Origin of the sequence: Corallococcus sp. AB045, assembly GCF_003668895.1 — a bacterium.
In the GTDB taxonomy this organism is placed as follows: domain Bacteria; phylum Myxococcota; class Myxococcia; order Myxococcales; family Myxococcaceae; genus Corallococcus; species Corallococcus coralloides.
On record NZ_RAWN01000029.1, the window covers coordinates 1 to 57671 of the forward strand.

Genomic DNA, 57671 nt, shown 5'->3' on the forward strand with positions numbered 1-57671 from the left:
GGGTTGGGCAGCTCGCCACGGAAGCGGTAGGTGGCCCCCGCGCGCGTCTGGTGGCCCCAGCCGCGCGAGCGCAGGTGGAAGAGCAGGTCGTGCGGCTCCCACTGCTTGAGCGCTGTCTGCGTCTCCTCCGACGCCGGCACGTCCAGGCCGTTGGGGACCAGGATGCCCGTCTCCGCCAGCAGGCGCACCAGCTCGCGCAGCGTGAAGGACTCGATGCCGGTGTTGAACTGGTTGAGCCGCGCCAGGAGCGTGGGGCGGGCCATGTCGAAGAGCAGCGACACCACGCGCCGGTCATGCAGCGCCGCGGTGGCGTGCACCGTGGGGCAGTCCAGCACCGCGCGGCCCTCCGCCATGCGCGTGTGCGCGAAGCGAGACAGCTGCAGCGGCTGGGCCGCGTCGAACGTCGCGCGGTGGCGCAGGAACGACGCGGACGCGGGCGTGAGCGTCAGGAGCAGGTTGCCGCGCTCCTCCACCGTCCACGACAGCAGGCCGCCGTCTCCGGCCAGGTCCAGCCAGTACCAGGCGAGCGTCGTGTCCGAGCCCGCGGCGGCCGGCACCTCCGTCTCATGGATGCCTCCGTCCGCGAGCGACTCGAAGACGGCGCGCACACCGGGGGCCAGCGGGCCCAACCGCAGTGAGCGGCCAGGGCCCTCCACGCGCGCGTCCTCCGCGTCGGGGCAACGCAGCGCCACACCTTCGGCGAGCGACAATCTCATTCGTGCGGCCTCACGGTTCCACACCGTAGAACCGAGTCGGGTTTTCCCAGAGAACCTTTCGTAGACGACTTTCGGTCATCACGTCACGCAAGGACAGCATCGCACCCAGCACATCCTCGCCGTGGTCCAGATGGGGGAAATCGCTTCCGAATACCAATCGGTCCTCCGGGAGGTGTCGCACCACGTCAGACAGGTACGGTTCGTCCGGTTCCATGGAAACGAAGCAGTGCTGGCGTAGGTACGAGGAAGGGAGCTGTCGGATGGTGGCGGAGACCTCTGCACCCACAGCGCGATATTCCTCATCCAGACGCCACGCCCAGTACGGAAGCCACCCGCAGCCGGCCTCCATGGCGCCGATGCGCAGGGCCGGGTGCCGCTCCAGCACGCCCCCCTGGAGGAGCGCGAGCAGCCCCATCATCAGCTCCATGGGGTGGGCGCACACGTGGTTGGCGAAGCGGGTGTCGAAGCGGTCCGCGCCCGCGGACGGCACGTACACGTGGCCGCTGCCGTGAAGCACCACCGCGAGTGAGAGCTTCTCGCACTCGGACCAGAAGGGCTCATAGGCGGCGTCCGACAGCAGGCGGCCTCCGATGGGGTTGGGGCGCACCATCACGGCGCGCCAGCCGAAGCCCGCGACGCGGCGGACCTCCGCGACCATGGCCTCTGGCTGGTGCCGGCTGATGAGCCCCACGCCGCGCAGGCGCTCCGGCTGGTGCGCGCAGAAGCCGTGCAGCCAGGTGTTGTAGACGGACGCGAACGCGGTGGCCACGTGGGGCTCCAGGGGCGAGAAGCCCTCCAGGAGCAACGCGTAGGTGGGGAACAGGGCCGCCATGTCCACGCCGTCGCGATCCATCTGGGCCAGGTACACGTCCGGCCGCTGCAGCAGTTCATTGCGCCCCAGCTGCGCGTAGGAGCGCGCGGAGAACGCCAGCCAGGCCTTCTCCGGCATGTGGTTCCACAGCGGCTTGCCGTCCACTTCCGGCAGGGGCAGCACGGGCAGCAGGCCCTGGGGGCCCAGCCGCTCCAGGCGCTCCTCCAGCGTTTCGTCCGGGAGGCGTCCCGGGCGGGGCGCGTGCCGGCGCAGGCCGGGCTCCAGCTGCTCCGCCCACAGGCTCAGCGGCTCCAGGACGTGCCGGTCCGCGTCGAAGATGTGAAGGCCGTCGCGCATGCGTCAGGGTCCCCAGCTCGCGAGCTCGTCGCGCACGTCCTTGAGCAGTGCTTCCAGCAGGCCGGTGCGGCGCGCCTGGGTGCGCAGGGCCCGCTCCTCCGAGACCTCCAGCGTGCCCGGCTGGCCACCGCGCGCCGCCACCGCGCGGTCGCACAGCTCGCGAAGGAACTCGTGGTGCTGCGGCTGGAGCGCCTGGAAGCCTTCGCCCCAGCGGGCGACGAAGTCCACCAGCACGTCGCGTGAGGCCTCCGGCACGTCGCGGCGGTCCGGCAGGTCGCGGCTCAGGCGCACGAAGAGGTCCGGGAACACGTCGCGCATCGCGGTGGCGAAGCCCGGCGGGACGTAGACGGGCTGCGTGTCCGGGACGAGGTCGCCCTGGCGCTCGGCGGCCAGCACCGCGTCGAAGTCCGTGAAGAGTCGCTCATGGCGGCGGCGCTCGTTCTGGTTGCGCGCGAGGAAGAACACCGCGCGCGGCAGCATCGCCGGGGCGGTGCTGCGCACCTGGGCGAGCGTGTCCCCCAGGGCCTGTCGCTCGGACGGCGTCAGGGCCCACGCGGCGGTGGCTTCGCGGAGGAAGCGGTCGGTGACGGCCTCCGGCCAGTGGGGCTCCTCCACCTGGGGTGGGCGCTGGATGCCGGCGATGAAGCCCCGGATGCGCTCGCAGGCGGCGTCCCAGGTGGACAGCCGCTCCACCAGGTCGCGGAAGCCTTCGAGCAACTGGGGCCGCGTCATGCCCAGGGGCATCACGTTGAGCACGATGGCGCCCCGGTCCTTCGCGTGCGCCCTGCGGGGCGTGGCGAGCCGGCCTTCCGCGCGCAGCCGCGTCCACAGCTTGGTGCCGCGCGGGGCCTGGAGCGGCGCCACCACCACCCAGGGCAGGTGGGTGCGCTGGATGTTCGCGTGCAGCGAGTCGAAGACCGCGGGCGTGTCGTGGTCGAACCCGACGATGAAGCTGCCCCGGGGCCCGATGCCGTGCGCCTGGATGTGCAAGAGGTCGCCCACGAGGTCCGCGCGCACGTTCTGGTGCTTCTGCGCTTCCTTGAGCGCGCCGGTGTCGAAGGACTCGATGCCCAGGACGATGGTGTAGAAGTTGGCGTCCGCCATGCCTTCCAGCAGCGCGGCGTCGCGGCTCAGGTTCATCGTCACCTGGGTGAAGAAGCGCAGCGGACGGGGCAGTGCGCGGTTGAGGGGCACCAGCCCCGCGAGCACCTCCTTCGCGTACGCCGCGTCACCGATGAACTCGTCGTCCGCGAAGAAGACGCCCTCCGCCCCGAGCGCCGCGTGGGCGCGCACCTCGTCCAGCACTTGCTCCACGGGCTTGTGCCGCTGCTTGCGGCCGTACAGGTAGATGACGTCGCAGAAAGAGCAGTCGAACGGACAGCCGCGCGTGGTCTGCACGGAGCCCCACGCGTAGCGCGGGAGGTCCGCCTCGATGGCGTCCCAGCGGGGCAGGGGGCTTTCGTTCAGCGAGGGCTTGTCGAGCTGACGGTACTCGGGCGCGTACTCGCCCCCGAGCCAGTCCGCGAGGAAGCGCGGCCAGGTGCGCTCCGCCTCGTTGACGAAGAGGGCGTCGAAGAAGCCCCGGTAGTCCTCCGGCGCGGCGGAGATGGCGGGGCCGCCCGCGACCACGGTGGCGCCCCGGTCGCGGAAGTGCCCGCCGAGGAAGCGCGCCTGGTAGGTGAGGGCGGAGTACATCACCGACACGCCGACGATGTCGTAGTCCGGAAGCTCCGTGTCCGCGCGCAGCTGGCCGTGCAGCTCCTCGTCCCAGATGTCCACGGTGAAGGCGTCCGGCGTGAGCGCCGCGAGCGTCGCGCAGGCCAGCGGCGTCATCGTCGCGCGCTTCACCAGGCCTCGCTCGGGATCGAAGTCCTCCGTCTCCCGGTCCACGTGGCGCCGGTCGGGGCCGCACTGGACCAGGAGGATGCGAGGCTTGGGGTCAGGAGGCGGCGCCATCGCTCAGAAGTAGAAGGGCACGGGGTTGAGCTGCGCTTCGGTCTTCGGGGCCTTCAGCCACCCCATTCTCACGGGGACGTCATACAGCCGTCCGGGGCCCAGCCGCGGCCAGAAGTGGCGCAGCCCCGGGACGATGACCTTCACCGCGGATACGCCCACGTCGGGCCGTGATTGCTCCACCACCAGCGTCTCCAGCCCCACGCTCGAGGCCCGGGCCACGCACTCGCGCACGTCATCCCGCAGGTCGTTGTGCCCCACGTGTGGGAAGTCTGCGCGGACGCGCGCGGGGACCAGGTCGTTGGGGAAGAGCCAGCTGACGTCGCCGTGCGCGCTGGCGTCCCAGGGGGACGGAGCCACGTCCTTCGGGTCGTAACACTGGGCCACCTCCGTGAGCGCGCGCTGCACGGCGAGCTTCGCGTCGAAGTGGCAGCCGCACCCGGCCCAGGCCCGCCCGCGCTCCGGAGACCACACGAGCGCGGCGAACACCGGGATGCCCAGGTCGTGCGTGAGGTCCAACACCGACAACGTGAGGCCGAGCGACTGGTAGTGCGCGCTCACGGACGCGAACCACGGCTCGTCGAAGGAGCGCAGGTCCACGCGCGGACGGCGCAGGCGGTTGTACCACCAGAGCGCCACCGCATCGCGCTCCACCAGCTCCAGGAAGCCCTGGAGGATGGCCTCCTCCACGCAGTTGCCCGCGGCGTTCCCGTTGGAGTTGAAGAAGCAGAACGGCCCGTCTCCGAGCGGGGACGTGGGCGCGAAGAGGTACGCGAACGACGTGGGCACGTACTTGTGGACCCCGTGCGTGAGTGAGTACGCGGGGCTCCAGTCCATGGGTTGATCCGCGTACGGACGGGGCACCGCGGTGCGCATGTCGCGGCTCGCGCTTTCGGGCCGGGCCTGGAACTGCGCGGCGCTGAAGTGCTGGAGCATGTCCGGGTGCACGGCCTGCGCGCCCAGCTGGGACGCCGTGGCGTGGACTCGGGGCTCGTCGCCCTGGAACACCGCGCTGTAGCGCTCCAGCGCTTCACACAGCGCGCCCGCGCGGGCCTGGGCCTCCGTGCGGCCCTTGCCGCTGGCCACGCGGTGGAAGTCGTCGGAGGCCGGCGCGTCCGTCCACGGGCACACGCGGAAGACGGCGGAGTGGATGTGGCCCAGCGGGGCGTCGCCCGGCACCGCGCGCAGGTCGCTCACCACACCCGTCACCGGGCTGATGAGGTGGCGGTGGCGCTCCCAGGTCTGCTCGGGCGTGAGGATGCGGTGGCCCCCGTCGTCGGTGAAGCGCTTGGAGCGCGAGGCCAGCTCCAGGGGCTTTTTCGCGCGCGCCTCCATCCAGTGGGGGTCGCCGCAATCCGGGCACTGCGGACGCCGCGCCACCGCGTGCGACTCCAGCTTCCAGGTGGCGAAGTCCAGCGTCCACAGCCGCGTCTGTCCCGGGCCCCCGGGCCCATCCACCACCCAGCGGGCCACGAGCGTCGCCGCGAAGGACAGCCCCGCCTTCGCGGTGGTGGGCAGCCCCGTACGCGGTGGGCGGATGGCGCGCGGCGGGGTGCCCTTGCGCGCGAGGTACTTCTCGATGGGGCGGTTGTCCAACAGCCGCGCAGTGAGGCACGTCCAGCAGGCGCGCTCGCCGGAGTCCACCACCGGGCCCGCATGGCACGCGGTGCCGGACACCTTCAGCGGGAGGAACGCGGCGCCCGCGCTCCGGGCCTCCTGGGCCAGCGCGAGCGCTTCGGTCGACAGGTAGTCGTCCACCAGCAGCACGCGGCGGTCGGCGTCGTCGCGCACTTCCAGGCCGGTGTCGCGCAGCGCCTCCGCCAGACCCTCGCCATCCTCGCCGTCCACCGCGTGCACGGAGACGGACACGTCCAACAGCCGCCCGGCCGCGGTGGCCGCGCCCACACCCAGCGACTCCCAGAAGCCGGCGACGCTGGCGTCGAAGACGTCGTGGGCCTCCTCCACGTGCCCGCGCTCCTCCAGGAGCGACAGCGCGTAGAGCACCTCCGGCGCGGAGGCCCGTCCCGCCAGCGCGGCGATGACGTTCTCCACGGTGCGCTCGCCATCCAGCAGGGGCACGATGCTCGCGTGCAGCTCCCCCTCCAGGAGGAACTGGGCGCGCTCCCCGACGAGGAACACGCGTCGCGCGTCGAGCACCTCGGCGCGCAGGTGGGGCTTGATGCGGAGGACTCGGTCCATGGGCAGGCGGTCGAGCCTACCCGGTAGCCCCCGCTCGTGGATACGACCCGGCCCCGGCTTCCGGGAGCCCGGACCCCGCGTGGTAGAACGCCGCGCATGGCCCGCATCCCCCTGACGCAGAGCGCGCGTGTGTCTCCGGTGTCCCTCCACCCTCCGCTCCGGAGCCGCTCCGCCACGGGAACGGTGGAGGTCACCCTGCTGCTACGTCACGGGGCGCCGCTGCCCACGGTGGAGGAGCTGTGCGCGAACCCGCCGCGCCGCCCGCTCACCCACGACGAGTTCGAGGCGAAGTACGGCACGAACCCGAAGCACCTGGCCGCCGTGCGGCGCTTCGCGAAGAGCCACGGACTCACCATCACCTCCGAGCGGCGCGACCGGAGCTACGTCGTGCTTCAGGGGTCCACGACCGCGATTCGCAAGGCCTTCGAGGTGGACCTGCGGCGCTACACCCACGGGAAGTCTTCCTACCTGACCCACACGAAGCCGGTGACCCTGCCGCGCGCGCTGCAAGGCGTGGCGGAGTGGGTCCTGGGCCTGGACACGCGGCCGCTCGTCACCCACAACGCGGCGGCCCTGCCCATCCCCGAAGAGATGGCGAAGCAGGCCGGGCTGCGCACGTACACGGCGCCCCAGGTGGCGAACCTCTACCGCTACCCCCGCAACCAGGGGGAAGGCCAGTGCGTGGGCATCATCGAGCTGGCGGGCGGCTACAAGCAGTCGGACCTGGATGCGTACCTGAAGTCCGTGGGGGTGGAGCGCACTGCGCCGGTGGTGAACGTGGGGCCGAACAAGGCGGGGCTCCTCAACACCGCCTCCAACGCGGAGGTCACCATGGACGTGGAGCTGGTGGCCTCGGTGTGTCCGGCCGCGAGCGTCGTCGTCTACAACGCGGGGTCGAAGGACTACTCGCTGCGCGACTACCACCGCGTGCTGGCGGAGGCCATCAGCGACCGGGAGAACCGGCCGTCGGTGCTGACCACCAGCTGGTCCTTCTACGAAGGGTCGCTCATCCAGCAGGGCGAGGAGCTGGCCTTCGAGCGGCTCTTCATCGAAGCGGCGCTGTTGGGCATCACCGTGTGCGCCGCGTCCGGTGACCTGGGGTCGCAGGTGCCGGTGAATGCCCACTCGCCCACGGGCGCCATCACCCTGGCCGCGACGAGCTACCCCGCCGCGAGCGCGCTGGTGCTGGGCTGCGGAGGCACCACGCTGGAGGCGGTAGGGGACGTCCTCCACCACGAGCGCGTGTGGAACCGCCTGGGCGAGGCGATGTCCATGGGCCCCAGCTCCACGGCCGCGGGCGCGAGCAGCGGCGGCGTCAGCACCATGAACGCGCTGCCGCGGTACCAGCAGGGCATGGGCGTGCCGGACCTGGTGAAGTCGTCATGGAAGAACGGCGTGTTCGAAGTGTCCCGGAGCACCGGCCGGGGCGTGCCGGACGTCGCGGCGAACGCGGACCTGCACACCGGCTATCAAATCGTCTTCAAGGGCCAGCAGGGCGTGGCCGCGGGCACGAGCGCCGCCGCGCCCATGTGGGCCGCGCTCATCGTCCGCCTCAACGAGGCGCTGGGGGAGCGCGTGGGCTTCCTCCACCCCCGGCTGTACGCGCTCGTCACCGAGGGACAGCCCGTCGTCCGTCGCATCACCCACGGCGGCAACGGCGCCTACTTCGCCAGCGACTCGACGCTGTGGAACGCGTGCACGGGCCTGGGTACGCCGGATGGCGAGGCGCTGCTGACGGGCCTGCGCAGGCTCCAGCGCCGCAAGCACTGATGGCCTCCTCGGGCATGTGGCTGCGCACCACCCTGAAAGCCATCGTGACCGTGGGAACGGTCTTCGGCCTGTTCCTGGGGTATCTGGCCTGGCGGCTCCACCTCGCGGAGCAGGCATTCCTGGCCCGGCCGACGGTGCCGGGGCGGATGCTCGCGATCTCGGTGGAGACCGGGCTCTCGAAGTCCAGCCGCTATTGGTACGTGAAGCCGCGTTACGCCTACGAGGTGGATGGCCGCTCGTATCTTGGCGAGACCCTGTCCAACGTGTCTCAGCGGGAGTTCCTGAGCGTGCACTCCCAGCCCAGCGCGGAGCTGACGGCGTATCTGGCGCGCTACCCGGTGGGCGCCACGGTGAAGGTGCACTACGCCCCAGGGGCCCCGGAGCGCAGCGTGCTGGAGGTGAGCACGGGCGACGCACGCGTTTTCATGTGGGTCGCGGGAGCGTTGGGCCTGTCCGCGGTGCTGAGCGCGTGCGGCCTGCTGTTCCTGTTCGTGCGGTCACGGCGCCTGGCGGACGGCCTGGACCTGTGAGTCCACCCGCGGGTGCCGCCCGGTGAGCGAGGCCAGGACGATGATCAGCTCCGCCGGCTCGATGGGCTTGGGCACGTGCATCTGGAAGCCCGCGAGCAGCGCCCGGGTGCGGTCCTCCATCCGCGCGAAGGCGGTGAGCGCGATGGCCGGCGTCTGGCTTCCCTGCGCCAGTGGCAGGGCGCGCAGCCTGCGGATGAAGGAATAGCCGTCCTCTCCCGGCATGCCGATGTCGGAGATGATGACGTGAGGGCGGTGGAGCTGGTGCTTCTCCAGTGCTTCGCGGGCGCTGGAGGCCGTGAAGACCTGGGCCCCGCGGCTCTCCAGCACCACGGTGAGCAGCTCGAGCGCGTCTGGCTCGTCGTCCACCACCAGCACCTGCAGGCCCTTCAGCACTCCTGAATCGAGCGAGGGCACTTCCTGGCGCGCCTGGACCTGGACGAGGGGCGTGCTTCCCCGCGACGAGGCCGCGGTCGCCAACGGCAGCGTCAACCGGAAGAGGGCGCCATGGCCTTCGCCCTGGCTCGTCGCCTCGATGGTGCCCCCGTGCAGCTCCGTGAGGTGCCGCACGATGGCCAGCCCCAGCCCCAGCCCGCCATGCTTCCGGGTGGAGCTTCCGTCCACCTGCCAGAAGCGCTCGAAGATCTGGCCCAGGTAGGCCCGGGGGATGCCCTGGCCGGTGTCCTGGACCTCGATGCCGACGTGGCCCTCCACCCACCGCAGTCGCACGGTGACCTGGCCGCCCCGGGGCGTGAACTTGATGGCGTTGGAGAGCAGGTTCCAGACCACCTGCTGCAGCCGGTCCGCGTCGCCGTGGATGGAGCCGGTGCCCGGCGGCAGCTCGGCGCAGAGCGTGACGCCCTTCGCCTCGGCGGCGTGCCGCACCGAGTCCAGCGCCGCCTCGATGAACATGCCGGGGACCACCGGACGGATCTCCAGCCGCATCTTGCCGGTGATGATCCGCGACACGTCGAGCAGGTCCTCGATGAGCTGCGTCTGCACCTGCGTGTTGCGCTCCACCGCCTCCAGGGCCCGGGCGGCCTTCTCCGGGCCCAGCTGCCCCGAGCGCAGCATCCGCGTCCAGCCCACCATCGCCATCAGCGGGGTGCGCAGCTCGTGGGAGACCGCGGCCAGGAACTCGTCCTTGGCGCGGTTGGCCTGCTCGGCGCCCAGGTGCTCGGCCTTGGCCATCTCGAACAGCCGGGCGTTGTCGATGGCGATCTCCGCCCGCCGCGCCAGCTCCTGCACCAGCTCCAGGTCCCGCGCGCCGTAGCGGCGGCCGGACGGCAGGGCGCACACCTTCAGCGCCCCGAAGACGCGCCGCTGTGCCCACAGCGGGACGATGATCCACGACCCCGGGCGGATCCGCGCGTCGTCGCCCGTAGGGCCCAGCGCCTCGCCCAGAGCCTCATGGAGGACGGCGTCGGTGAGCTCGGGCACCAGCTCCGGCACGCCCGTGCGCAGCACCCGCGCGACGCCGTGGCTGGCGGTGGCGGATGGAGGGAAGGCGCGGTGCTGCTCGCGCAGGAGCGGCACCCGCGAGGCATCCACGTGGGCAACCATCGCCTGGCGCACGGGCCCGTCGTCGTCCTGGAGGTAGACCGCGCACCAGTCGCCCAGCCGCGGGAGGAGCAGCGCGGAGAGCCGCTCGAGCGTGACGGACATCTCCAGCGAGGCGGTGAGCATGGTGCTCGCCTCCGCCAGGAAGCTCAGCGTCTCCGCCGCGCGCTTCTGATCATCGATGTCCGTGCAGGTGCCCAGCCACTGGAGGATGCGGCCGTGCGCGTTGCGCAGCGGCAGGGCCTGGATGAGGTGCCAGCGCCAGGCGCCGTCCGCGTGGCGCCGGATGCGGCCCTCGCACTCGAAGGGCGCCCCCGCCAGCCGGCTCTCGCTCCACCTGCCCAGGCAGCCCGCCATGTCGTCGGCGTGGATGACGTCCCGGGGGAGCAGGGTGGCCGCGCTCCCGCTCTCCACCGCCGCGGGCCGTGGCGTCAACCCGGTGTAGTCGTACCAGCGCTGGTTGAAGTAGTCCGGGCGTCCATCCGGGCCCGCCGTCCAGACGATCTGCGGCAGGGCCTCCGCGAGCGCCCGGTGCCGCTGCTCCGCCAGGTGCAGCCGCATGGCCTGGCGCAGGCTCTGCTCCAGCCGCTCCGCGGACAACCGGCTCTTGGCGATGTAGTCGGACGCGCCCGCCTTCATCAGCTCCACGGCCATCTGCTCGCTGCCCTGGCCCGTGAGGACGACGATGGGGGAGCGCGAACCCAGGCGGCCCAGCTCGCGCAGCACCCAGAACCCGTCTTCCCCCGGCAGGAAGAAGTCCAGGAGGATGACGTCGAAGGACCGCGCCTTCAGGTGCTCCAGGGCCTCGCTCCCGCTCGTGGCCTCCACCACGTCCACCGCGAGCCCGGTCGTGCCCAACAGCCGCTGGACCAGGAGCCGGTCGACCTCGTCGTCATCCACGAGCAGCAGCCGGAGGCGCTCGGTCAGGGGAGGGGCTTCCACGGGGGAGGTCGAGACAGGGGTGTCGCTCACGTGAGGCGTTCCTCGGACCCGGGCCAGGTGAAGTGGAACGTGGCGCCCGCGCCTTCGGCCGACTCGACCCAGGTCCGGCCGCCGCGACCCTCCACGAGCTTCTTGACGACGCACAGGCCCATGCCGGCGCCCTCGACCTTGTCGCGCGACACGAGCGCCTGGAACGGACTCCAGATCTTCTCGTGGTAGCGGGAGGCGATTCCCTGGCCGTCATCCGCGACGCGGAAGTGGTGGAGGGCGGGGGTGGCCTCCACCTCCACGCGGATCCGCACGTCCTCGCGGCCCGCGTGCTTCAGGGCGTTGGAGAGCAGGTGCCGGAAGACCTGCTGGAGCGCGGGGCGCTCCGTGACGAGCACCGGCATCCCGGGACCCACTTCCAGCCGCGCGGAAGGCCCGGGGGCCAGCCGCTCCAGCGTTTCGTGGATCAACCGGTCGACCGCCACGGACTCGGGCTTGTGGTGGACACGGCCTGCCCGGCTGTAGTCCAGCAGGCCATCCAGCATGGTCTCCATCCGCTGCACGCGTCCGCGCAAGAGCTCCATCTGCCTGCGCGACCCCGGGGACAGCTGCGGCCCCAGGTCCTCCTCCAGCCACTGGGACAGGTTGGAGATGCCCCGCAGCGGGGCCCGGAGGTCGTGACTGGCCACGTAGGTGAACTGCTCCAGGTCGGCGCTGTTCTGGCGCAAGGCCTTGCGCAGGCCATGGAGCTCCTCGATGAGCTCTTCCTTCGTCTTCTGGGAGTCATCCATGGGAGGGGGACGGCGCACAGGGCCTATCGCCATACCGTCCCCGCGCGAGGGCCCTCAACCCATGGGTGCGAAGTGAAGGATGGTCGACACTCTCCAGGCGCCCTCCCGAGCAGGCGTGCGGAGGGTCGCGTCAGGAAGCAGACAGTTGCCCGAAGGTGCCTGATATCCGCACGGAAGCGAACGCTAGATGCCGCGTGCTCGGGCTCCTCTTGGGTCTGGACGCCGCGCAGGCTCGAAAGGCTTGAGATGACCACCGCCACCGCCGGTGACAGGACGCTGCACATCCTGTTGATTGAAGATGACGAAGTGGACGTGATGAACGTCCGCCGCGCCTTCCAGAAGAACCACATCGCCAACCCCCTCTACGTGGCCACCAACGGGCTGGAGGGCCTGGAGATGCTGCGCAACGGCGCGGTGCCCGAGGGGCGCCGGCTGGTGCTGCTGGATTTGAACCTCCCGAAGATGAACGGCATCGAGTTCCTGCGCGTGCTGCGCGCGGACCCGGAGCTGCGGACGGTGTCCGTGGTGGTGCTCACCACGTCCGCGGACGAGCGGGACAAGATCGACGCGTACAACCTGAACGTCGCCGGCTACCTGCTCAAGCCCGTCACCTTCATCAACTTCGTGGAGGTCATGGCCACGCTCAACAAGTACTGGACCCTCGTGGAGATGCCCTGACATGACCGTGCAGTGGAAGCCAGCAACCGACGCTGCGGCCCGGGTCTTCCCCGACGGCGGAGAGCTGGGCGCGCTGTGCCGGGCGAAGGACTGGAGCACGCATCCGCTGGGCCCCGTGGACACCTGGCCCCAGAGCCTCAAGACCGCGGTGAGCATGGTGCTGGGCTCGCAGTTCCCGCTCATCGTCCTGTGGGGGCCGGAGCTCTACCAGTTCTACAACGACGGCTACCGCCTGCTCATGGGCACCAAGCACCCCGGAGGCCTGGGGCAGGGCAACAAGGAGTGCTGGCCGGAGGTGTGGCACATCAACGAGACCATCTACCCGCGCATCTTCAACGGGGAGACGGTCACGTACGAGGAGCGGATGTACCCGCTCGCGCCGCATGGCCGCCCGGAGGAGTTCTTCCTCACGCTCTGCTACAGCCCGGTCCGCGACGAGACGGGCGCCGTGGGCGGCGTCCTCGTCTCCATCTTCGACGTGACCCGCGAGGTCCGGGCGCGCAACGAGCGCGACCGCGCCCTGGCGGAGGCGCGCGCGGAGCGTGAGCGTCTGTACGAGGTCTTCATGCAGGCCCCGGCCATCATCGCCGTGCTGGAGGGGCCCGAGCACCGCTTCACCGTCTCCAACCCGCTGTACCAGCAGCTGACGGGCAACCGGGACCTGATTGGCAAGCCCCTGCGTGAGGCCCTGCCCGAGATCGCGGACCAGGGCTTCCTGCAGCTGCTGGACACCGTGAGGTCCACCGGCAAGCCCTACATCGCGCACGACGCGCTGGTCCGCCTGGACCGCAAGGGCACCGGGGCGGTGGAGGACGTCTACCTGGACTTCGTCTACCAGCCGCTCAAGGACGCGAGCGGAAGCGTGTTCGGCATCATGGCGCACGCGGTGGAGACCACGGAGCAGGTGCTGGCGCGCAGGAGCATCGAAGCGCTGGCGGCCGAGCGCGTCGCGATGCTGGGCCACATCGCTGACGCGGTGATCACCTTCGACACCGCGGGCCGCGTCAGCTTCCTCAACGAGATGGCCCGGACGCTCTACCCGGGCCTGCGCGTGGGCGAGCCCTTCGCCGCCCAGGGCTTCCGGCAGGAGCGGGGCGACGGCACGCCGCTCTCCGCCGACGAGCTGCCCCCGGCGCGGGCGGGGCGGGGGGAGCGCGTCCTCAACGAGGTGTGGACCCTCTCCACGCCCGACGGCCACAGGCTGCGCGTCCAGGGCAGCGCCGTCCCGGTGTACACCGACACCCGCGTCCATCTGGGCGTGGTGCTCACCCTGCGTGACATCACCCAGCAGCACCGCCTGGAGCAGCAGCTGGAGCTGGAGCGCAACCGGCTGACCCAGGTCTTCATGCAGGCGCCCGCTTCCATCATGGTGGCCCGCGGGCCCCAGCACGTCATCCAGGTGGTCAACCCGGGCTACGATCAGATGACGGGCAACCGCCCCCTGGTGGGGAAGACCATCCCGGACGCGTTCCCGGACCTGGCGGGCCAGGGCCTCTTCGAACTCTACGACCAGGTGTACGCCACGAAACAACCCGTGGTCGGCAACGAGGTGCCCGTGCGGGTCGCGCGCTTCGGCCGGATGGACGACGCGTACTTCAACTTCGTCTACCAGCCGCTCACCGACGAGGACGGGGGGACCTTCGGCGTGATGACCCACGCGGTGGAGGTCACCGACATGGTGCGCGCCCGCCAGCAGGCGGAGGAGCGGGCGCGGGAATTGGTGCGGCTCACCCAGGCGCTGGAGCAGTCCAACCGCGAGCTGGATCAGTTCGCCTACGTGGCCTCCCACGACCTCAAGGCCCCGCTGCGCGGCATCGCCAACCTGGCGGAGTGGCTCAAGGAGGAGCTGGGCACGAACCTCACCAGCGAGGCGCGCGAGTTCATCACGCTCCTGCACGGCCGCGTGCACCGCATGGAGGCGCTCATCGACGGCATCCTCACCTATGCCCGCGCGGGCAAGCTGAGCGATCCGACCGCCGTGGACACGGGCGCCCTGCTCAAGGAGGTGGTGGAGCTCCTGGCCCCGCCGCCCGAGGTGGAGGTGGCGGTGCAGCCGGGCGCGCCCACGGTGAGCGCCGAGCGCGTGAAGCTGCAGCAGGTGTTCCTGAACCTCATCGGGAACGCGCTCAAGTTCACGCGCCTGCACCGGCCGGATCCGCGCATCCAGGTGACGTGGCGGGACGCGGGGGAGCAGTACGAGTTCACCGTCGCGGACAACGGAGCGGGCATCGCGCCGGAGTTCCACGAGCGCATCTGGGGCATCTTCCAGACGCTGGAGAGCCGCGACAAGGTCGAGGGCACCGGCATCGGGCTGTCCGTGGTGCGGAAGATCGTCGAGACCCGCGGCGGCCGGGCCTGGGTGGACTCCGTGCCGGGTGAGGGAGCGGCGTTCCGCTTCACCTGGCCCAAGACGTGACGCGCTCCCCCGGGGCGCCCTGCCTCATCCGAGGAGGGGGCGCCACCGGGAGCGGGCGCGCGGCTACTCCAGGACGCGCTCCATGCTCAGGAAGGGCCGGGCGGCGGGGATGCCGCGGCCCTTGCAGACCTCGATGAACTTGTTGGATTCGATCATCTGGGGCGCGGTCTCGTCGTACTGGAGCACCATCACGTGGCGCAGCCAGGGCTCCTGGCCCATGGCGTAGATGAAGACCTCTTTCGGGTTCAGGTGATTGAGGATCTCTGTGGCGCGGGCGCTGTCGGAGCCGTTGAGCCGCCGCGACTGGTCCATCTTGCGCGGCAGGGGCTGGGAGAGCAGCGGGCCGTACATCCAGCTCATCGGGCCGCCCTCGCACTCCATGCCCAGGTAGAGCGCGTCCAGCGGACCCACCAGCTCCGACAGGTGCTGGTACATGCGCGGCTCCAGCGCGTTGGAGTCCGCGGCCATCAGCAGGGAGCGGCCGGCCAGCCGCACCAGGTGCGCCGTCTTCGCCTGCACCGCCAGGTCGCTGTGCTCGCCGATGAAGGGGATGCCCATCAGCGACCCGCCGGGGATCTTGATCTCCTGCAGGTCATCGATCTCGATGACGTTCTTGAAGCCCGTCTTCTCCAGCACCAGGCGCAGCGAGGGGTCCGCCAGCGAGTACGCGTTCGAGCGCGGCACGACGATGGTCCCGATGCGGTGACGCAGCTGGAGCAGCGTCTCCATCATCAGGTGGTCCGCGTGGCCGTGCGTGATCAGGACGTAGTCGATCTTCTCCGGCAGGTCCGCGTGGGTGTAGCGGCCCTGCGCGGTGGAGTGCTCGTAGCTGATGACGGGGTCGGTGAGGACGGACACCTCGCGCGTCTCCATCAGCACGCACGCGTGGCCGAAGTAGCGCACGCGCACGCCGGAACCGGTGTACGGCTCGGGCTTGCGCGGGGCGGTTTCCGTGAAGAGGTCCGCGAAGGCCTCCGCGGCGGAGGACGGCACGCCCAGCATCTCCGCCACCTGTCCGGGGCTGCCCGGGGTGTGGCGCATGCGGAAGAGGGCGTCGATGCCCTCGTGCCGGTAGGGCACCTGGAGCCACAGGGGCGAATCGCCCTCCAGGCGCGGGGTGCTGAAGACGTACTTGCGCGCGTCACCGGCCACGCGCATCAGCGAGATGCTCTGCGCGGATTCCTTGTAGAGGCTGCTGCGGTAGAGCAGCGGCTCCATGATGCGGGCGTTGGCGCGGTGGGCCAGGTCGTAGTGCAGCTCCACGAAGCCGCGGAGCATGTCCGGCACCTTGGCGTAGAGCGGCTCCAGGGACTCGCCCTTGGAGCTGGCCAGGAGCTGCTCCAGGTCCGACAAGGCCTTGGTGTAGGCCAGCATGTCCGCCTGCTCGCGGGTGGTGCGGTCGAGCAGCGCCTTCACCTCGTTCACCCGCGACACGGGGTGGTTGATGAAGGGGCCGCCCATCAGCGCCGGGTTCTGCAGCGCGGCCACGTGCACGTCCGGGTTCGCGACGAACGACTGCATCAGCTTCAGGTGCAGGCGGGAGACGAACAGCGGCGCCGTGGCGGGGGAGATGAGGTACCACCAGACGTACCACTGGTTGAACAGCGGCTCGATGGCGACATCGGGCTTCAGGTACATCGGGCGGTCGAGCATGGAGGTCTCGCGAGGGCGTCCGCCGGAACCGTGGGGCCCGGACGCACGCGGATGGGCCGCCAATTTTGACGATTCCCGGCCTGACTTCAAGGTGCGGACTTCCCGGTCAGGCCTGGAAGCAGGGGCCGCGGATCACGCTTGACGTGCCTGCCGCGTCCCATGGCGGGCAGGCGTCCCAGTCAAAGACAAACATCCTGGGTGTGGGTCATCTCGAATCGCTCGACCATTGGTGACCGCATCGCGGGCACTGCCAATCGTCCTCCCACGCGCTCCAGCCGAACACATAAGGTTGGAGGCGCTTGGGGCGGATCTGTTGCTTGCAATGTGGACACTGCTCGGGCGTCCGCAATCCGGTAGGGCTCGGAGCCACGGAGAACAGCCTGCGAAGGAACTGCATCAGCATGCGCAAGACCCGTCTCGGTAGGCTCAGCATGGGAGCCGGTCAAGTGCGATCACTGCTGCCGCACCGGACGCAGGAGGTATTCGGGGACGAAGCGCGGCGTGTTTCTGGGTTGGCCCCAGCGCTGGGGCCACCCGAGCAGTCCAGGCTGGTGCTGATCATGCGCATGGGCGCGCAGCGGGAGTGGGACGTGCTGCCTCGTTGATGAATGCAATGCGGCACCCGGGCGGGCGCGTGCCCCAGGGCGACCGATGCACGGCGCCTCCCGGAGCAAGTCCACGACAGGGAGGTGCTTTCTGCCCACCGAGCAGCGCCTCGACCGCGACCGCACGAGACGCTGCGACCCGCGCCGCAACTACCGCCAGGCGCTGGAACTCCACATCTCACGACTCGGAATGGACGACACAGACACCATCCTCGCCCATGGCCCCCACAGCGCCCGCCACGCCCGGCGGGCAGGTGACGGTATTGCCCGTCGACGGCTCGATGAGCGTGGCGCCTGTGACATCTCCCGGAGGCCCGCCGAGCCCGCCCCGTGCATCACAGCGGACCATGCCGTTGATGACCGTAGCCTTCACGAGGATGTTGGCACCCGGGCCGCCTCTGCCACCATCGGTTCCCTTGCGCGGTGTGGCGAGACAGGCCTCTCGCTTGGCCTGGAAGGCCTCGTCCGAAGGGAAGGTCGTGGGGCCCTGCGCGGCACATTCGGGGCACGCCGTCACGGGCCCGCCCTTGGCGCCACTTGCTCCTTGCCCATTGATGGAAATCTCCGCGCCCGCCTCGGCGCGTATCTCGCGGGCACGCACCTCAAGCGAGGTCCCGTTCTCGACGCGAATCTCTCCACCTGACCGGAAGAGAATCAAATCGTAATCCAGTTTCTCAGGGGTTGCGTAGACGCGAGAGCTGTCGATGACGAGGATGCGATTCCTGTCAGCAACCATCTCCATCTTTGCCGTCGCGAGTCCGACGGTTGTCTCCACGAGGAGGTTCACCTCTCCGATGGAGCGGCGCACGCACACGAGTTCCAGGGGCGAGTCAGGAGCCAGGGGGGCTTTGGCCTTGAGTTCTGGCTGGCAGCGGACTCCGCTGAACTCGACGCGGCTGATCGTGGCGGTGGCGCCCGGCCCGGGGGCCTTCCATTGGAGGGTCCAGGTGAATGGGTCGCCCAGTTGGATGTCCTGAGGCGGCTTGCTTAGCACGGCGGTCAGAGCCGGGCCGGTAGTAGGGCTTGGGGCCACCTCCTGCGTTGCCTGCGCGGGCGCCTGTGCCCATGCGCTCATGGAGATGCAAAGCAGGCAGATCCCCATGCCGCCCCGGAGTACTCGTACAAGCTGCATGTTCATGTCCTGGTTCCACCGAGCGATTTAGAAAATAGTTGCCACAAGTGATCTTGCCTGACACGTCCCGGTTGGCTTCGCCGGGCAGGAAAAGAGGGGAGGGCGGGGGGAGGGTTGCGAGTGCTCGGGAGCCGTCGCTTGCTCGGTCCCGGCCACGCGGGACCTGAAGTGGGTGCCCACGAAAAGGAGTGAGACGACCGTGACGACGGACACCAGGGCCCGGCGTGTGATGCGTGCTCGCCTCCTGCGGCGGACGTGCACCATCACCTTCTCCATGTAGGCTTCCTCTTCGGGGGAAAGCGAGAGGTCCCTCCCGCCGGTTGCATCGCCCTTCATGTGTCCTCCTCGGTGAACACTTCGCGCTCAGCCTCTTCGAGCAACAGCGTTTGCAGCTTGTGGCGAGCGCGCGCGGCCCTCTGCCTGAGGGTGGGCTCGGGCTTGCCATAACGCACCGCAAGTTCGGGGAAGCTGGCCGGCTTCCGCTCGTATCCGGGCAGGTCACTGCCGTAGTGGTCGAGCAACAGCTCGCGCTGCTCTGGCTCAAGGCGCTCGAGCGCGCGGTAGATGCTCCGGGCCTTTTGCTTGCTCATCAAGGCCTGCTGCGGGTCGAACCCGCTAGACGGCCTGAAATTGCCCCAGGCCAGGAGCTTCTCTTGCCGCAGCTCCTTGCGGAGGAGGTCGATGGCATCCCTGCGGGCGCGTTCCGCTATCCACGTCGTGAACTTGGCTTTCTTCTTGTCGTAATCACACCACTGGTCACCCTTGATTTTCGAGCGCTCGTACAGCTCGGCGAATGTCCGCGCGAGCAGATCCTCAAGCTGATCGTGGCCGTAGCCGGCGGGGAGCCGCCGCCTGAGGATGGCGAGGATGCGCTCACGGGTGGTGCTGCGCTGGAGTTTGCCGCGGCCCTGGTGCAGCTCGGCTTCGCTGAGCCCCCGGGTGGCTCGCACAAGGTAGAGGGCGTCCGTCCCGTTGATCACCGCCCACCGGGCGAACCACTGCTCGCCGATGGGAAACTCGGACCATCCGTCGCGCTTGCGATCCTGGCGAGGCTCAGCCAGCTCGGAGAAGATGTCCGCTACCAGCTCCTCGTGGATGCCAGGCAGGTGGTCGGGCAACTCGAACTGGACGACCGTCAGCAGCCGCTCGCGATAGAGCGGGATGAGGCGGGAGCGCGCCTCCGTCCGTGCTTCCACGTCGCTGCTGCGCGCCTCCCGCAGCAGCACGAGGTCGGACTCCTTGTCGGGAGGGTCCACTTCATGCGGGGCGCCGCCACCGCTCGTCGAGCGCAGCATGTCAGTCTCCGTGTCCTCCAATCGGCGCATCGGCATCTTCCTGTCCCCTTCTTCGCGCGAGAGGCCAGGCAGTGACAAAAAGTTTCAATGCCCTGTGATTACAGGGGCTTCCGAGAGCTGGACGGTGAGTTTCCGCTCATTCTCTGGCCATCGCCCTTCCGGCCTCAGGGGCTGTTGCGCGCCGTGAGGTGCTCGCGAAAGGTCACCGCGATGCGCCAGGCCACTGCCGGGTCATCGAGGACGAGGTCGAGCCGCTGGGTCCTGTCGGTGAAGTCCGAGTGCCAGTGGCACTGGACCTCCGAGCAGCTCCCATCCCGGCGCACCACGCGAAACGCGCGCCCGGGCCGGGCGTACAGCGTGAGCCCCGTCTGGTTTCCCGCCGCCACCAGGGCGAGTCGCGACGGGTCCACGTCCGCGAGCGGCAGGTAGACCCGCATCTGGAACCGCTCGGAGGGCTGCATCGCGCTGGGCGTGGTCAGCGTCAGCTCGAGCGTGCACGACGCCTGCGAGACGCGGGCCCTCAGGGAGCTGGAGCCGGTCCGCGTCCGCTCCGGGATGGCACGCGCGAGCCACGTCAGCGACTCGCACGGCGCCGGGGGGGGCGCGTGCACCTCGGAGATGCCGGGCCCTCCGAAGAGCACCAGCACCAGGGCGAGGGTCTGCATCATGGAGAGGAGCACGGGCATACCTCTGGGAAGGAAGATGCTCCTCATTCGCGCGACCCTTGAAAGCGTGACACGAGACATGTGGCGGAGCTTCGTTGATGCACCAACCCGGTTGGTCCCGTGAGGCCTCGAAAATAGGGGTGTCACCCTCCGGGCGGCCACGTGAACAGATGGGGGAAGGCAGTGAATACAAGGTCCCCCCTCGCAGGGCCACGCAACGGAGCGTCACCTGAACGCGAAGACTTTTCTGATGGTCGCAAGCCTCCTCGGAAGACGGAAGGTGGTCGTATTTCAAAGGGCCTATCCCGGGTCGAATCGTCCAGGAGAGCCTCGGAGAGCCGTACTCCGCACGGCTGATCCTGTTGGTGTCCAAGGCGCAGTACGACCTTGCCGATAAGATCCGTCAGGAATGGGCCAATCGTGGCGAGTACCAATTGGTCGAACAGGACTGTGCCACGTTCGTTGGCGCGGTCGGGACGGCCCTCGGCCTCTGCGTTCCCGAGCGGGACCGGGTGACCGCCTCGACCTGGTTCCCGGCGAGATTCATTGAGGCTGTCATTGCGGCGAACGACCAGTCCCAGTTCTTGAACGGACTCTGGGAGAGCACGGATCCGAAGCGCCGCTGGCTTCTGGAGATCACAGGGGCTGGCTGCGTGATGACCGAACGGGTCGGCGCCAACGCGGAGTTGCGTCGGAGCGTCACCGTCGAGAGAAGCGCTTCGGACGTGCGGGTTTCCCGCAGCAATGACCGGGAGACGCTCCTCGCGCTCGGTGCGCGGCCGCGGGTTGTTGATGCCATCGTGCAGGGGGCGCCGACGCCGTCCTACATGACCCTCCGCCGCACGGATGCATCCAGCCTCATCGGTATCTGGAACGGAATCTCATGGGACCTTGACATGAAGGGGAACCTGCAGCGAGTGCATGAACCCGGCTCCAGGTTCCGAACGGAGTACTCGTTCGCTCGACGCTGATTCCGGATCTGGGAGTAGCCCCGCTTCGTGGCTCTCCCGCACTTCGTGTGGACCGTCGAGGATGGGATGCATGGGGCCCTGTGAAGGGAGGCGGGTAGCCTTGCCACCTCTTGGGGCGCACACCGCCCCAGGCTTCCGTGTGCCCCTGGCTGCTCGGGGAGGCGCAACCGGGACAGCGCGTCAGGAGGGGCAAACCCGGTACCAAACGGGTACCCCATCCAGCGAACGCGCCTGAACACCGCCGGACAGAAAAATGCCCTGCTTCCGTGGGGTTGGGAAGCAGGGCGATGACCCCGACAGGAATCGAACCTGTGGCCTGCGGTTTAGGAAACCGCCGCTCTATCCAACTGAGCTACGGGGTCGGAAGCGGGGGGCGTTATAGCAGGGGGCTCGATGCACGCAACGGGTCTGACGCCCGGGCGTGCGGGCTCTGTCCACCGTGCGGCGGCCGAGGGGCCGGGGGCCTGGGCGAAACCCGCCCAGGCTCGTGGGGACTCATCAGCTCCCGGCGGTCGTGACCTGTTCGGCGTCCGGGTTCTCCTCGCTGCGGACCTGGGTGGAACGCTCCGCCTGCTCGTCGCGCGGCACCCGGCGTGTTGCCAGCGCTCGGCGCAGCATGGTTTCCGTCCATTCGAGTTCTTCTCGGGACAGCCCCGCCCCCATCCGCACGAAGCCCTTCTTGTGCTCGATGACGACGGTCAAGCTCCGGAAGAGCTTGTCCTCCGTCTCACGCAGGTCGATGTCCTCGATTTGCGACGCTGGGAGTCGCGTGACTTCTCGCGGCTTCCCGCCCCCGGTGCGTGAATGCTCAATCCCCCGTGAGGAGGCGGCGAGAGACCAACCCTGATTGACCTCCCGGATGACACTCCACAAAAGGAGTCCTCCCAGGAAAAGGAAGACGGCAAGGGCAGTCAGCGGCTCCGCGGAGGTGAGTTGTCGAGGGCCGAACGTGCGCACCCAGGCCAGCCCGAAGACGGTGGGCCCACCTACCGCGATGACAAGCGCGATGCCCGCCTTCACTACGAACAGGGGCCTCCAGCCGCAGCCTGGCAGCTGCAACACCAACCCCTGCGCACTCTGCCGGACCCGGATACGGCTGCCTGGGGGGAGTGACGGTAGCGCCTGCTCGCCCTCAAGTGGCGCTGCTTCGAGACGGGCGTCCGCGGGGCGCGCATGTCCGCCGTCCACACTCAAATCAACGCCCAGGAAACGAGAGAGGGCCTGGGCGAGCTCCAGCGCCTCTTCCCGGTCGTTACTCCCCGACACCGCCACGGTTCGTGTCGGGGACTTCAACTCCACTGAGTAGAATCCCCAGTCGCTGGAGCCTCCTCCACCCGCCTTTCCGCGGGGGGAGAGGGCCACGGACGTAAAAGACTCAAGCGGGTGCGTGTTCGCGGAGAAGAACACGCCGACACCGGACCGCAGTTTCAAGAGCTGTGTTTCCTTGTTGAGCAGCACCTTCCAGTCGGACGTCAGTTGGTGGGCGGCCCACCCGCAGGCGAGGAGCGCCATGGCCCATGCCTGCCATGCGCTCCAGAGGGAGGGCACGAAGAGAGCAACGACGGGGAAGGAGAGGGCCGCGACCAGCGCAACCCTGCACGCCCCTCTCACGAAGCGAGGTACGTCATGCTCAATGGTCAGGTGAGGGCCGAAGGCAGCCCACCGATGGGATCCGCATCGCATCTGGACGAGGCTAGGCGAGGGAGGCTCGCTGGGAGAAGGACAGGTTCCTTCGATGAGAGCCCACGGGAGGCTCCCAGCGGCGCTTCCACGGGGTGATGCTGGTGCACTCCCGGAACTGGGCCGGGCCGGTGTCCTTCAACGTCAGTAGCCGGTGCCGCCGCAGTGATTGTTCATGCCGTCCTCGGTGCCGTACGGGATGCCGTCCTCGCAGATCTGGTGGCTGGGCGCGTAGATGTCCTGCCAGATCATGCCTCCGGGGGAGGGGACCAGGGTGAAGGCGGAGCCGGCGAAGTTTGACGTCCAGAAGCCCATGACGTCGGGGCTGCCCTGCACGGTCTCGAGCAACTCGGAGATGTTCCTGCGCGTGTAACGCATGGCGGGGTTCCTTGAGAGGAGGGGAGGCGGCGAAGGTCGAAATCCTAGGAAGCGGCGGGGAAGGGAGCAATCCGGGAGCTGGAGCTGGCTTCGGATGGATGCGGCAGCGCCACCTCCGGTATTCTCCGAGCCCTCCGCAATGCCCGCCCATGCCCCCCTTGTTCGGCTCGTGCTGCTCACGCAGCGCCACGCCGAAGACCTTCAGCGACTGGTCAGCGATCCGGAGGTCGCGTTTCCCGCGGGCCTCCCGATGCCAGCGCCAGAGAACTTCGGCAGCCACTTCATCGAGGTCCGCTCGCGGGCCCACCGGGCCGGGACAGCCCATTCGTTCGCGGTCCACCCGGAGGACTCCGAACAACTGCTGGGCGTGTGCAGCCTGTTCCATGTCGAGGCGTCACGGCGCCACGCCGAGCTCGCCTTCTTCATCGACCGCGCCTGGTGGAGCCGGGGCTACGGACGGGCGGCGGCCGAGGAGGCCGTGCGCCGGGCCTTTGAGGGCCTGGAGCTGAGCAGGCTGTACGCTCGCTGCCAGCACGACAATGAGCGGGCGCTCCGACTCCTGAAGGGCCGCGGCTTCCGGCCCACCCTGGATTGCGACCTTCCTCTCGGGAACGGGCGAAGGGAAGCAGCGACGATGCTCTGCCTGGACCGCGACCACCGCGCGGCGGAGCCGACACTAGGAACGAGGTGAGACATGGAAGAGGCATGGGGCGAGGACGTCGTTTCGAAGCAGTCGTTCCGGGCGCAGCTTTTCAAAATCATCCGCCATGCCGCCGAGGACGAGGACCTCTGCACCAACACCCTGCTGGGAACCCTGGTGGACCTCTGGCTGACGGACATCATGGATGGCAACAGCCTGGACCAGATGGAGTGGTGGGCCGAGCTGGAGTCCTGGGGCACCCGGAGGGATGCGCGCCGCCAGATCGCGAGCGACTTCGTGCGCGACCTGCTCCGCATCTTCGAGCTCAAGCTCGAGGAGCACGACACCAATTCGTTCCTGTCCCGGATGCTGGCGCAGTTCGAAGAGGACTCGGACCTGCGGTTCCGGGCGATCGAGGGCTACTACCGGTTCATCCAGGACGTCCAGCACACCATCTGGGCCCAACTGCCGGTGACGTGCGTCATTGGAGGACACGCCAGCGGCGACATGTTTGGCATCGGGGCCAGCGCGCTCCTCAAGCAGAACATGAACGTCGTCGTCCACTTCAAGGACGACAAGCCGGAGCAGGACCACAGCGCGGGGATGTACAGCTTCTTCAGCGAGCTGCTGGGCAGGGAGCGGGTCCGGCTCGCGGAGACCGCCAGGGGATGCTTCGACCGGACGGCCTTCAGCAACAGCGTCTATGAGCTCATGAGGAGCCAGCGGCTCTTCTGCTGGCTCGCGCCCTACAACATGGGCACCTACTTCCTGAGCGACCGGTTCCAGAAGGAAGGAGGAACGAACAGCTCCGAATTGGACAACCGCGACACCATCCGCCGGGGGTTTGCCGTCGAGAAGCTCCGCAAGCAGGGCGCCATCCTCGACTTCCTGCACCGCCGGGTGGGCTCGCTCGACTCCCTGAAGAAGCGCAGGGTGCTGATCCTCTGGAGCCGCTTCACCGGGAAGAAGGGGGAGTACCACCCCGAGCACGACACGAGCTTCAAGGGAATGGCGCAGATGGCGTGGCTGGCCGCGGAGCTGGGCTTTTGCGTCATCATCGCGGGCGACAAACCCATCCTTCATGAAGGCGTCAAGGACACGTTCAGCCGCAAGTATCAATACGGTGATATCTGCCGCAGCCTGGAGTCCTACTACGGGGAGCCGCGCTGCTTCGACCTGACCGAGTTCTGGACGGAGCCTGCCTGGAAGGAGCTCTCCGGCGGGAAGCGCGTGGCGCAATACCAGCTCTACGAGCTGCTTCATCGCGTGTGCGACGTCCGGCACCTGGGGATGCGGAGCGGAAACATGGAGGCGCTGGCGTTGCTCGGCTACTTCGTGCGGTACATGGAGGAGGACCGCAGCTACGGCGGCGAGCGCATGGTGGCCTGGCACGAGACCGGCATCGGCTATGAGCGCATCCTCCTCATCGAGCCGCCGACGCGCGTGGGGAAGTACATCCATTACGACCGGAAGCTGAAGGTGGGCGTCAGCCAGGCCTCCATGCCTCCCTACATCACGGCCCGCAACAACGGCTTCCCCAATACGGCCTCACGCAACAAACCCAGGTTCTCCGAACAGCTCCAGCAATTCCAGGCCCGGCAAACCGAAACCTTCAACAGCATGCACGCCATGGATTCGAGAAGGGCCACCTTCCAGTTGGATACGCAGCAAGAGCTCACGAGGCTCACGCAGGAGCTGAAGGAGAAAATGACCAAGCCGTCCGATGTCTCGAAATACGAGAGCGGCTTCACTCCCGAGGACCTGCTTCAAATCTGCGAGTTCCTTTGCCTGACGAACCCGCGCGCCGAGAACCCGCTGGAGGAGCCGCCCACGCCCAACCCGGTGGAAGGCCGGCTGGGCAAGCTGAACCTCCGGCAGTACAAGATCCTGAGCGCCATCAGGACCCTGCTCGAGCGCAAGTAGCGTCCCCCTCCTCACGCCGTGGCATGGATTCCACCGGACAAGCCCAGTCATCCCAGCGGGTGGCTGGGCTTGTCCTTGCCTCGTTACGGAACCCGCTCACTCCGCCTTGGCCTTCGCGCCCTCCCAGCGCTGGCCGGAGCTGTAGTTGAACGGGATCCACCGGTAGCCCTTGCCCTCCGCGCTCAGCCGGCCCAGACCGGGAAAGGGCACGTGCGCGAAGCCGATCAGGTCGCCGCGCTTCGCCGCTTCCGTGAACGCACGCGCCCGCTGCGCCGAGGCCGCGCGCTCATCGACGTCGTAGGCGACCGTCACCGAAGGCTCGCGCAGCTGCACCGAGCCGAAGTGCATCAGGTCGCCCCACAGGACCAACCGCGCTCCACGGCTCTCCACGACGTAGACGCTGTGCCCGGGCGTATGTCCCGGGGTCGGCATGGCCCGGATGCCTGGAACGATGGCGTCCCCATCTCCGAACGTCTTCAGCATCCCCGCGTCCTGGTACGGCCCCACCATCGCCCGCGCCTCCTCGAAGTACTTCGGGTCCACCGCTCCCTTCGTCTGGCCATCGCGACCCAGCCAGAAGCCCGCTTCTCGCGCGTGCACCCGGAGGATGGCGTTGGGGAACGCCCGGCTCGTCTTGGACATGAGCCCACCCGAATGGTCGGAATGGATGTGCGTCAGCAACACCACGTCGATCTGCTCGGGGCGATAACCCGCCGCCTTGAGGCTTTGCTGGAGCTGGCCTCCCACGCCAGGGCCGAAGAAGCTCCCCACGCCCGTATCCACGAGCACCAACGCGGTGCCGGTGTTGATGAGGAAGGCGTTGATGGACAGCTCGACCGGATCCTCCAGGTGGTCGCGCGAGAGCAGCTCCTTCACCCGCCATGGCGTCGTGCCCGTCGCCACCTCGCTCACGGTCTGGGGAACGGTGCCGTCGGACAGCGCGGTGACCTCGAAGTCGCCGAGCATCATCCGATGGAACCCGGGGGCCTGGGTCCGGACCTGGGGCGCGGCGGCGTGGACGGCGGACGAAAGCAGGGGAGCACCGCTCAGCATCAGCAGGGTGAGGGCACGAGAGACAGCGAGGAAGGCACCGCGAGCAGGGGTCGTTTGCATGCACGAGGAGATACGCCCCGCCTCCGCTGGGATAAACGGGAGCACTTCGCACACTGCGTTTCACCGCTGAAACAATCGGAAGGTGGAAGATGGACACGTTCACGGCGATGGAAGCCTTCGTCCGCGTGGTGGAGACCGGCACCTTCACCAAGGCAGCGGACGCGCTGGGCCGCCCGAAGGCGGCGGTGACCCGGCTGATCCAACAGTTGGAGGCGCATCTGCGCGTGAAGCTGCTGCACCGCACCACGCGCCGCGTGACGGTCACCCCGGAGGGCATGACCTACTACCAGCAGGCCCTGCGGCTGTTGGGCGAGGTGCGGGAGCTCGAAGCCACGTTGTCCCAGTCACGGCGCGGTCCCCGGGGGCGCCTGCGGGTGGAGTCGAGTGGGACGATCGCCCGGCTGCTGCTCGTCCCCGCGCTGCCGTCGTTCTACGCGCGCTACCCCCAGCTGCACATCGAGCTGGGCGTGAGCGACCGCGTCGTGGACCTCCTCGCGGACAACGTCGACTGCGCCATTCGCGGAGGAACGGTGAAGGACGAGTCCCTGGTGGCACGACACCTGGGCGACCTCTGCTATTGGCTGTGCGCATCCCCCCGCTACCTGGAGCGCCACGGCGCGCCCCTCCACCCGTTGGAGCTGGCGGGTCCGGTGCACGCGGTGGTCAGCTACTTCTCGTCGCTGAGCGGCAAGGAGCTCCCCTTCGTCTTCGTTCGCGAGGGCGAGCGGTTGGAGGTCCAGGGTCGAAGCCTGCTCACGCTCAACGAAACCAATGCGTACCTGGCCGCGGGGCTCGCCGGCCTGGGTGTCATGTTCGCTCCGCGTTTCGTGTTGGAGCCATACCTCGCGTCCGGGGAGCTGGTGCGGGTGCTGGACGGCTGGCGGCCCGAACCCCGGCCCCTCTTCCTGGTCTACCCACCCACACGTCAGCTGGGCGCCGGGGCGCGGGTCTTCATCGACTGGTTGACGGAGCTGTTCGCGAGCCGGCCCAACCTGTGGCGCGATGAGGGAGGTGCCTAGGGCGCGCTCATGGGGGCTGAGTAGTGCACCGGCGGTGACTCGCCTGGGAAGGTGGGGATCCGGTCCAGGAACTGCTCGTCCACGTAGCACCAGGCCCAGTTCTCTTCAGGCTCGAACGATTTGATGACCGGATGGGCGCTGGCGTGGAAGTGCTGGGTCGCGTGGCGTGACGGCGAGTCGTCGCAGCAGCCCACGTGCCCACAGGTCAGGCACATCCGGAGATGGACCCAGTCCCCTCCGTCCTTCAGACACTCCATGCATCCGTGGCCGCTGGGGTGGACGGGAGCCGTCCGGTGCTGCTGGGTGTCTTCCAGGTGGGGACATGCCTTCTTCATGGCTCGCGCTCCGTGTTGGGGCCTCCGACCGATGGCCTCATCGTGTCGAACATGGGGATGCGAGGGGGCCTGTCGCAACGCGTGTGGCGGCGGAGGCCAGGCAGGCATGCAGCTGCGCCACCACGGCCGCACCCTCTCCAATCGCCGCCCCCACCCGCTTGACGGAGTCCGAGCGCGCATCGCCGATGGCGAACACTCCTGGCAGGCTCGTCTCGAACCCCAACGGCGCCCGCCCGGCGGCCTCCCAGGCTTCCGCCTGGAGCGGCTCCTCGCCGAGCACCAAGCCCGTGCGCACGAATCCCTTCGCGTCCAGTGTCACACCGCAGCCCGTGAGCCACTCCGTGGCCGGATCCGCCCCGATGAAGAGGAAGAGGTGACGCACGTCGTCCGCCTCCTCCCGCCCGCTGGGTCGGTGCCGCCAGCGCACGCGCCGCAGGCCGCGCTCGTCCGAGCCCGCCAGCTCCACCACCTCCGTCTCCATCACCAGCTCGATGCGAGGGGACGCGGCCAGGCGCTCGACGAGGTAGCTGGACATGCTCGCCGCGAGCTCCCGGCCACGCACGAGCACGCGGACCCGACGCGCATGGCCCGCGAGGAACACGGCCGCCTGGCCCGCGGAATTGCCACCGCCGACGAGCAGGACCTCCTCGTCGGCGCACATGCGCGCCTCGATGGGGCTGGCCCAGTAGAAGACCCCACGGCCCTCGAACTGGCCGAGGTTCGCGAGCGCGGGACGGCGGTAGCGCGCGCCGCTGGCCACCACCACGGTCCGCGTGCGCACCTTGCGCCCGTCGGTCAGCGCGAGCGTGAGCGGCGCGCCAGGGGCGGCGCAGCGCAGGGAGGCGACCTCTGCCGGGATGGCCATCTCCACGCCAAACTTCTGCGCCTGCACGTAGGCGCGCGCGGTAAGCGCCTGGCCGGTGATGCCCGTGGGGAACCCCAGATAGTTCTCGATGCGCGCGCTCGCGCCCGCCTGCCCCCCGAAGGCCCGCTGATCCAGGACGAGCACCCGCAGCCCCTCGGAGGCCGCGTACACGGCGGTGGCGAGCCCCGCGGGCCCCGCGCCCACCACGGCGACGTCATAGTGCGTCTCGAAGGCCCCCTCCGGCAGCAGTCCGAGCGCTCGGGCAAGGGTGCTCTCGGAGGGGTTCTTCAGGACCGAGCCATCCGGGCACACCACGAGCGGGAGCTCCTCCGCGTGTGGCGAGTAGCGCTCGATCAGTGAAGCCGCCTCCGCGCCCCGCGCCGGGTCCATCGCGAGGTACGGGTGGCCATTGCGCGACAGGAAGCCCTCCAGGCGAACCCTGCCCGCGCCCTCGGGAGGGCCCACCAGGACGGGCCCACCGGCGCCTGTCTCGAGCAGGCCCACGCGGCGCAGGATGAGGGCGCGCATGATGCGCTCGCCGAGGTCCGCCTCCGCCACGAGCAGCGCACGCAGCCGGTGCGGGGGGATGACCAGCGCCTCCACTTCCCCTACCGCGTGAGCGTCGACGAGCGAGGGGCGTCCGGAGAGCTGGGCCACTTCACCGAGGAACTGGCCCGGGCCCTCCTCCACGATGGGAATCGAGTGCCCCAGGCCATCGCGCCGGGAGAGGGCCACTCGGCCCTGGGCGAGCACGAGCATCCCAGGGCTCGGTTGTCCGGCCGCGAAGAGGCACTCCCCATCACGAAAGTGCCGGACCTCACCGAAGCGCTGCATGCGCTCGATGTCCCGGGCGTCCAGGACGGGAAACATCTGGGGACGGCGCGACTCGAGGCTCGGAGGCAAGGGAGGGGGAGGCATGACCGTGCTCAATGCATGGGCATGGGACGCGCGGGCGACAGAGCACGGGCAGAGTGCTCCACCGGCCGCCCGCCTTCTCTCCACCCCTCACCCCTGCCGGAAATTCAAGAATGCTTCACTGAGGCAGGGGGCGGAGGTCTCGGCGCACCCATTCCCGTGCCACGTGCCTGCGGACAGACTGCGCGCTTTCGACGCTCGTTCACCCTTCGAGGACGCAGGCCATGTGTGCATTCTGTGATCTGGGAATCTGCCATGACCCGGCGCATCGAAGTGGAGCGCTGATCGGTGAGTGGGTTCGCGACACGTGTCGTTTCTGCTCGCTCGGCATCTGCGCGGAGCACGGTCCCCAGGGGCCGAGCGTGGGTGAGACTCCTGTTCGGCTGTTCGATATCCGGAGGTCCCGCCCGTCCGCGAGCCTCACGCCCGCGCCCTTGTTGGAGGTCCCTCGAGGCCTCTTCGCCATGCCCCGTGCTTCGACCGCCGGGCAGATGCACCTGCATCCCAGTCAGGCCCAGGAGGCGCTGATCATCTCGGGGATCCTCGGCTCTCCGATGGGGACGACGCACGCCATCCCGAAGAACATCCATCGTTTCTGGACTGGCGGACCCATGAGTCCCGCGGTGGTCGACGAGCTGATCTCCGATGGGCTCCGGGCGAAGCGGGCGGGCTGGACGTGTCACCTCTGGTATTCCGACGAGGTCGAGCGGGTGCTGGACTCGCACCTCGAAGGGGCGATCGCGAAGACGAAGGGCGTCTTCATCTTCTCCAAGCGCCCTCAAGCGCCCGAGGACAAGCGGCCCCTGCGCGCCATCCAACGGCGCAGGCTGGAGCAGGCGGGCTTTCGGGTCCTCGCCATCGAGCGGCTCGACAGCGGTGGCTGGTTGACGAAGCTGGCCAGTCGGGCCGGCCACTCCGCGCTGGCTGGCATCTGGGATGACGTCAAATACTTCTCGGACCTGGCGCGACTGCTCTATCTCTATTTCGTCGGGGGCATCCACATGGATGTCGACATCTCGCTGGGCGACATGGACCTGACGCAGCAGTATTTCCACAACGACCCGGCGGGACAGGTCCCGCTCATGGGCAGCCTGCTGCGCGACCAGCGCGACGCGTTGATTCCGAAGCTCCGCTACCTCAAGCGGATCCGTCAGCAGAGCCTGCTCACGCAAGAGGAGTACGACGAGTACAGGGATGCGCTGCGGGCGGCGGTGACCAAGGGCGTGAACGCCGCGGGCATGTTGAACGCGTTGATCGGCTCGCGCGGTGGCACCACCCACCTCAAGGATGCCATCGCCGAGTACCGACGGCGCACCGACGGCACCGGGGACTTCATCACGGGAATGGGGCTCGCCCCCATCCTGCTCCTCGGAAGCGCAAGGGCGGGCAACCTGGACCAGGCCCTGAAGTGGACCGTCCCGCCGTACCTCGTGCGCCTGGATCCGGACACCGAGGAAAGCAACCTCTGATAGAAGCCGCGGATGGACTGGCCGCTTCTGATCGAATTCGTCCGCCAGCGTGCCCCTGAGGTCCTGTCGCAGCTGGAGGGTGTCCCGGAGGCCTCGAGCGGGTCACCCGGAGCCGCTTCCACCGCTTCCATCTACCTGCCGGGACACCCCTGCCGCCAGTGAAGCCGCCGCCCCCCGCGCCAGGTAGGGTAGGGTTCTCCGCGTCGTGCCACCCAGGGCTCCCCTCCCATGACCTTCGCTTCACTTGGCCTGTCGGACGCGCTCGCCCGCGCCGTGGCCGAACTTGGATACGACGAACCCACGCCGGTGCAGCGCGCGGCCATCCCCGTGGTGCTGCGCGGCGGCGACGTCCAGGCTTCGGCGAAGACGGGCTCGGGGAAGACCGCGGCGTTCCTGCTGCCCCTCCTGGAGGCCTTGCGCGCCCGGCCGGGTGGGGCGGTCCGGCCGGTGCGGGCCTTCATCCTGGTCCCCACGCGGGAGCTCGCCGCCCAGATCGTCGACTCCCTCCAGCGGTATGGCCGCCACTTGAAGAAGCCGCTGAAGACCTGCCTCGCGGTCGGCGGCGTCTCCGCGAACCCGCAGATGCTGGCGCTCCGGGGCGGCGCGGACGTCGTCGTGGCCACACCGGGCCGCGCGCTGGACCTCGTGGACCAGAACGCGCTCCGGCTGGGGGAGGTGGAGACGCTGGTGCTCGACGAGGCCGACCAGCTGTTTTCCCTGGGCTTCGCTGACGAGCTCAACCGCCTGCTCACGCTCCTGCCCGCGCGCCGCCAGAACCTGCTGTTCTCCGCCACGTTCCCGCCCGCCGTGCGTACGTTCGCGGAGCGACTGCTGCACGAGCCCACGCGCATCGACGTCGATGACGGAGAGTTGCCCTCCGCGGACCTCATCCTCCAGCGGGCCATCCAGGTGGATGCGCCCCGGCGCACGATGCTCCTGCGGCAGTTGCTGGAAACCCACGCGTGGTCCCACGTCCTCACGTTCGTCGCCAGCCGCTACGCGGCGGACCATGTCGCGCTGAAGCTCAACCGCGCCGGCATCCCCGCGACGTCGCTGCACGGAGACCTCAGCCAGGGGGCCCGCACGCGGGCGCTCGCGGACTTCAAGGCGAAGCGCGTGCGCGTCCTCGTCGCCACCGACGTCGCCGCGCGCGGCCTGGACATCGCGGGCCTGCCCGCGGTCGTGAACTACGACCTGCCGCGTTCGACCGTGGACTACGTGCACCGCATTGGCCGCACGGGGCGTGCGGGCGACCAGGGCGTGGCGATCAGCTTCGTCAGCGCGGACACCGAAGCCCACTTCCGTCTCATCGAGAAGCGCAACCACCTGTCCGTCGCGCGAGAGCAGGTGGCGGGCTTTGAACCGACGCCGACGGCCGTGTCCGCCGCACCGCCGCTGGATGCGAACGGCGGCGTGAAGGGCCGGCGCAAGAGCAAGAAGGACAAGCTGCGCGAAGCCGCCGCCGCCGCCGCCGTCCCGCCCCCGAAGCGCAAGCCGTAGCGCCCTTCATCGCCGCGAACGCGGCGAATGGGCCGTAGCGTGCGACCTCCCGCGCTATCCGAGCGCCGCCTTCCCGTCCGGCTTGCGCTGGAACTTGTAGAGCACGAAGCCCACCGCGAGCGCGATGGCCCCGGCGATGAGGTTCTCTCGCTCCGCGCTCAGCGCGAAGACGACGCACAGCGCGGCGGCGGCGAGGGGAATCACGGGCCCACCCGGGATGCGGAACGCGTTCGGGGGCGCCTGGAGCTTGCGGCGCAGCACGGGCACCGCCAGGGCCGTGCCGAAGTACGTGGCGAGCCGGGCCACCACGGAGAGTGTGGCGAGCACCTCGAACGAGCCGGAGAACGCCAGGGGCAGGGCGATGGCCGTCTGCGTGAGGATGGCGACCGTCGGCGTGCGGTAGCGCGGATGCAGCGTGGCGAGCGCGGCGGGGCCAAAGCCGTCCTGGGCCAGCGCGTACAGGTAGCGCGGCCCGGCGAGCACGGTGTTGCTGTTGGTCCCCAGGATGGACAGCACCCCGCCCACCGTCATGAGGAGCCCACCCCAACCCCCGAGGAACCGCGCGGCGGCGTTGGCGAGCGGCGTCTGCGCGTCCGCGACCCCGGGCAACGTGCCCAGCGCCACCCACTGCACCGCCGTGTAGATGAGGGTGACAACGCCTATCTGCACGATGAGCGCGAAGGGCACGTCGCGGCGAGGGTTCTTGAACTCACCCGCCGGAGCCGCCGTGTTCTCGAAGCCGGCATAGGCGAACAGCAGCAGCAACACCGCGGACCCCAGGTTGCCTCCATCCCTGGGAGCCACCGACGTCGCCAGCGGCACGGACACGGAGAAGAGGCCCACGGCGATGAACACCAGCAGGGGCACCGTCTTGGTGACGGCGAGGAACACCGCGGTGCGAGCGCCGCCCTTCACGCCCACGACGTTGATGGCGGTGAGCGCGAGCAGGGGCACGGCGATGGCCAAGCCCTGTCCCATGCCCGAGTTCGCCGCGGGCCACAGGAAGCCCAGCGCGCGGGAGAAGCCGACGGACAACGAGGCCACGGACGAGACTCGCGCCAGCCACGTCATCCAGCCGACCTGGAACCCCACCCGTTCTCCAAAGGCTTCACGCGTGTAGAGATAGGCGCTGCCGGGCTTGTCGAAGTAGCTGGCCGCCTCCGCGAAGCAGAGCACGAGCAGCAGCACCGCCAGCCCCGCGAGCACGACGGCGCCCGTGCTGGCCGAGCCCAGGTTCGCGGCGGCTGCCGCGGGCAGCAGGTAGACACCACTGCCGATGACGTCGTTGATGGAGAACCCGACAATTTCCCAGCGCGATACCGCGCGCCGCATGCCCGGCTCTTGAGGAGGCGAATGGGGTTCGGTGGTCATGGACGGACGGAAGGAGAGGGGATCCCACTGGAGCACGAATGCGGCGAATCCGCGAATTCGCGCGAAGCCGTGCTCCTTTCCCTGACGAGCGCCTGGCACTCCCGTTTGATTTGCCACCCCGGGTCCAGCATGCCCGGTGGTGGCGCAATTGACCTGGCGTTGGTCCTGACGGCTGCGCAGAACCCGTACGCTGAGTTGAATGGGTGGCCCGCAATGTAGTTGCCTCAGGCAAGTAGTTCCGCGCCAAAGATTGCCCTTCTAGACGTTGAAATGGACGCGCTGCTATCAGGCTGCGCTGTGCCAAAACTTGAATTCCTATCTCGTGCCATCCATGCCGTGGGCCGTCCCTGGCGATGGCGTTTCCTGACATTTTCAGCGGTCGCCTCGATTGGCCTTTGGGTGGGCCTTGGCCAGCCACAGGCCAGCCCTTCGAATCCCGAGGACCCGGAGTCGAACGCCATCGCCGTGGTGGACGGCGAGGAGGTTTCGCTCGAGCGCTTCAACCAGCTCTGGCGAAACGATGTCGCCCGGCTGCGCATGCGGGATGGGCACCTTCCCGGGAGTCTGGCCAAGGCCCAGAAGGCCGCGCTGGCCGAACGGCTCATCAATGAAGCGCTCATAGAGCACGCCGCCGAGCAGGAACAGCTCACGGTGGATGCGCGGGCGCTCGACAAGGCATTCGCTTCACGCCGTCACGCGTTGGGCACGGAGGCAACCCCCGCCTCGGACGAGGCGTCGGGTGAAGAGCTCCAGCGCCGCGTCCGCCTGGATTTGCTGGCGGAGCAGCTCGTCGAACGCCGGGTCGCCCGGAGCTTCCCGGAGGACGCCCTCCAGGCCTTCTTCGAGCGCAATCCGGAACAGTTCCAGATCTCGGCCCACCTGGACGTCGAGGACCTGCGGGTCGCCGTCCCGCCCGAGGCGACAGAGGCAGAGGTCTCCGCACGTGCCCAGGAGGCGAGCGCCCTTCGGGAACAGCAACTGGCGGCCGCTGGCGAGTCCCGCCCGGTGGGACGCAGCTGGCTCCCCGCCACGACGGCAGCGCCCCTTTCCGGCGGCGAATCCGTTCGCCTCACCGCCGCCCAGGTGCCCGCCGAGGTCTGGGAGCGACTGAACGCGCTCTCGTTGCAGGAAGTCTCCCCGGTGCTGCGCACGGAGCAGGGCTTCCATGTCTTCCGGCTGAAGGCCCGGGGGCCGTCTGTCGTCGCTCCCTTCTCCGCTGTCAAAACGCGTGTCCCGGCGGTGATGCGTGCCCAACTGCTGGAGCTCCGGCGGTCAGGGCTGATCGATGAGCTGCGTTCATCGGCCGTGATCCAGAACCACCTCGCGATGCGGCTGGCGCTGGATGCGCAGGCGCCGTCCGCTCCCTCTTCCGACTCCGGACACTGACCGTGACCTCCGCCGCCCTGCTCGCAGTGTATCTTCTTGCGACAACGCCCTCGCCCGCACCCGTGCAGGCGAATCAGCTGTCGCGCTACCTTGACCTGGAATCCATCCCGGCCGTCAGTTCCGACGCCGCTCCGGTCCAATCCCTGGCGTCCAATGAGCTGACGACCCTCGCGTACAACACGCTCGTCAAGCGGGTCTTGCATGATGGCATCTACACCCCGGGGCGCTTCCCCGCGCAGGCCGCCTGCTCGCCCTTCCGCTTCAGCCCCTCGGGCTCGGTCGCCATCTCACCGTACAGCAACGACCCGAACCGGGTGACTCCGTTCTCGGAGCTCCTGACGTTGCCCAACGGGTGCCCCTTCTTCGACGGGAACGGGGACGGCACGTACGACTTCAACTTCTATTTCAATCCGCGTTCGTTGAGGGATCTGGGGGAGCACGAGTTCTCCTGCTTCCTGGACACCGTGCCGCACTCCGGCTGGTGCGTGTCCGCGGTGCGGCCCCCCTGCAATTACATCTGCGAGGCCAGTGTCGCGGTCCGCCAGTTCATCAATCCCACCTACAACGTCGTCAACCTGGCGCCCACGGCCAGTCCGTCCTACGCCCTCGCCACGCCGCCGGTGTTGTGGGGCGGGACCGTCCAGCTCAAGGCGAACTCGAACGACCCGGACGGGGGAAGCGTCATCCACCGCTGGATCATCACCTCCAAGCCGCCCGCGTCCACCCGGGGGCTGACCAACGCCAATACCGCCAACCCCACCCTCCAGGGCATCACGGAGAAGGACATCGGGACGTGGGTCTTCCGGCTCGAGGTGGATGACGACGAGGGGGAGATGAAGACGTTCCCGGTGCAGTTCACCATCGCGAACGCCGCGCCGCAGTTCGAAGCCACGGGCGCGTCGCAGGTCGTGGTCCAGAAGAACATCCAGGTGGGTGTCACCAATACCCATGACGAGGATGGCGGCGAGTTGACGTTCCGCTGGGACATCCTGTCGGCCCCCACGGGGTCGACGCCTGGCGTCCAGACCGGGTACTCCACGCAGTCCAGCCTCAGCATCCCCACCACGGGCAAGGAGGTCGGGACCTGGCGCTTCAAGGTGACGGGGACGGACAACGAGGGGGCCTCGCTGTCCCGTGAGATCACCGTCACGGTGGTGAACATCAAGCCGCGCATCCAGCTGTCCGGGGCCACCCATGTGGATGAGGGCAACCCCATCCAACTGGAGACCACCATCCTGGATGATGAAGACGGTGGCCAGCTCACGTTCAAGTGGGAGGTGGTCCAGGCCCCCTATGACGCGGGCGTGGCGGTGCCTTCCGTGCTCTCCTCGAGCGCGACGATGAACGTGGCCGCCTTCACGTCCTCCATCTCCGCGCTGGCCGGGGGCTCCGCGCAGGCGGTCCCGGGCACGTGGATCTTCCGGCTCACCGCCACGGACAACGAGGACGAGTCGGTGAACCAGGAGGTCACCGTCCTGCTCGACGGCATGCCCAAGTTCGCCTTCCGCGACCCGCCGTCGCGGCACGTCATCGGTTCGGGGCCGTTGGTGCTGGATGCCAGCATCTCCGAGGACCCGGACTCGCCGTGCCCGACCGAGCCGGGGCGCTGCCACCTGACGGATGGCCGCTTCGTCACCGTCTCCCCGGGCCTGACGGGCGTCTATGAATGGTACGCCAGCCAGGACCTGTCCCAGCATCCGCTCGCTCCCATCTCGACCCTGTTCCCCAGCTACAGCACCACCGGTCCCATCCTGACGCTGGGCGCGGAGACCGTCCCCGCCGGGGAGTGGACCTTCGAGGTGCGTGGGCTGGATGGCGAGGGCAATCCAGGCTCCAAGCAGATCTCGGTCAGCGTGCTGCCCCCGGACACCGCGCCGCAGGCGGTGGTCAACGGACCGCTGATCCGCCCCACGGTGCTGCTGTCCGGCCTGAACCTCGCCCCCATCGTCGTGGACGGCTCCGCCAGCATGGACCTGGACAACACGTTCGACGGCACGGCGCCCGCGCCGGGGATGGGCATCACCCACTACCAGTGGAGCGCGACGCCTCCCACCGCCGCGTGCCCGGTTCCCACGCTGCCGTCGGGGCCTTCTGTCACGAACATCCTGCTGTTCCCCGCGGGCGCGAACGTGCCGCCCGCGTGCCAGGGCCGCTGGCAGATCACCCTCACCGTGACGGATGACGATCAAGCCGGGAAGCAGGGCTCGCTCACCGTTCCGGTCTCCATCGGCAACTGCGCGTCGCTGGCCTGCCTGGATTCCCCGCTGCCTGGCAACGCGCGCGTCCTCCATGAGAACGACACGAGCGGCGTGCTCGTCGCGGTGCACCTGGATTCGGCGTTCTATGACGAGGTGGCGTTCGCGACGGGAACGGCCATCATCATGGACGTCGTCTATTCCGGGACGACCCAGATCGCCTACAAGGGCGTGACGCCGCTCCTCAACCAGTCCAGCCGTGGCCTGCCGCTCTTCCTCCATTGGAATGGCACGAACGCCTCGGGCGCGCGGGTCTCCGGGACGTTCGACATCATCCTGTCGGTCCAGACGGGCGTGGGGCAGCAGCTCGCGGTGGCCGCCGGTCCCCAGGTGATCGTGGTGGAGAACGTGGAGACCCAGGTTTCCAGCTCCAGCGACCGCTACGTCCAGCGCGAGAAGCTGCTCGCCGCCTCGGCGACGGCGAACTTCCGGGTGTCGGCCACGGGCCTCGTGGACTCGGTCCCGGTGGATTCGTATGCGTGGCGCATCAAGAACACGGGGGGCACCACCGTGGCCTCCGGGACGCTGACCGGAGGAGGCGAGGGTGAAGTCCGGACGGCGAACTGGAACGGCAAGAACACCGCGGGCGTCGTGCCTCCCGCGGGGGACTACACCTTCGAGGCGGAGGCCATCCGGGGCGGTGTTCCGCTGGGCGTGAGCCCGCCGCGCACGTTCACGCTCTATGGGCTCGCGCTGGATCCGATGGTGGTGGCTCCCGCGACGCCGGGGGAGTCCCCGGAGTGGGTCCACCTGGAGCGTCCCCATGGCACCGCCATCGTCACGGCCGCCAACTTCACGCAGAAGCGTCCGCGGATGAGCCCGCTGTCGATCAAGGTCGATCCGCTCCTGCCGGGCTTCTCGCTGACGTTCGAACAGGAGAGCGGCCCGACGGGGCTCGTGGAGTTCTACGAGGAGGGGACCCTGTACCGGCCCCTGGGCGCGCTGCCCCTGCAGCTCTGGGATATCCCCGCGGGCGGATTGAAGCTGCTGGCCTATGGCCGGGAAATGGTCGGTGAGGCGGTCTTCAAGCTGACCTACCGCGTGAATGGCGACCTGCTGGCCGAGGAGCGCGTGCGCTACCGGCTGGCGCCTACGCCAGCGGCCGTGGGCATCGAGGACACGGTGAACACTCCCCACTTCCGGGAACTGCGCACCGTCAACGTGGGCCGCCCCGTCAAGGTCGCGTTGGATCGGACCCGTCAGCGTGAGCGCACGGGACGCCGGGCGAACGTCTACCTGGTGGCCCACCGGGACGCGGTGTTGTGGGCCGCGAACGCCAACCTCGTCCAGGTTCCCGCCGCTGGCGCCGTGAAGCAGCTGGATGTCGGGGCCGCCAATGTGGACCCCGAAATCCTCACCCTCTGGGCCGCGGCGGCCGAAGGGTCCTATGACGTCGTCTATGATTTCGGAAACTTCGCGGACGCGCCCGCGGACTTCGTGGGGGATGGCCGGTTGGATCCGGGAGACCTGCTGGTGAGCCCCGAAGGACTGCCCGCGGTCGACGTGGAGGGCTCCTATGTGACACCGGGAGGGTTGGGCATCCAGAGCTTCGAATTTGGCGACACCTTTTCGAAGCCCAAGTTCACGACGCGTCTGCCGGGCGGATGGGATGAGGTCACCCCCGCCGGAGCCCTCCTGCCCCTGAGGGGACTGGCGGTCTTCCCGACCGACCTGTCCGTCAAGCGCCCGCTGGTGATGATCGCGCACGGCAATCACACCCCCCGCACCCTGTTCATCGAGCCCGCCCCCGGGGCCAAGCGGGTCGCGGTGACGGTGGATCCCGACATGACGTCGAGCGAGAACTACCAGGGCTACCGGTACCTCCAGGAGCACCTGGCCTCGCAAGGCTTCATCACCGTCAGCATTGACCTCGATGGACTGAGCGGCAATGTCTACGGTGGCTATCCCGCCATCCCGCCGAACCGGTGGCGGCCGACCCCGGGCATCCAGGCTCGAGCCTGGGTCCTGTTGAAGAACCTTGAATTGCTCCTGACCAACTCCACGGCGGTCCCCGCCATCGCGGGCAAGATCGACGCGTCCCGGATTTATCTCATGGGGCATTCGCGCGGCGGTGAGGCGGCGGTCGTGGCCCAGCACCAGCTCATCCAGTACGCCTCGGGTGCTCCGGCCTTCGGATCCGTGCCTCCAGGCGGGACGCTCACGGGGCTGAGTCCGAGCAACATCAAGGGCATCATCAGCCTGGCGCCGGTGAGCTTCGCGGTGGAGAAGCTTCCCATCACTCCGTCCAACGTGCCGTATCTGTTGATGTATGGCTCCGCGGATGGCGACGTGAACGGAGCGATGTCCACCGTGCGGCCCTTCATCCACTACGACCGTGCCCAGGGGGACCGCTTCGCGCTCCGCATCGAAGGGGCCAACCACAACCACTTCAATACGAGCTGGCCGGCCAGCGATGCGAACGTGCAGTTGCTCTGGAAGGGAAGAGACCCGATAACCTATCAGGATCAGTTCGACCGGCAGATCCTGGACACTCCGGTGGGAGCCGCCGGCACGCTGATCGACGGCGCACCGCAGCGGCTGGTCGCGACCGCCTACATCACGGCGTTCCTGAGGTTCGTGGACGAAGGGTCTCGCGCGGCGGGCGACTACTTCCTGCAGCAGCCGGCGACCCTGGCTCCCCTGGGAACTCCTGCCGGGCTCTCGATGTATTCCCAGGCGCGGCTTGCCACCCGGACCCGACTGGTTTTGGATGATTATGAATCCAACTCCCAACTGACGCTCTCCAGCGCGGGGGCGCCGGTCACCTCCACCCTGGCCGAGTTGTCCGAAGGACCGCTGCTGGACACCGACCTGCTGCTGGAGGCGGAGCCCGCCAACCGCTTCTTCCAGGCCACCAAGGGGGCGCGCTTCGCCTGGAATGGCAACCAGGCGTATGAACAGACGGTTCCCGTCGGAAAGCAGGACCTGCGGCTGGCCCGCAGCCTCAACTTCCGGGTCGCCCAGGTTCCGGGCCATGCCTACACGGCCGCTGGGACTGCGCTGAGCTTCCGGGTGGAGCTGGAGGACGGGGCGGGCCACGTCGAGGCGATGTCGTTGAATGGGTTCGGCCAGGTCCCTTCCATCTACGGGGCGGGAATCTGGTGGCCGGAGGACCGCTACCGGGATGACGGCTCGATCAATCCCATCAGCGCTTTGATGAACACGACGTCGGCCGCCTTCAAGACGTTCCGCTTGCCGCTCGCGGGCTTCGCGGGCACGGCGACGGACGTCGACCTTGGAAACATCACGAAGGTCCGCATCCGGTTGGCGGATGGCGAGACCGCTCAGGGAAGCGTTGCCCTGGATGACCTGGAGATCGAATTCTGATGAACCGCCTATTGCTGACACTTCTGTTGGGCCTGTCACTCGCGTGTAGCGACAAGGCCCCCGCCGCCCGCGCGCCCGCGCCTGCGCCTGCGCCTGCCCCCGCGATCCGGTCCCAGAATTCGGGCCTGGGGACGGTGGTCTCCGTGGAGCCCGTCCACATTCAAGAGGGCTTCACCGTCTGGCGTGATGGGGCGGAGGTCACGCTCCAGGACGGCCTGCTCATCCGCGTGGACGGCTTGAGCCGAAGCCAGTTCATGCCGCGGGCCATCACCGCGCCGCTGTTCGTCCTGGGAAACACCGTCGGGCAGACGCTGCTCACGCCCTTCGACCAGGGCCAGGCCGTCCTCCTGACGGATTCGCCGCCGCCGGATACGGAAGTGGCCCTCTGGATGACGAATCCCGGGGAGACTCCGGATGTGCTGGTGGGGGCGGGGCTGAGGGCGCGCCAGTCGAAGGCGCTGGGCGCCACCGCGCATTCGGGCATCAACATCCGGACGCCCCCCGCGAGTGCGCCGAGGACGAACTACGCCGCACACGTGGACCTCATGGACCAGCTCGTGACGCCGCGGGTGTCTCCGGACATCTGCTCACGGGTGGGCAAGCAGTGTGGCGTCATCCCGGAGACGACGCATGGCCGGCTCGACTGCGGAAGCTGCCCGACCGGTCAGCTCTGCAAGACGGACAACATGTGCTGCACGCCGAGCACCTGCGCGACGCAGGGACGCGCCTGTGGTCCCGCGGTGGATGGCTGTGGCAACGCGCTCGACTGCGGCAGTTGCTCCACGGGCAATGTCTGCACCGCCGCGGGCAACTGCTGTGCCCCCAAGACGTGCTCGGAGCTGGGCCGTACCTGCGGCTCCGTGTCCGACGGCTGCGGCGGCACGCTGAACTGCGGCACCTGCGATCAGGGACAGGTCTGCCTCGGGAGCGGAAGCTGCTGCATGCCCAAGACGTGCGAGCAGCTGGGCAAGAACTGCGGCAGCGTGTCTGACGGCTGCGGGGGGATGCTCAACTGTGGTTCGTGCACGGCCCCTGAGTCTTGCGGCGGTACGGGAACCCCGAATGTCTGTGGCACCTGCACGCCCCGGACCCAGGAACAGGCCTGCTACGGCAGACAGTGCGGCACGTTCTCGGATGAATGCTTCTCCTCCTACTCGTGCGGTAGCTGCCCGTCGAACCAGGCTTGCGCGATGGAGGTCGGTGCATGCGGTACCCCGGATGGCTGCGGGCCCGGCACGGTCATGATCTGCAACGGCATTGGTTGCCGTTGCTACGGCGGCGGCGCCGAGATGTAGCTGACACTGATCGAGGAAGGGTGCGCTGTCTGGGCGCACCCCTCCTCGGCATCTTCCAGCGTGCCGCCATGGGAGCACGCTGGGGTTTCCCGGCTCACGCGGGCAGCCGTTGCAGGGCCTCCGCGAGGCGGATGTGCCCCTGGAAGGCGCCGCTGCCCCGCGGCGTTTCGCCCTTTTCAATGGCATGGGCGAAGCGCACGCTGGTGTCCGCCTCCAGCCGCTCGAAGAGGCCCTGGATCTTCGGGGAGTCGCGGCGGTCCAGCACCTCGTGGTACCGGGTCCACCGGGCGATGCCGATGAAGTAGGCATCCGCCAGCGTGCGGTGGTCGCCCAGAAGCCACGGCGTGTCGCCCATCAGTGCCTCCAGGTTCGCGTGCGCGGAGACCACCTTGCGGGCTCCGAGGTTGCGCAGCGCCTGCTTTTCGGACTCCGGCAGCTCGGCGTGCTCGAGCGCGTACCAGAGCGGCGAGAAGGCGCTGAAGAAGGTGGTGTTCAGGTACGCGAGCATCTGATTCAACCGGTCGAAGTCCTCGGTGCCCTGGGCGAACGACAGCCCGGTGCCCACGCCGCGTGCACCCAGGTGGTTGAGGATGGCCATGCTTTCGCTGATGCGCGCGCCCGTCTCCGTCATCAAGGTGGGCGTCTCCGCGACGGGGTTGATCCGGCGGTAGTCCGCGGTGGTGACGTCCTCTGGCATGGTGATGCGGCACAGCTGGTAGGGCCGGCCCAGCCACTCCAGCGCGACGATGGAGCCAAACGAGCAGCCAGAGGGGACACCGTAGAAGAGGGTAGGCAGTGCCAAGGTGAAGCTCCTGTCCGGAGGGGAAGGCGTGATGCCTTCGATGGGGACAAGATGGCCGTGGCGACGCGCGCCGTGTAGACACGGGAACGCGAACGCAAGGTCCACACCCGTGGACGATGAGGCGGCCCTTGAATCTCAACGACCTCCATCTCTTCGTCCAGGCCGTGGAGAGCGGTGGCTTCGCCGCGGCGGCGCGGCGGCTGGGCATTCCCAAATCCACGGTGAGCAAGCGCGTGGCCGAATTGGAGGACGCGCTGGGCGCCCGGCTGATCCAGCGCACGTCGCGGAGCTTCACGCTGACGGACGTGGGGCGGGACTTCCTCGACCATGCCCGCGCCGCCGTGATGGAGGCGGAGGCCGCGGAGAACGTGGTGCGCCGCCGGCAGGCGGAGCCCCGTGGCGTGGTGCGAATCACCACGTCGGTCCCCACGGCGCAGTTCCGGCTCGCGGAGCGTCTGCCGCTGCTGGCGCTGGCGCATCCCAAGGTGCGCGTCGAGCTGCACGCGACGGACCGCTTCGTGGACCTGGTGCAGGAGGGATTCGACATCGCCGTGCGCAGTCACTTCTCGCCCTTGCCCGCCTCGGGCCTGGTGCAGCGCCGGCTCGCGGTGGAGTCCACCATTCTGGTGGCGTCGCCCGGCTACCTGTCCGGCCGCGGCAGGATCCGCAGGCCCGAGGACTTGAGCGAACACGACGGCCTCCTGACCCACGCCACGGCCACCCAATGGCGGCTGAGTGGGCGGGCGGGGGAGACGGTCACCGTGATGCCGCGGGCACGCATGACCGCCGATGAGTCGCTGGTGCTCTTGAAGGCAGCCACGGCCGGGCTGGGCGTCGTCTGTCTGCCGGAGACGTTCACCCGCGTGGACGTGGAGGCCGGGCGGCTGGTGCAGGTGCTTCCCGCCTGGACCGGGGGCACGGTGACGACGACGATTCTGACGCCACACCGCAGGGGCCAGTTGCCCGCCGTGCGCGCCGTCATCGACTTCCTGATGGAGGGCGCCAGCGAGGCGTGAGCGTCCTTGGCATGGGCGCCTGCGCCGCCACCCGTTTCATGGTGGACGCCCACCATCGCGAGTGCTCTGCCGAAGTGCGGCGGCCGTGAGACTTCACTGCTTTGGTGAATTCGCCAGCGGGATCTCTTCGAGCCTGAAGTCCGAACCATTGAGTTCGACGCGAAAACGCTCTTTCAGGCGCTCGACATCCGCCCTCGCTGCCGCCTTGATCAGATCGATGGGGAGGAACGCTGAGTAGCGATGCCGAACGTGCCGTGGAGAAGGAGGGTCCACTGCGGAGTTCATCTCAAGCAGTTCATAGCGGATGCCGTCAGCGGCCGTGACTTGTCTGAGGACAAAGACGGCTCGCCGCCAACGTTTAGTGATGGAGAAGTTCAGTCGATATTCAATCAGTCCACCCGTGAGTACGAAGGGGCGCTGAGGCGTCTCGCGCGGTCTCCGAGAGGGTGATGGTGTGGAACGAGATGTAACGTGAGGGCCTTCCGGCGCGGCAAGAGAAGGCGACAACGGCTGTCATGGCAATCGATGACAGCACGGCCAGGGCTGCCAGGCCAAACGTTCACGTCACCTCATGACTGGCATGTCGTCCTCTCCGCGCCAGCTCAGCCGCACGCGCGTGCCTCGGGGCTCCAGGGAGTCGATGGACAGCGTCCATCCGAAGCGCTGGGCAAGTCGTTCCACCAGCGACAGGCCGATGCCGTGGCTCTCGCTCCCGGGCTCGGCGCGGCCAAAGCCAACCCCCGTGTCGGTCAGGGTCCACGCCTGGGGCTCGATGGTGATCACGACGCGCCCTTCGTCCGTGTAGGCGAGCGCGTTCTTGAGGAGGTTGCCCATCATCACCCGGGCGACGGATGCAGGGATGGGCGCGTGGACTTCGCCCCCGGACTCGATGGTGAGCTCGATGCTGTCTCTGCGCCGCAGATGCCCGTACAACGCGAGCAGCTCTCGCGAGACGCGGTGCAGGTCGCAGCGCTCCTCTGCGCGGCGCTCGCGGGCCAGCCAGAGGATGCCCTCCGTCAGCAGGCCCATCTGGCTCACGGCCCGGCGCAGCCGGTCGAACGTCTCCGCGTCTCGCGGTGGGTCGAGCTCCAGGATCTCCACCGCGCCCTGGGCCACGGCCAATGGCGTGCGCAGCTCGTGGCTGGCGTCGCGGTTGAACCGCCGCTCACGCTCCAGCTGCTCCTGGATGCGCGCGTCGCGTGCGAGCAGCGCGTCTCTCAGCGCCCGGACCTCGGCCACTCCGCCGTCATCCTCGGGCGGCGGTGCCCCTTCGGCCTGGATCCACTCCACCATCCGCTCCAGCGGCCGACCGAGCCGGCGGGCCACGAGTCGGGCGAGGATCGCGGCGGCCAGCAACGCCAGCAGTGCACTGGTGAGGAGCAGCCCTGCGGTCCGCTTCAGGTGGTCCGTCGTGCTCGTCAGGCGCGTCACGTCGAACGCGAAGTACCGGCGCTCTCCACCCGCGCCGGGGCGCACCGCGACGTGGAAGTGTCCGTGGCTCCCGGCGGGCACCTCGTATTCTCTCGGAGGCGCGTCTGGACGCAGGCGCTCCGCGAGCCACGGCGGCAGCGCGGAGTGACCGTCATACCGCGTGATTCCGGGGACGTGACCTGGCTCGCTCCGGTCCGCTTCCGCGGCCACGATGCGGCTGAAGATGACGTCCTCGAGGTCGTAGCTGAACAGCGTGAAGAACCCGCCCATCAGCACCAGCGCGAACGCGGCGGACAGCCCCATGGCGCGCTGGAGTACGGCGCGCACCGACCTGCTGGACCTAGCGCGCATCCAGGCGGTACCCCTCGTTGCGCAGGGTGGTGATGGCATCGTCGAGCCCCAGCCCGGCGAGCGCCTTGCGCAGGGCATAGACGTGCGTGCGCAGCGCGCTGGACTCGGGGGCTTCGTCCCCCCAGAGCCGCTCCGCCAGCGTGGCCGCGGGGATGGCTTCGGGCGCGGCCTCCATCAGCCACCGCAGGAGGAGTGCCTCGGTGCGGTTGAGCCGCACGGAGCGCCCACCCCATTGCGTGTGCCCGCTCTCCGGCTCCAGCGTGAGCCCGCCCCGTGTCAGCTTCCGCCCGCTCGGCGGAACGGGCCGGCGCGCCAGGGCTTCCAGGCGCCAGCGCAGCTCCCGGAGCGAGAACGGCTTGACGAGGTAGTCGTCCGCGCCTGCCTGGAAGCCCGCTTCCTTGTCCTCGAGCGTGTCCCTGGCGGTCAGCATCAGGATGGGGACGAGCCGGGGCGCGACCTGCCGGTATCGCTCGCACACCTCGAGGCCGCTCATGCCGGGCAGCATCACGTCCAGCACGATGACGTCGTACGGGTGGCCCAGCGCGAGCGCGAGCCCCTCGGGCCCGGTGCTCGCGAAGTCCAACTGGAAGTCCGGCTCCAGGAACCGCGCGATGTTGGCCTGGAGGTCGCGGTTGTCCTCGATGACGAGCACGCGCATGGGAGTGACCCGGATGCTACCCGCGTCTACGTCAAACGAATGTCAGCGCGTGAGTGACGCCTGGCTGACCGCCGCTCCCGCACCCTTCACGGCCTCTCTCCAACGAGGAGTCCCGTGATGATGCGTTCGCTGTTCCTGGCTCTGATGTTCCTGGTCACCTCCGTGGCCCACGCCGCGAGCCCCGCGGTCCCCCTGGAGGTCCGCGCGGAGGATGGAGAGCGGATTCCCGCGTGGGTGCTGGAGCCGGAAGGGAAGGGGACGAACCCGCCCGTGGCCGTCCTGCTGCACGGCCTCACCCGGAGCAAGGACGACTGGCTGTCGGATGCGGAGCCGACCTTCGGGGGCGCACTGACGGAGCATCTGCGGAGTGCCGGCTATCGCGTCTACCTCATGGACGCGAGACGGCACGGCGCGCGAGCGACCCCCGACGCGCGGCCCGGAGCCCTCGCGAAGCGAGCACACGCGGGAGAGCCCGGTCCCTATCAAGCGATGATTGTCGACACCGTGCGTGATGCGCAGGCGCTCCTCGCGAAGGTGCTCGCCAACGGCAAGAAGCCGCCGAAGGTGCTCGTCGCCGGCTACAGCATGGGCGCCCAGGTGGGCCTCCTGCTGGCCTCGCGCGAGCCTCGGATCACCCATCTGGTGACGATGGTGCCACCCCATGTCGACCCCGTGCTGGGCGACGCCGCACCGGTGAACCGGATGGGCCAGGTTCATCAGGCCTGGCTGCTGTTGACCGCGAACCGCGATGTCTTCTCCACCGAGGAGGACACCCAGAAGCTGTTCGACGCCGCGCCCTCCAAGCGCAAGACGCGCCGGTCCTTCGACAGCGGGCACGCACTGCCGCGCGAGTACCTGGACGAAGTCCGTCGCTGGTTGGGCGAGGCACCGCGAAAGCCGTAGGTTCGTGTGGGTGGATGTCCGGCCGGGGCTCCCATTCCGCGGGCGCCGCAACTGGGGCGCCATGCAGGCGATAATCGCGGAAAACGAGGCGGATCTTGCCTCGCCAACCAGCCGCCCCGAGCCGGGGACGAGGGGGAACCACCATGACGACGCCCATCCAGCGCAACGCACCCCGACCCATCGAGACGAAGCCCGCGGAGCCCACTGCGCCACAGGCCCCGGCGCGGCCAGTCGCGCAGAACAACGCGGTGCGTCCCGGAACGGGGGCGGACGGGTTCCAGCCGGCGGCGGGGACGCAGGTGACGGCGAACCGCCTGGGCGCGGCGCCCGCGGGGGCGGAGGAGGTGCGGACGACGAGCGCGACCCCGGTAGCGCCCGCGGCGCTGTCGCCCACGGAGCTGCGTTCGGCGCAGCAGGCCATCGCGAACTCCAGCGACGGCCGGGACGCCACCGCCGTGTCCGAGTGGCTGAGGAACAACCCGGACCCGGCCAAGCAGGCGGCGTTCATGGACATGATGTTCCACTTCGGCCCCGTGGCCGGCGGCATCCTGGACAGCGTGCAGCGGCTGCCGGAAGCGGACCGCACGCGGCTGTCCCAGGCGCTGGACAATGCCTATCGCTCCGGCGCGGTGTCTCCCCAGGAGCTGTCGGCGGCGGTGGCCACGTCCGGCCGCGGTGCGCTGCCCGGGGCGACGCATGAGGGGCTGGCGGGCATCATCGCTGGCACGGGCAACCCGGACCTCATCGAGACGTATGCGAAGGCGGAGATGGACATCGTCCGCGCGAGCGGTGGGGATGATCCGCAGCGCAGCGCGGCGGTGGCCACGGCGCTGGCGGGCATGCCGCCGGACAGGCTCCAGTCGTTCCTGGCGGCGAACGGGGAGGGCATGGCGGATGTCATCAAGAACATCAACGCCTCCGGCCCTGACGCCACCTCCTCCCCCGCGCTGGGGCGCCTGCTGGACGCCGCCGGCCGCATCAACCCGCCCACGGCGGAGTCGGTGCAGCTGTTCACGAACTCCATCGACAAGCTGGGGGAGAACCGCGAGTCGCGCGCCGCCGCGGCCCGCTTCTTCACCCAGCATGGTGACGCGGTGCTGTCGTCGCTGCAGGACAGCTCGGGCTCGCTGGGGCTGGATGGCCAGAAGAAGATGTCCGAGTTCTTCGCCCGGACGCTCTTCTCTCCGCCGCAGGACTTCGCGGGCAGCGATGCGTTCCGCCAGAACGTCATGCAGCGCCTGGGGACGATGAACGCCGGGCTCGCGCGGCACGCCAACGAGAACCCGCCGTCGCAGGACGCGAAGCGCGGCGCGCGCCTCATGGGCAGCATGGTGGGCGCGCTGGAGGGCGGCTTCCAGGTGTCCCTGGACGAACTGGGCAAGCGCAACGAGGCCGTGAAGGGCATGGTGGATCTGCTCTTCTCCGCCAAGTCGCTGCTGCCCAACCTGCCCATCCCCGGCGCGGGCAAGCTCAAGGACCTGACCATTGATCAGATCCAGCGCTGGGTGACGTCCTGCCTCCAGGAGCGGGCCCAGCAGCCCTCGCAGGCCATTCCGTTCCACCGCACCTTCGGTGAGCAGATCGCCAACCCGGACCTGCGCACCGACTATGATGCCGCCCGCGGCGACGCCTTCCTCAACCGCCAGCGCGGTCTGAGCCGGTAGGCAGGGCCGTGACGGGGAGGGGGCCGAGCGCCTCCTCCCCATCACCGGAGGGCAAGGAGTCCGGCACGCATGCGCATCGCAATGAGTGGCACGCACCGCGTGGGCAAATCGACGCTCATTGAAGACCTGGGGGAAGAGCTCACGGAGTATCGGGTCGTCGACGAGCCGTACCACCTGCTCGAAGAGGAGGGTTACGAGTTCGCGTCTCCACCGTGCCTGGAGGACTTCCTCGAACAGCTCCGCCGCTCCCTGGAGCTGCTCGAAGAAGAGGACACGCGAAACATCCTGTTTGATCGCTGCCCCCTCGACTTTCTCGGGTACCTCCTGACGCACGAGGACTCCGATGCGTTCGACGTCGAGGAGTGGCTGACCCGGATCCGTTCCGCCCTGAAGACCCTGGACCTCGTCGTCTTCGTCCCCATCGAGGAGCGCGATCGCATCCGCCTCCCCGCGCACGAAGATTCCCAGCTGCGCAGGGACGTGGACGAGAAGCTCGCCTGGATCCTGCTCGACGACCCTTATGAGTTGGGAGTGGAGGTCCTCTCCGTCCACGGCTCCGGGACCGCGAGGGTCTCCCAGGTCCTCGAGCGCCTCTCGCGTGCGGGAGGGCGTTGAAGGGCCGTCACGCTCCGGTCACGCCACCGGGACTATCCAGGGGGTCTGCCAGGCCGGAGGCAGGAATCATCGCTCCTCTCCACTCCCGGAACGTCCATGCCCCTGAGACGACGGTTTCCTGTCGCGCATCGCGCGCGCATTCCCTTTCTTCCTTCCCCCGGAGCCTCACATGGACGCAGACGGCGGATTTCTGTCCTGGTGGGCGCGCTCGCGTCCCTTCCGCTGCTCCACTGTGCTCCCGCCCCCGCGAGCCCGCACCAGGTCGCGTCCCAGGCGGCCCCGCTGGGCCTTCCGTCCGATACGGTCCTGGCCACGGAGACCGTGAACGGGTTGGCCGTGGGGACACTCTCGGGACAGGGGCTGGTCCGCCATGGCGGCACTGCGGCCTACTCCATTCCCTTGTGGGTGCCGGATGGCCGCGCGGGCATGCAGCCTGGCCTGGCGCTCCAGTACGACAGCGGCATGGGCAACGGGGAGCTGGGCGTGGGCTGGTCGCTGTCGGGCCTGTCGCGCATCACCCGCTGCCGCCGGACCACCCTCCACGAGGGCGCGGACCGGGAGATCCGGTTCGACAACGGCGACGCGGGCGACCGCTTCTGCCTGGATGGTCAGCGGCTGGTCCTGACGGGCGGGCCCACGGGGACCTCCAGCACCTACGGCGGGCACCGCTCCGAGTACCGCACCGAGCAGGATGCCCACATCAAGGTCGTGTCCCTCAGCCCCGACACGCGGGGGCCCACGTCCTTCAAGGTCTTCCTGAAGGACGGCCGCATCCTGACGATGGGCGGGGGCGTCAACGCCTCGCTGGAGGGCCCGCGCGCGAGCGTGACGCTGAGCTACCAGAGCCCCTCCGTGCCGCGCTTCTACACGACGGACTACAGCCAGCAGGTCCGCTGGGCGTGGGGTGTCTCCCGGATGGAGGACCGCTCGGGGAACTCCCTCCGGGTGGACTACCGCCTCCAATCCCACCCGAGCGACCCCTCCGCCATCGAGCAGCTCCCGGACCGCATCGACTACACCGCCTCCACGGCGGATCCGCAGGGCACGACGACGCGGTCGGTCCGGTTCCAGTACGAGGCGCGGCCCGACCCGAGCGACTCCTTCGTCGGCGGGTTCAAGCAGAAGCACACGCAGCGGCTGAAGCGCATCGAGATGTGGGGCCCCAACCCGGCGACGCCGGGCCTGCTGCGCTCCTACACCCTGACCTATGGCCTGGCCACGCTCAGCCAGCGAAGCCGGCTGGACGCGGTGCAGGAGTGTGACGGCACGGGCGTGTGTCTGCCTGGCACGCGCTTCACCTGGACCCCGGGGGACGCGACCTTCACGGAGATCGACACGAACATCGCCCACGGCGAGGGCCACCTGCTCACGGGCGACATCAACGGGGACGGGCGCGACGACCTCATCCAGGGCGCGGCGTTCTTCTACCTGAGCACGGGGACCGGCATCGACGCCACGCCCCGCACCGTGAAGTACTACGACAGCCATTGCCCCGACGGAGAGGAGCGGTACCTGGACATCGACGGGGATGATCGGCTGGAGCTGGTCATCACCGGGAAGAAGGTGTCCTCGCTCGGCGGCTACCAGTACCGGAACTGCCTCTACCGTCCCACGGCCTCCGGTTCCCCCACGGCGTTCGAGTTCGTCGACGACGCGCAGGAGCCCTGGGTGCACCAGGCCCGCGGCCTGTACGTGCTCGACCTGAACGGCGACGGCTTCGCGGAGTGGGTTCGGGGCGTGGGGGCCTACGCGCAGGGCGGCACGCCGGGGCAGACGCTGGGCTACCGGCTGAACAACGCGGGCACGCTCGCCAGCTATGTGACGACGACGCCGCGGCACGAGAACAACGTCCGTGGTTATGCCGTGGACGTGAACGGCAGCGGGAAGTCGAGCCTGCTGCTCCGCTCCACGGGCGTGGGCTTCCAGGCGTACGGGCTGGAGGGCACGACGAACACCGTGGTGACGCAGCCGCTGTCGCTCGCCCAGGACGACGGCAAGCAGTACTACTTCGCGGACGTCACGGGCGACGGCCTGATGGACGCCGTGGCCGCGCAGGTGAGCCAGGGGCAGCTGCGTGTCGCGGTGAACACGGGGCATGGCTTCGCCGAGCCGGTGGCCTGGAACGTGGGCGCCCAGAACCACACGGTGGGGACGCTCAACCTGGATGACTCGGGCGTCCGGGTCGTGGACTACAACGGCGATGGCCGGCACGACCTGCTGCTGATGGGCGGGAGCTCGGATCCGCTGGCGCCCATGCTGCCGCGAAAGGTCACCGTGCTGGTGTCGACGGGCACGGGCTTCACGCAGGTCCGGCTTCCGTTCACGGTGGGCAGCCAGTTCCCCGGCACCGCCACCGAGCCCGCGGGTTGGGACTGGTCCAACGTCCTGGACGTGAACGGCGACGGCCAGCTGGACTTCGTCCAGGTCGTCAACGGCACCCTCCACGTCTACGTGCGCCAGGGGACTCCCGGCGACCTGCTCACGCGCGTGGATGATGGCCTGGGCGCGTTCGAGCGCTTCGAGTACGCGCCGCTGTCGGACGCCCTCGTCTACACCCCGGCGCAGAGCTGCGCGTACCCCACGCGGTGTGCATGCACGGGGCTCTGGCTGGTGCGGCTCCACGAACAGGACTCGGGGCTCGCCCAGCCTCGCGCCATGAAGTTCACCTACCAGGATGGCCGTTTCGACCGGAGGGGACGCGGCTGGCTGGGGTTCGCCCGGCGCGTCGAGCAGGACCTGCTCCGCCTGTCGACCCGCACCGCGACGTACGACAATGTCACGCGCGAGGGCACGTTCTACACGAAGGCCGGGCTCCCGCTGGAGCAGCGGACCGTGATCCCCCTGGAGGACGGCGGCACCTACGAGGTGGTGACCTCCAGCACCTACAAAGCGGACTCCCGTCACGGCGGCAAGGTGCTGGACGTGTACCCGGAGACGCTGGCCTGGCAGGAGAAGGAGGGCGGCCATCTGCTGTTCCAGGGCCAGAAGACGCGTGCCCAGGATGCCTACGGCAACGTGACGAGCCTGGAGGAGCTCACGGACGAGGTCGTCAGCGGTGCCGCCAGTGGGAACCGCTACCGGATGCTCACGACCGCGCAGTTCGACACCTCCGAATCGGACTGGCTCATCAGCCAGCAGCGGCGGCTCAGCCAGACCCACACCATCCTGGATGGAGGGACGCGGACGCGGGTCGTCGAGCACGACTACTACCCGGTGACGGGGCTGCTCCAGCGGACGCGGGTGGAGCCGACGGCGCCCTCGGGTGTCGTCGACGGTGGATCGGAGCTGCTGCTCACGACGACCTACGAGCGGGACGCGGGCTTCGGGCTCGTCTCCGCCGTGGTGTCGGAGGGCTCGGGACAGGTCCGCACCGAACGCATCGCCTACGACGACCTCGACCAGACGTACCCGAAGGCGTTCACCAACGCGCTGGGGCACACGCAGGAGCTCGCCCGTCATCCGGGGCTCGGGGTGGTGGGGGCCGTGCAGGATCCGAACGGGGTCCAGGTGAAGTACCGGTATGACGGGCTGGGCCGGCTGCGCTTCGAGGACTCGCCCGACTCCGCGGACGTGACGTACAGCCACCTGGCGGATGCGACGGGGCGGCCGAAGGTCTCCGCGTCGGTGAAGACGGGGCCCGCCACGTCGCGGAGCGCGGAGATCACCTACGACCGGTTGGGGCGGGAGGTGCTCCGCCGCTGGCAGGGGTTTGACGGGGCATATGTCGTCATGGAGCAGGTCTACGACGCGAAGGGGCGCCCGGTGTCCCGGGCGTTGCCGCACCTGGACTCCGCGCCCGCGGTGTCGTTCACCAGCACGTACGACAACCTGGATCGTCCGCTGCGGGAGCAGCACCCGGACGGCACGTTCAAGGAGCGCCGGTTCTCTGGCCGCTACGTCACCAGCTTCGATGAGAAGCGGAACACCACGGTCCTCCAGTTCGACGACCTGAAGCGCGTGAGCGGCAGCGCCGACTTCGAGTTGGAGGGCGGCGGGCCCGGTGTCTACACGTATTACACCTACGGCCCCTTCGGAGTGATGACGGGCGTCCGGCAGCCTGGCGGCGTGAACACCACGTCCTTCGAATACGACGTGCGCGGGCGCCGGGTCCGCATGGTCGATCCGGACGCGGGCGATCGCCGGTTCAACTTCAACGCGTTCGGGGAGTCGAAGGACACGCGTGACGCGATGGGCGCGCTGACCACGTACACGCGAGATGCCCTGGGGCGGATCACCCAGGTGGACAAGTCAGACGGCCGCTCCAACTTCACCTGGGACACCGCGCTCCATGGCATCGGCAAGGTGGCGGTGAGCACCAACGCCAGCCACTACGCGGTGGTCCGGATGGAGACGACCTTCGACGCGCTGTCGCGGCCGAAGCAGACCGCGTGGATCGCCAACAACCTGCTCTTCCTCGCGGACATCGACCGGACCTACGACGCCTATGGCCGGCTCCAGACCCTGACCTATCCCGCCGTGACGGGCAGGGCGCGGCTCCAGGTGGAGCGCCTGTACAACGACCGGGGCTACCTCCGCGCGGTGCAGGACCCGGCCACCCAGCACCTCTACTGGGAGGCGCAGGCCTACAACGCCTATGGCCAGCTCACGACCGAGCGGATGGGCAACGCGGCGGAGACGGTGCGGCAGTACGACCTGGACGGGAAGGTCCGCTCCATCCGGACCACGCTGGGCCTGACGACGCTCCAGGATCTGGCCTACACGTACGAGCCCAACGGCAACCTGTCGCAACGCCAGGACCTGTTGGCCCAGACGGTGGAGAACTTCACCTACGACCGGCTGGATCGCCTGACGACCTGGAAGGTGGCGCAGGGCGGGAGCCTGTCCGAGCTGCGCTACCACCATGCACCGAACGGCAACCTCCTGGACCGGACGGTGGTGTCCGGTCCGGGCTCCACGGTGACGTATGGGTATGGCTCGGGGGCCGGCCCGCACGCCGTGACGAGCATGAGCCAGGGAGGCGTGACGTCGAGTTACACCTACGACGCCAACGGCCGGCAGCTCACGGGGGCGGGGCGGCAGGTGTCCTATACGTCGTTCGACCTTCCTGCCTCCCTCTCCGTGGGAGGCCAGTCGACGCTGTATTTCTATGACGCGAACCGGCAGCGGGTGGGCAGGTCCACGCAGGGCAGCACGACGGATCAGACGCTGTACGCGGGAGAGGTCTACGAGCAGCGGCGGAGAAGCTCCACCGTCGAGCACGTCTTCAAGATCCACGGCGCGGACCGGCAGGTGGCGCAGGTGGTCTGGACGCAGAGTGGCGGCACCTTCCAGCCGGACCAGGAGCTGTTCCTGCACGTGGACCCCCTGGGCTCCACGGAAACGGTCACCAACGCGCAGGGGGCCGTGGAGGAGCGGATGAAGTTCGATCCGTTCGGAAGCCGCCGCTCACCGGCGTCGCTCACCACGCCCATCTCGCCGCCCTTCGGCGCGGTGCACCTGGGGTTCACCGGTCACGAGCCGGACGCGGAGTCGGGGCTCATCAACATGAAGGGACGCATGTATGACCCTGTGCTGGGCCGGTTCCTCAGCGCGGATCCGCACGTCACGTATCCGCACTTCGGGCAGTCGTACAACCGGTACAGCTACGTCTTGAACAACCCGCTCGCGTTCGTGGATCCGACGGGGTTTGACTCGACCGGGTCAGGCGACGGCCCATCGGGTGGCGGGGGAGATGGCACGTCCGGCCCCGGTTCGTCCTCGGGCGGTGGGAGCTACTCGGGCGACGGCCCGACCTACGGGCCGCAAGGTGACGGCTCCCATGGGTGGGGAGAGACCGGAAACGTCACGGGGCCCAGCACCGGCTGCGCGGGGTGCGGGCGTGGGAGGGGCGCCGAGGCCGACTCGGACCCGACCGGCAAGGAGAGCTCCAGCGACGACAGCGGTGTGAACATGTCCGTGGAGCTCACGCCCGAGGAGGCCTGGTTGTTGTATGGGAGCCGGGGGCCGACCAGCTCGATGAGCGCGAATCCTCGGGGGCCCACCCGGCCAGCGACCCGGCCGGACGTGTCCATGACGCAGTCCGAGCGGGCGGAGAGCTGGGCCTGGGCGTTTGAGATTGCCTTCTCCTGGGCAACGGGCACGGGGGCCCGGGAGCTCCATTTCAACGCGGACTCCGTCCCGGTGAAGGCCATGCGCTCCAGCATGTCCTATATCAATGCCCGCAATGAGTGGATGGAGGCCGTGGACATGGCAGGGGGCAAGTTCCACTCCCTGCGGGTCCAGGGGCGCAATGAAACCCAGGGGGTGTTCGCGTTTGTCATTGGCCACTACCGCGCGACCTTCAGCCCGAACCCGGACGGAAAGACGATGACGGTCACGATCTGGAACAGGTCTTCGTGGACGTCCTATCTGCACAAGGCCTTCGATGGGGCCTTCGAACCGCCGAATGAGGCGCCGAACTGGGACCGGAGTGAAAGCGAAGGCAACAACTGGAGCATCGAGGGGTATGAGGTCTGGGGGATGCCCTTCGCGAATGTCTACCAGGTGTTCTCCTGGCAGGAGCCACTGCCCCGGATGAATGAACTCCCGCAGTGGAGCCATCCGCCGGACTGAGCCTCCGCCGGGGCGTGTTCGCCGGCCGCTTCCGTGGACACCCCGGCATGCTCATTCGGCTGGTGATGCGCATCCCCCCTCTCTGGCCATCCAGGGAGAGGGGATGCGTGATGGCATCCGGATCAAATCACGTCGAGCAGAGACGCGTCGCGCGCGGGTGGTGCTCAGCCGTCCAGCCAGTACGAGAAACCGTCGCTCGCCATGGCACGCTCCAGGAACTCCGCGAATGAGGATGCGATGCGCTTCGCCACTGGATACGTCTCATGCCACGCATCGAAGAGCAGATACGAGCCACCTGCCTGCTGGGCCACGTCCAGGATGACGTAGTTGGTGTCCTGCATGTCCACCACCGTGTACTGCGAGGGAGCCCCGTACGGGTCATCATCCCGACCCATGATGGCGACGCGGGCCCGGCGAATCTCCGCGAGCGGGAGGATGCGGTAGCTCGCGTCGGGCTCCTCCTCGAAGAGCGTGCCTCCATCGGAATGCAGGTAGAAGGCGCGCAGGTCCGCATCCAGCTTCCATCCGACGCGAGCCTCGAAGGCGGTGATCTGCTCCGGCGTCGCAGGCGGACGGGGGAAGTGGAGGCGGGAGAACTCCGCCAGCTGGATCTTCATGGACATGGTGGCGCTCTCAGTCCACGTAGGGCCGGGTAGTCGCAACAACAGTGGGTAATGGCGAGGCGGCCCCCGGCCTCCGCGGGCATGAAGAAGTATCGTCCCTTCCAGTCCCCCTTGATGTCGGCCAGCCACATGCAGCCCATGAGCGGGTAGCCCTGGGCCGCGCACTTCGACTCGCAGCGGGACAGGAACGCGGCGCTGCACTGCCAGGGACCATAGTAGATGGTCGTCCGGAGTTGACCGCCGTCCGGCGTCATGACCGACCCGACCCACTTCGCGCGCGCCGGACTTCCTCCACCGCCGACAGTGGCGGACCCGCACCCGATGAGGGCGAAGACGACAGCAACACTCGCGGCTCGGCGGAAGCCGACTACGGCTGTCATGGCAACCCATGACAGCACGGGTAAGGCTGACGGGCCATAGGAGGGTTGCTCCAATGAGAAACCCGGCTCAGAGGTCGCGGCCCGGCAGCTGGCCCACCGAGGGCAGGAAGCCCAGGTCCCGGACGTGGATGAACCCGGCCGGGGCCTGGGTGGAT

At 68.9% G+C, this 57671-nt stretch carries 40 protein-coding genes and 1 tRNA gene (1 of these 41 running past the window's edge); 18 read left to right on the plus strand and 23 right to left on the minus strand.

Annotated features, from left to right (window positions below):
- The 4 genes from D7Y21_RS09650 to D7Y21_RS09665 all read right to left on the minus strand — a co-directional run.
- Window positions 1–716 (minus strand): hypothetical protein (locus D7Y21_RS09650; protein WP_199733950.1); only part of this gene is annotated, 716 nt, incomplete at its 3' end.
- Between the two features lie 10 nt (window positions 717–726).
- Complete coding sequence (locus tag D7Y21_RS09655; RefSeq protein WP_120567993.1) at window positions 727–1884, minus strand: amidohydrolase family protein; 1158 nt, start codon at window positions 1882–1884, stop codon at window positions 727–729.
- Window positions 1885–1887: 3 nt separating this feature from the next.
- Entirely contained in the window at window positions 1888–3840 is a 1953-nt protein-coding gene (locus D7Y21_RS09660) for a radical SAM protein (protein ID WP_121712696.1), read from the minus strand.
- Between the two features lie 3 nt (window positions 3841–3843).
- Window positions 3844–6036, minus strand: coding sequence for a TOMM precursor leader peptide-binding protein (locus tag D7Y21_RS09665; RefSeq protein WP_121712698.1), 2193 nt, complete (start codon window positions 6034–6036; stop codon window positions 3844–3846).
- A gap of 96 nt (window positions 6037–6132) precedes the next feature.
- Between D7Y21_RS09665 and D7Y21_RS09670 the strand changes: the two genes are divergently transcribed.
- Together D7Y21_RS09670 and D7Y21_RS41735 are read left to right on the plus strand one after the other, a co-directional pair.
- Window positions 6133–7806, plus strand: a complete 1674-nt coding sequence (locus tag D7Y21_RS09670; RefSeq protein WP_121712700.1) for a protease pro-enzyme activation domain-containing protein — start codon at window positions 6133–6135, stop codon at window positions 7804–7806.
- 44 nt (window positions 7807–7850) lie between these two features.
- A complete protein-coding gene (locus D7Y21_RS41735) occupies window positions 7851–8336 on the plus strand; it encodes a DUF3592 domain-containing protein (RefSeq protein ID WP_158619463.1) in 486 nt (161 codons plus the stop codon).
- Here the strand turns inward: D7Y21_RS41735 and D7Y21_RS09680 are convergent.
- Complete coding sequence (locus D7Y21_RS09680; protein WP_158627265.1) at window positions 8304–10865, minus strand: response regulator; 2562 nt, start codon at window positions 10863–10865, stop codon at window positions 8304–8306. The two genes, D7Y21_RS41735 and D7Y21_RS09680, sit on opposite strands and share 33 nt — an antisense overlap.
- Complete coding sequence (locus D7Y21_RS09685) at window positions 10862–11614, minus strand: ATP-binding protein (protein WP_158627266.1); 753 nt, start codon at window positions 11612–11614, stop codon at window positions 10862–10864. The genes D7Y21_RS09680 and D7Y21_RS09685 overlap by 4 nt, the downstream gene beginning before the upstream one ends.
- 246 nt (window positions 11615–11860) lie before the next feature.
- Between D7Y21_RS09685 and D7Y21_RS09690 the strand changes: the two genes are divergently transcribed.
- Both D7Y21_RS09690 and D7Y21_RS09695 read left to right on the plus strand, forming a co-directional pair.
- Window positions 11861–12292 (plus strand): response regulator, encoded by a 432-nt coding sequence (locus D7Y21_RS09690; protein WP_120567987.1) that lies wholly within the window; start codon window positions 11861–11863, stop codon window positions 12290–12292.
- Between the two features lies 1 nt (window position 12293).
- Entirely contained in the window at window positions 12294–14708 is a 2415-nt protein-coding gene (locus tag D7Y21_RS09695) for a PAS domain-containing protein (protein WP_121712705.1), read from the plus strand.
- 63 nt (window positions 14709–14771) lie between these two features.
- Here D7Y21_RS09695 and D7Y21_RS09700 read toward each other — a convergent pair whose 3' ends face one another.
- The 4 genes from D7Y21_RS09700 to D7Y21_RS09720 all read right to left on the minus strand — a co-directional run bounded on the left by D7Y21_RS09700 (window position 14772) and on the right by D7Y21_RS09720 (window position 20073).
- Entirely contained in the window at window positions 14772–16361 is a 1590-nt protein-coding gene (locus D7Y21_RS09700) for an MBL fold metallo-hydrolase (protein ID WP_121712707.1), read from the minus strand.
- A 783-nt stretch (window positions 16362–17144) separates the two neighbouring features.
- Window positions 17145–18104: a hypothetical protein gene (locus D7Y21_RS09705; protein WP_121712709.1), complete on the minus strand. Its 960-nt coding sequence runs from the start codon at window positions 18102–18104 to the stop codon at window positions 17145–17147.
- A 326-nt stretch (window positions 18105–18430) separates the two neighbouring features.
- A complete protein-coding gene (locus D7Y21_RS09715) occupies window positions 18431–19393 on the minus strand; it encodes an RNA polymerase sigma factor (protein WP_158627267.1) in 963 nt (320 codons plus the stop codon).
- 164 nt (window positions 19394–19557) lie between these two features.
- Window positions 19558–20073, minus strand: coding sequence for a hypothetical protein (locus D7Y21_RS09720; RefSeq protein ID WP_147469239.1), 516 nt, complete (start codon window positions 20071–20073; stop codon window positions 19558–19560).
- A 350-nt stretch (window positions 20074–20423) separates the two neighbouring features.
- Between D7Y21_RS09720 and D7Y21_RS09725 the strand changes: the two genes are divergently transcribed.
- Window positions 20424–21029, plus strand: a complete 606-nt coding sequence (locus tag D7Y21_RS09725; protein ID WP_147469240.1) for a hypothetical protein — start codon at window positions 20424–20426, stop codon at window positions 21027–21029.
- Window positions 21030–21317: 288 nt separating this feature from the next.
- On the opposite strand, the gene D7Y21_RS09730 is transcribed toward D7Y21_RS09725, so the two are convergent.
- The 3 genes from D7Y21_RS09730 to D7Y21_RS09740 all read right to left on the minus strand — a co-directional run bounded on the left by D7Y21_RS09730 (window position 21318) and on the right by D7Y21_RS09740 (window position 23087).
- Window positions 21318–21391, minus strand: a tRNA-Arg gene (locus tag D7Y21_RS09730).
- A gap of 136 nt (window positions 21392–21527) precedes the next feature.
- Window positions 21528–22541 (minus strand): hypothetical protein, encoded by a 1014-nt coding sequence (locus tag D7Y21_RS09735; protein WP_147469241.1) that lies wholly within the window; start codon window positions 22539–22541, stop codon window positions 21528–21530.
- Between the two features lie 312 nt (window positions 22542–22853).
- Window positions 22854–23087 (minus strand): hypothetical protein, encoded by a 234-nt coding sequence (locus tag D7Y21_RS09740; protein ID WP_120566223.1) that lies wholly within the window; start codon window positions 23085–23087, stop codon window positions 22854–22856.
- A gap of 139 nt (window positions 23088–23226) precedes the next feature.
- On the opposite strand from D7Y21_RS09740, the gene D7Y21_RS09745 reads away from it, so the two are divergent.
- Together D7Y21_RS09745 and D7Y21_RS09750 are read left to right on the plus strand one after the other, a co-directional pair.
- Entirely contained in the window at window positions 23227–23778 is a 552-nt protein-coding gene (locus D7Y21_RS09745) for a GNAT family N-acetyltransferase (protein ID WP_158619415.1), read from the plus strand.
- A gap of 3 nt (window positions 23779–23781) precedes the next feature.
- Window positions 23782–25650 (plus strand): hypothetical protein, encoded by a 1869-nt coding sequence (locus D7Y21_RS09750; RefSeq protein WP_121712722.1) that lies wholly within the window; start codon window positions 23782–23784, stop codon window positions 25648–25650.
- Window positions 25651–25746: 96 nt separating this feature from the next.
- Here the strand turns inward: D7Y21_RS09750 and D7Y21_RS09755 are convergent, their stop codons facing one another.
- Complete coding sequence (locus D7Y21_RS09755; protein ID WP_233612041.1) at window positions 25747–26763, minus strand: MBL fold metallo-hydrolase; 1017 nt, start codon at window positions 26761–26763, stop codon at window positions 25747–25749.
- Window positions 26764–26852: 89 nt separating this feature from the next.
- On the opposite strand from D7Y21_RS09755, the gene D7Y21_RS09760 reads away from it, so the two are divergent.
- Window positions 26853–27782, plus strand: a complete 930-nt coding sequence (locus D7Y21_RS09760; RefSeq protein ID WP_121712726.1) for a LysR family transcriptional regulator — start codon at window positions 26853–26855, stop codon at window positions 27780–27782.
- Here D7Y21_RS09760 and D7Y21_RS09765 read toward each other — a convergent pair.
- Both D7Y21_RS09765 and D7Y21_RS43430 read right to left on the minus strand, forming a co-directional pair.
- Window positions 27779–28117, minus strand: a complete 339-nt coding sequence (locus D7Y21_RS09765) for a UBP-type zinc finger domain-containing protein (protein WP_120566218.1) — start codon at window positions 28115–28117, stop codon at window positions 27779–27781. The two genes, D7Y21_RS09760 and D7Y21_RS09765, sit on opposite strands and share 4 nt — an antisense overlap.
- 37 nt (window positions 28118–28154) lie before the next feature.
- The gene (locus D7Y21_RS43430; protein WP_121712728.1) at window positions 28155–29900 is read right to left on the minus strand and encodes an FAD-dependent oxidoreductase; all 1746 of its coding nucleotides are present in this window, start codon (window positions 29898–29900) and stop codon (window positions 28155–28157) included.
- Window positions 29901–30361: 461 nt separating this feature from the next.
- Between D7Y21_RS43430 and D7Y21_RS09775 the strand changes: the two genes are divergently transcribed.
- Both D7Y21_RS09775 and D7Y21_RS09780 read left to right on the plus strand, forming a co-directional pair.
- Window positions 30362–31366 (plus strand): hypothetical protein, encoded by a 1005-nt coding sequence (locus D7Y21_RS09775; protein WP_121712730.1) that lies wholly within the window; start codon window positions 30362–30364, stop codon window positions 31364–31366.
- Window positions 31367–31594: 228 nt separating this feature from the next.
- The gene (locus D7Y21_RS09780; protein WP_121712732.1) at window positions 31595–32866 is read left to right on the plus strand and encodes a DEAD/DEAH box helicase; all 1272 of its coding nucleotides are present in this window, start codon (window positions 31595–31597) and stop codon (window positions 32864–32866) included.
- 54 nt (window positions 32867–32920) lie between these two features.
- Here D7Y21_RS09780 and D7Y21_RS09785 read toward each other — a convergent pair whose 3' ends face one another.
- Window positions 32921–34198: an APC family permease gene (locus tag D7Y21_RS09785; RefSeq protein WP_121712760.1), complete on the minus strand. Its 1278-nt coding sequence runs from the start codon at window positions 34196–34198 to the stop codon at window positions 32921–32923.
- A 309-nt stretch (window positions 34199–34507) separates the two neighbouring features.
- On the opposite strand from D7Y21_RS09785, the gene D7Y21_RS09790 reads away from it, so the two are divergent.
- The 3 genes from D7Y21_RS09790 to D7Y21_RS09800 are packed head-to-tail and all read left to right on the plus strand — an operon-like array spanning window position 34508 to window position 42500.
- Window positions 34508–35623, plus strand: a complete 1116-nt coding sequence (locus D7Y21_RS09790; protein ID WP_120566213.1) for a peptidylprolyl isomerase — start codon at window positions 34508–34510, stop codon at window positions 35621–35623.
- A gap of 2 nt (window positions 35624–35625) precedes the next feature.
- A complete protein-coding gene (locus tag D7Y21_RS09795; RefSeq protein WP_147469242.1) occupies window positions 35626–41205 on the plus strand; it encodes a FlgD immunoglobulin-like domain containing protein in 5580 nt (1859 codons plus the stop codon).
- Window positions 41205–42500, plus strand: a complete 1296-nt coding sequence (locus tag D7Y21_RS09800; protein WP_147443348.1) for a hypothetical protein — start codon at window positions 41205–41207, stop codon at window positions 42498–42500. The genes D7Y21_RS09795 and D7Y21_RS09800 overlap by 1 nt, the downstream gene beginning before the upstream one ends.
- 94 nt (window positions 42501–42594) lie before the next feature.
- Here D7Y21_RS09800 and D7Y21_RS09805 read toward each other — a convergent pair whose 3' ends face one another.
- A complete protein-coding gene (locus D7Y21_RS09805; protein ID WP_121712735.1) occupies window positions 42595–43302 on the minus strand; it encodes a glutathione S-transferase family protein in 708 nt (235 codons plus the stop codon).
- Between the two features lie 128 nt (window positions 43303–43430).
- Between D7Y21_RS09805 and D7Y21_RS09810 the strand changes: the two genes are divergently transcribed.
- Window positions 43431–44318: a LysR substrate-binding domain-containing protein gene (locus D7Y21_RS09810; protein WP_233591841.1), complete on the plus strand. Its 888-nt coding sequence runs from the start codon at window positions 43431–43433 to the stop codon at window positions 44316–44318.
- A 93-nt stretch (window positions 44319–44411) separates the two neighbouring features.
- Here D7Y21_RS09810 and D7Y21_RS41400 read toward each other — a convergent pair whose 3' ends face one another.
- The 3 genes from D7Y21_RS41400 to D7Y21_RS09820 all read right to left on the minus strand — a co-directional run bounded on the left by D7Y21_RS41400 (window position 44412) and on the right by D7Y21_RS09820 (window position 46758).
- Complete coding sequence (locus D7Y21_RS41400; RefSeq protein ID WP_147443347.1) at window positions 44412–44603, minus strand: hypothetical protein; 192 nt, start codon at window positions 44601–44603, stop codon at window positions 44412–44414.
- Window positions 44604–44882: 279 nt separating this feature from the next.
- The gene (locus D7Y21_RS09815) at window positions 44883–46100 is read right to left on the minus strand and encodes a HAMP domain-containing sensor histidine kinase (protein WP_199735389.1); all 1218 of its coding nucleotides are present in this window, start codon (window positions 46098–46100) and stop codon (window positions 44883–44885) included.
- On the minus strand, window positions 46090–46758 hold the full coding sequence (locus D7Y21_RS09820; protein WP_121712737.1) for a response regulator transcription factor: 669 nt from the start codon (window positions 46756–46758) through the stop codon (window positions 46090–46092). The genes D7Y21_RS09815 and D7Y21_RS09820 overlap by 11 nt, the downstream gene beginning before the upstream one ends.
- Before the next feature lie 117 nt (window positions 46759–46875).
- Here D7Y21_RS09820 and D7Y21_RS09825 point away from each other — a divergent pair, with 117 nt between their 5' ends.
- The 4 genes from D7Y21_RS09825 to D7Y21_RS09840 all read left to right on the plus strand — a co-directional run bounded on the left by D7Y21_RS09825 (window position 46876) and on the right by D7Y21_RS09840 (window position 56513).
- The gene (locus tag D7Y21_RS09825) at window positions 46876–47661 is read left to right on the plus strand and encodes an alpha/beta hydrolase (protein WP_121712739.1); all 786 of its coding nucleotides are present in this window, start codon (window positions 46876–46878) and stop codon (window positions 47659–47661) included.
- A gap of 143 nt (window positions 47662–47804) precedes the next feature.
- Window positions 47805–49325, plus strand: coding sequence for a hypothetical protein (locus tag D7Y21_RS09830; protein WP_121712741.1), 1521 nt, complete (start codon window positions 47805–47807; stop codon window positions 49323–49325).
- 69 nt (window positions 49326–49394) lie between these two features.
- On the plus strand, window positions 49395–49940 hold the full coding sequence (locus D7Y21_RS09835) for an AAA family ATPase (RefSeq protein WP_121712743.1): 546 nt from the start codon (window positions 49395–49397) through the stop codon (window positions 49938–49940).
- 198 nt (window positions 49941–50138) lie between these two features.
- Entirely contained in the window at window positions 50139–56513 is a 6375-nt protein-coding gene (locus D7Y21_RS09840; RefSeq protein ID WP_158627268.1) for an FG-GAP-like repeat-containing protein, read from the plus strand.
- A 164-nt stretch (window positions 56514–56677) separates the two neighbouring features.
- Here D7Y21_RS09840 and D7Y21_RS09845 read toward each other — a convergent pair whose 3' ends face one another.
- Window positions 56678–57136, minus strand: coding sequence for an SMI1/KNR4 family protein (locus tag D7Y21_RS09845; RefSeq protein ID WP_121712747.1), 459 nt, complete (start codon window positions 57134–57136; stop codon window positions 56678–56680).
- Window positions 57137–57583: 447 nt separating this feature from the next.
- Window positions 57584–57671, minus strand: the end of a protein-coding gene (locus tag D7Y21_RS09855; RefSeq protein WP_121712749.1) for a hypothetical protein. It continues 500 nt past the right edge of the window; only the last 88 of its 588 coding nucleotides appear in the window; the start codon falls outside the window, past its right edge; its stop codon occupies window positions 57584–57586.

Excerpts from the sequence above, each read along its gene's own strand:
- D7Y21_RS09700 (WP_121712707.1), bottom strand. The coding sequence starts at position 16,361 with ATGCTCGACCGCCCGATGTACCTGAAGCCCGATGTCGCCATCGAGCCG.
- D7Y21_RS09830 (WP_121712741.1), top strand. The coding sequence starts at position 47,805 with ATGACGACGCCCATCCAGCGCAACGCACCCCGACCCATCGAGACGAAG.
- D7Y21_RS09765 (WP_120566218.1), bottom strand. The coding sequence starts at position 28,117 with ATGAAGAAGGCATGTCCCCACCTGGAAGACACCCAGCAGCACCGGACG.
- D7Y21_RS09775 (WP_121712730.1), top strand. The coding sequence starts at position 30,362 with ATGCCCCGTGCTTCGACCGCCGGGCAGATGCACCTGCATCCCAGTCAG.
- D7Y21_RS09750 (WP_121712722.1), top strand. The coding sequence starts at position 23,782 with ATGGAAGAGGCATGGGGCGAGGACGTCGTTTCGAAGCAGTCGTTCCGG.
- D7Y21_RS09735 (WP_147469241.1), bottom strand. The coding sequence starts at position 22,541 with ATGGCGCTCCTCGCCTGCGGGTGGGCCGCCCACCAACTGACGTCCGAC.
- D7Y21_RS09660 (WP_121712696.1), bottom strand. The coding sequence starts at position 3,840 with ATGGCGCCGCCTCCTGACCCCAAGCCTCGCATCCTCCTGGTCCAGTGC.
- D7Y21_RS09790 (WP_120566213.1), top strand. The coding sequence starts at position 34,508 with ATGGACGCGCTGCTATCAGGCTGCGCTGTGCCAAAACTTGAATTCCTA.
- D7Y21_RS09825 (WP_121712739.1), top strand. The coding sequence starts at position 46,876 with ATGATGCGTTCGCTGTTCCTGGCTCTGATGTTCCTGGTCACCTCCGTG.
- D7Y21_RS09655 (WP_120567993.1), bottom strand. The coding sequence starts at position 1,884 with ATGCGCGACGGCCTTCACATCTTCGACGCGGACCGGCACGTCCTGGAG.
- D7Y21_RS09740 (WP_120566223.1), bottom strand. The coding sequence starts at position 23,087 with ATGCGTTACACGCGCAGGAACATCTCCGAGTTGCTCGAGACCGTGCAG.
- D7Y21_RS09835 (WP_121712743.1), top strand. The coding sequence starts at position 49,395 with ATGCGCATCGCAATGAGTGGCACGCACCGCGTGGGCAAATCGACGCTC.
- D7Y21_RS09715 (WP_158627267.1), bottom strand. The coding sequence starts at position 19,393 with ATGCTGCGCTCGACGAGCGGTGGCGGCGCCCCGCATGAAGTGGACCCT.
- D7Y21_RS09665 (WP_121712698.1), bottom strand. The coding sequence starts at position 6,036 with ATGGACCGAGTCCTCCGCATCAAGCCCCACCTGCGCGCCGAGGTGCTC.
- D7Y21_RS09685 (WP_158627266.1), bottom strand. The coding sequence starts at position 11,614 with ATGGATGACTCCCAGAAGACGAAGGAAGAGCTCATCGAGGAGCTCCAT.
- D7Y21_RS41400 (WP_147443347.1), bottom strand. The coding sequence starts at position 44,603 with ATGAACTCCGCAGTGGACCCTCCTTCTCCACGGCACGTTCGGCATCGC.
- D7Y21_RS43430 (WP_121712728.1), bottom strand. The coding sequence starts at position 29,900 with ATGCCTCCCCCTCCCTTGCCTCCGAGCCTCGAGTCGCGCCGTCCCCAG.
- D7Y21_RS09845 (WP_121712747.1), bottom strand. The coding sequence starts at position 57,136 with ATGTCCATGAAGATCCAGCTGGCGGAGTTCTCCCGCCTCCACTTCCCC.
- D7Y21_RS09670 (WP_121712700.1), top strand. The coding sequence starts at position 6,133 with ATGGCCCGCATCCCCCTGACGCAGAGCGCGCGTGTGTCTCCGGTGTCC.
- D7Y21_RS09785 (WP_121712760.1), bottom strand. The coding sequence starts at position 34,198 with ATGCGGCGCGCGGTATCGCGCTGGGAAATTGTCGGGTTCTCCATCAAC.
- D7Y21_RS09760 (WP_121712726.1), top strand. The coding sequence starts at position 26,853 with ATGGACACGTTCACGGCGATGGAAGCCTTCGTCCGCGTGGTGGAGACC.
- D7Y21_RS09695 (WP_121712705.1), top strand. The coding sequence starts at position 12,294 with ATGACCGTGCAGTGGAAGCCAGCAACCGACGCTGCGGCCCGGGTCTTC.
- D7Y21_RS09780 (WP_121712732.1), top strand. The coding sequence starts at position 31,595 with ATGACCTTCGCTTCACTTGGCCTGTCGGACGCGCTCGCCCGCGCCGTG.
- D7Y21_RS09690 (WP_120567987.1), top strand. The coding sequence starts at position 11,861 with ATGACCACCGCCACCGCCGGTGACAGGACGCTGCACATCCTGTTGATT.
- D7Y21_RS09705 (WP_121712709.1), bottom strand. The coding sequence starts at position 18,104 with ATGAACATGCAGCTTGTACGAGTACTCCGGGGCGGCATGGGGATCTGC.
- D7Y21_RS09800 (WP_147443348.1), top strand. The coding sequence starts at position 41,205 with ATGAACCGCCTATTGCTGACACTTCTGTTGGGCCTGTCACTCGCGTGT.
- D7Y21_RS09755 (WP_233612041.1), bottom strand. The coding sequence starts at position 26,763 with ATGCAAACGACCCCTGCTCGCGGTGCCTTCCTCGCTGTCTCTCGTGCC.
- D7Y21_RS09820 (WP_121712737.1), bottom strand. The coding sequence starts at position 46,758 with ATGCGCGTGCTCGTCATCGAGGACAACCGCGACCTCCAGGCCAACATC.
- D7Y21_RS09815 (WP_199735389.1), bottom strand. The coding sequence starts at position 46,100 with ATGCGCGCTAGGTCCAGCAGGTCGGTGCGCGCCGTACTCCAGCGCGCC.
- D7Y21_RS09745 (WP_158619415.1), top strand. The coding sequence starts at position 23,227 with ATGCCCGCCCATGCCCCCCTTGTTCGGCTCGTGCTGCTCACGCAGCGC.